The following is a 57,671-nucleotide window of genomic DNA, read 5'->3' as shown; positions in this document are numbered from 1 at the left end:
GCCAGCACGAAGGTCCACGTCGCGCTCGCCTCGGCGTAGCCGAGGTATGGCAGCGCCGTATTGAACAGCAATGCGACGATGCCGACCGCCGGTACGATCAGGTGAGTCACAGAGATCGTCGGTTCGCTAGCCTGATGGATTTGCATGGCCTGTCCGCTTCTTATTCTGCAGATGTGTACTCGCCGTCGGGAGCGTCAGCGCCGATAGCCCTAAGCAGACTGCGGCGCAATGAAACGCAGACGACGTCCGACGAGTACTGCCGCGCATTGATCTTGCCGCGTTCGACGAGGCGTTCCGCCAGCGCGGGGTCGTTCGCGAGACGAGTGATCGCCGTCACCCACGCGTCGGGATCGGCCGGATCACTGACCGGTAAAAACGAATCGCCCATCGTCGCCCGATAGACCTGCGTGTCGGAAGCAACGACCGGAATCCCGGCGATCTGCGCCTCGATCACGGTCCGGCCGAAGCCCTCATGCAGTGACGCCGAGACGTACATGTCCGCGGACTGATAGAGATAACCGAGGTCTTCGTCGCTGACGGAATCGAGAAAATGAGCGCGGATGCCCGACTCGCTGACCAGCCTCGTGCATTCCTTGCGATTGGAGAGGTTGAACGGCTTGCCGGCGCGAACGATCACGAGATCCTTGCGCGCCATCCTGGCCAACGCCCGAAATAGCGTCACGTTGTTCTTGCGGGTCTCGTCGGAGCCGACGTTCAGCAACAGGATCGCATCGCCGATCTCCAAACCCATGTGCTCTTTGACGATCGCCCTGGCGCGAGCCCGCGCAGCGCGCGGCGTTGGCTCATCAAACGGCGAATATTTGTCTTCGAACGGGCAAGGCATGATCTGGATGCGTTCGGGTGGGACCGGCACGACTTCGCGCATCTCCGTCGCGGTCACTTCACTTTCCACCAGCACGAGATTCGACCTGGCGACTTGTCCCCGGATTGCGCGAACATACAATTCCTTAAGCCGCTCCGTTAAGCCTCGCGCTTGCCCAGGACGCTGAACGTGATGGAAAAGCACGCAGACCTTGCCACCGGCAAGGCGGATGAACGGAACGAGGAAGCTCAGATCCTCCTGATAAAGCACGACCATTTCGCACGACCGGGCTACCCGGATCGCATGAAGCGGATACAGAACGAACTGCCACCAGTAGCGCTTCAGTGAACGGGATTCAGCAGGAATATCGATCACCTCGACATTGAAGCCGGTGCTCCTGTTCAAAGCCCGGATAAATATCAGGCTATGTTGACTTACGCCGTTCCAACTGCTTGGCCGCGGCCCCATAAACCAGACGATCCGTAGGTCGCCGCGCGCATTCGGAACTGCGCTTTCTGATGAGCCTGAATTCTCCAGCCCCCCGGTTTCCGGACCCGCCAGCATCGACAAAAATCTCATGAATATCCCCGATTGCGACAATGCGCGTCCGCCTTGTGATCAAGCTGGAGCTGCTGGGCAGCCGGTGAACGTTGTTTAGTCCTGGGAAGATATGTACCGGTAAGCATTCGAGTAATACCCGTAACGCAGCGGTGAAGGTGCAAAGCCGTTAAACACCAGGCCATCGATAGTCGTCCCGACCTTCGCGAGCCGCGCCACCGATTCGACGACCTCGGCATAGCTCACTTGCCCTTGCCGCGCCACGAAAACCGTCATGTCCGCATGTCTCGACATGGCTGCCGCATCGAGCACCGGAAGGACCGGCGGAGAATCGATGATGACAATGTCGTACTCGTCTCGCAGCGACTCGATCAGCGGTCCAAAATTGTCGGAGCCCAATAGCTTTGCCGCCTTATTCGTTTTCTTGCCTGCCGGCATCGCGTGAAAATTCTCACTCGGCTTGGCGATGACGTCGCCCGACTCGAGTGTGCCCTGCAGGACCCCGGACAAACCGTTGCTGGTATTGACGGAAAGATAGCGATGGAACTTGGATCGACGCATGTCCGCATCGAGCAGCAAGGTCTTCAGTCCTTTTTCGGCTAGCAGATACGCAAGGTTGGCCGAGATCAGCGACTTGCCCTGGTTGGGCACCGCAGAAGTGATCAGGACGACCTTGCCCCCTTCCTTCTCCGCAAGCGAGCATCGCACCGCGAGCGCAAGGCTCTCCATGGCCTCGACCAGCGGTGTTTCCGTTTCCTCTGCGCTGATCAGGAAGGTATGTTCTGCCTTTTTTGCCTCTATTCTCTGCGCCGGCGAAGTCGGCAGGATACCGAGCGTATCGATACCGACCAAGGCTTCCAACCGCTTCGGGTCACGAATCCGGCCTGAACCGAGTGCCGTCAGCTGCGTGGCAATGAAACCGAATAACGCGCCCGCCATGCCCCCGAGCGCCAGCGCGAGCACCGGATTCGGGCGCCCCGGCTTCTCCGCCACCTCCGCGTGATCCACGATCGACGCGTTGCCCCCATTGCCAGCAGTAGCGATCTGCAACTGCTGCGCATTATTCATGAGGCCCACATACAGCTGGTTCTCGACCTCCACATCCCGTGAGAGCCGCAGGAGTTCCTGCTGCAAGCCAGGCAGTTGCGCAATGCGGGCGGACAGCTGGTGCGATGTGACGTCGAGTTGTTTGAGTTTTCCCAGTACGGCATCCAGCGGCGCCTGACCCAGCTGGTACTTTGACCGCAGCTCCTGGTAACTCAGGTTGGTTTCGAGTCTGGCCTTCTCGACCGCCGCGGACTGTTCGAGCAACACCTTGATTTCGCCCTCCACATCAATGCTGCCCTCGCGATAGCGAAACGCATTGAGTGCCTCTTCCGCTTTTTGCAGCCGGGCGCGCACAGCCGGGATTTGGGTGTTGAGGTAGCTCAGGCTGCGTTCCGACTCCTGGGCGCGGCGCGTGACGTTGTTCGCCAGGTACGCGTCAGCAATCGCGTTGACGAGCCGTGCGGCATAGAACGGGTTGTCGTCGTTGTATTCCACCTCGAACACGCCGGATTCCCGCTTGGTCTCGGCAACGTTGAGCTTCTTGATGATTCGGTCGACCTGCCCCTGCGTCGCATGCCTGATGATGCTAAATTCGGTTCCCGGACGCCCGACCACCGCCTTCACGAGGACCCGGTAGTCGCCGGAGACGGCGGGCACCCCGATGGTTCCGCCAAGCAACTCATTGCCGTTACGGTCCTGCAACGTCCACTTGTTGTCACCCTGATAAATGAGCTTGTGGGGCTTGCCCATCTGAGCCGCGGGAACTTCGAACGAACCCAGCGTGAGGTTCTCACCCCCCCATGCCCAATGCGTCGCCCCGAACGGCGCGCTTGCGAGACCATCCGGCTCTCTGGACAGGACCGTGGCGAGCCAGCGGCCAAATAGGGGGAAAGTGTTCGTGACCGTGAAGGTCGTATCGGCAGCAGCTGCTTCGACTGCCTGCGTGACGACGGTCCGTGAACGCGCCACGTCGATCTCGCCGAGAATCGGAGAACCATTGACATCGAGAGCCCGTGTCACGGTCGATAACGAGCCCAAAGCACTGCTCTTTTTGTCCTCGATCTGGATCAGCGCGTTAGCCGAGTACATGGGTGTGGCGAGCAACACGTAGACGCATCCCAGCAGCAGTCCCGACAAAAGGACGCTGAGGAAAAGATATCGATAAGTCAGTACATTTTCCAACACATCGAACATCGATAGCGCCGATTCATCTTGACCAATAGCGGGGCTTCTTTCGCGACCGATATCGTTGCGCATTTGCAAACTCCGAGAAATGAAAACGGTGCTCTGGCGCCGGGCAAAATCCGCGGGGCCGTTCTCGGGGCACCATGGCTTGCGTGCCTAGGCGTCCGGAAAATAGAGCTGACGGAACAAAACCTGCTGGACTGGAATACCAACGTCCGCGAATAATTCATAAAATGCAGACTTTCGGTTCACGCTCTGAATCATGAGAACAGTTAAGTGGATACTGCCCGTGCTGACTATGTGTTTCAGTGCGCTACCCCTCACTGCACAATGCGAAGAATCGGTCCAGACGCTCGCGCCGCCGAATACATCGGCAAGCCTTACTTTCGCGGGCACGTCAAACGGTAATCTCGGGGGATCGACATCAGTTTCCAATGTCAATATTCACACGCTGCTTTATCCGGGGCACACGACCAAGGTGCTTGCGCACTATCTGCCGTGGTGGGCCGATCCCGCGTCGCGCCGCGTCTCGGTAGGCTATCGCTCAGACGATCCGGCGCAAGCGCTGCGGACGTTCAAGGACATGCAGGCGCGCGGTGTCGACGGCGTCATCGTCGATTGGTATGGCCAGACAGATACGCACGGCGGCCAGCCAGATACGCGCGACCAGCCCGAACCCATTGATGTCGCGTGGCGCAAGTCGATGCCGGAACTGGCGAAATTCCCCGATCTCTCGTTCTCGATCATGGTCGACAGCGGGACTTACTCCTTCAATCGCTGCAAGGACTGTGACGTTACTCAGACGGTCCTTTCTCAACTCGACTATATCTCACGCACCTACTTTTCCTCCCGACAATACCTAAGGTATAACGGCCATCCGGTGGTATTCGAATTCGGCATGGACTGGTCCGGCAAAGTCGACTGGTCGCGCATCCAGGCCGCGCATCCCGAGATTTCCTGGATTCACATCCACAAGCAGGGATTCGACCGGGATTACAGCGCGGGCGCCTTCGTGTGGGTTACCGCTGGCCCCGCGGCGCACAAAGTCAGCGTTGCGAATCTATCCCAGCTAAAGGAGTTCTACCGGTATGCGCGAACGGAGCCGGCGAAGATAGCGACTGGCGGCGTCTTCAAGGGCTTCGACGATGATCTGGCCTCGTGGGCCAAGCCCAAGGAAAAGCAGTATATGCCGCAAGCTTGTGGCAATACCTGGCTGCAGACCTTCGATCTCATCAACCAGAATTACAGCGCCACGCGTCAACTGCCCTTCCTGCAGTTGATTACCTGGAACGATTACGAGGAAGGTACGGCGCTGGAACCCGGGATCGACAACTGCGTCACGCTGCAGACACATCTTTCCGGCAACGCGCTCGCCGTCAAACTGTCACATGCTGCGACCGTCGATCACCTCGAGCTCTATGAGTCGTTGGCGGGGGGCGGGTTTCGTTTGATGAATCGGTATGCGCCGGCGACGGCCGTTATCGCGCTCCCGGCGAGCGCCTCCGGAACGCTTTACCTGAAGGCGGTCGGCAAACCCTTCTTCAGAAACGTTTTATCGTCGCCGATCATGGTCGGGCGCTCAGAGTGACGCCCGATTGACGTTCAGACTCGCGCAGCCGGTCCTGTCCGAACCAGTCGGTCAGTTCGGACAGACAGTCGATGCGCGAACCGAGCGATGCGGGCAATTCGAGGTCGTGCCCGCCGATGGGCGCCAGCAGGAAACGATGCCCCACTCCGGCACGCGCCGCCGCCTCCAGATCCGACAGCTTGTCGCCTATCATCAGCGATCCTTCCATGTCCAGATCAAGGTCCGCGCGCGCCTGGACCAACATGCCGGGCTGCGGCTTACGGCAATCGCACGCCTGCCGGTAATCCCCCAGCCCGAACTCCGGGTGGTGCGGGCAGTAGTAGACACGGTCTATTCGCGCGCCCCTGTTCTGGAATTCGCCCAACATCCAATCAGTGAATGCCTGGAACTGACTGACCGGGAAATAACCCCGGCCGATGCCCGCCTGGTTCGTGACCAGGACCACCGCATAGTCCGCGTGATTCGCCGCTCGCACAAGCTGGAAAATGTCTTCGACGAACACGCATTCGTTCGGCTCGTGCACATACCCGGAATCGATATTGACGACCCCGTCCCGATCGAGGAAAAGCGCTTTACGTGTCATGGGCCGATTGTTCACACATGAGCGGCACCACATGCTGGGCCCGCGCATAGTCCGACGGAATGCCGATATCGATGAACTCCGTGATCTCCGGGAAGACGCGGATGTCGAGAGAGGTGATCTGGCGGCGCAGGAAATCGTCTTCGAATGAAAAGCGTTCGGGTAAATCAAAGCCGAGCAGCCGGGCTGCATCGACCGCATACACGCCGGCATTGATGAACCCCGGCGCCTGCACGGGGCGCTTTTCTTCGAATGCGATCAGGCGCCTCGATCCGGCGTCGAATTCGAGCGTTCCATACCGTGACGCATCGGACACGCTCGTCGCGGCAATGGCCAGGTCGGCGCCCCCGACATCGAAAAATTCGACGAAGCTGCACAGATCCAGATCCGTGATCGTGTCGCCGTTCAGGACGATCATCCGCGGCGCGCCGCAGGTCCACAGCGCATGCAAGATCGCGCCGCCCGTGCCGAGCGGCTTGTCCTCTTCGATGATCGTCACCGACAGTCCCAGGGACTGCCGTGACAACCAGTGGGTGATCTCGCCGCATCCATAACCCAGCGACAGGACGACGTCCGTCACCCGCTGCCGCTCCAGCCAGCGCAGCATCCAGGCGAGAAACGGCTGGCCATCGACACTGGCCAGTGCTTTAGGAAAACCTTCGCCGAGCACTGGCCGCAAACGCGTACCGAGACCACCCGCCAGGATCAGACATGGAAGCATTTTTCTCATGACGCGAAGATGTTCTCTTCCACAATGCCGCACACGATGTGGCCGCAGACCAGATGGCCTTCCTGAATCTTGGGTGTGGACGTCGAGGGGATCTCGATGCAGAGATCGGTGCGGGCGCGCATTTCGGCTACGCCCTCCGGATGGTTGCCGGTGAAGCCGACTCTGAACAAGCCCCGTTCATTTGCGACTTCGAGCGCGCGGAGAATATTCGGCGAGCGGCCGGACGTGGAGTACGCCCAGAAGATGTCACCGGGCCGGCCGACGGCTTCGATCTGCCGCGCAAACAGCTTTTCATAGCCGTAGTCGTTGCCGATCGCCGTCATCACGGAGGTATCGACGGTCAGGGCAAACGCCGCCAAGCCCGGGCGATCGAAATTGAACCGGCTAACGAACTCACCCGCAATATGCTGCGCGTCCGCCGCACTGCCCCCGTTGCCCGCGAGCAACACCTTGTTGCCGGCGCGCAGCGCTTTCGTGACCTGCTGCGCCAGCGCCTCGACGTTTGCGATGACCTGGCGGCTGTTTGCGAGCGCGCTCAGAACCGCGACGGTCTTTTCGATTTCGTTGTTGACGGTAATGCTCACGATACCCTCCAGGATTGGGCTCCGACGTCGGTAAACGTGCAGGACATGACCTGGCCATCGCGGCTGTCGAGCGCGCGCATCACAGCCGAGCGGTCGATCGGGTCGACGAAGAACATCATGAAACCGCCGCCTCCCGCGCCCGAGACCTTGCCGGCTTTCGCCCCTGCGTTGGTGGCGATCCTCCACAGCTCGTCGATCGACGGATTCGAAATGTTTTTCGCCATGCGCTTCTTTGATTCCCACGAGTCGCGCATGGAGGCGGCAAAACCGGCGAAGTCGGCGCGCAAAATCGCCTCTTTCATTCTTGTCGCTTCCACCTTGACTTCGTGAAGAGCGGCAAGCGGATCGGTCAAATTCTCCGTCACATTGTTGCTTTGCTCTTTGATGATATTGGCCGATTCGCGCGATACGCCGGTGTAGAACAGCACCAGCGACGCCTCCAACTCGGCCTTCGTTTCCTGCTTGATCCGCAATGGATTGACGATGACCTTGTCGCCATAAAACTCCATGAAGTTGAGGCCGCCAAAGGTCGCCGCGTACTGGTCCTGCTTGCCGCCTGCGAGGGCAAGATCGATCCGTTCAATGTCGTAAGCCAGTTTCGCGACGTCGTATTCGCCGAGTGGCAGCGAAAGCAGTTCGCAAAAGGCCCGCACGAGCGCGACCACGACGGTCGACGAAGAACCCAATCCGGATCCCGGAGGTGCTTCTGAATGCGTGGTGATCGATACGGCAAGCGGATGGCCGCCATTGAATTGCCTGACGATCCGGTTGTACACCCCGACATGCAAACCCAGGCCCTTGATTGGCGGGAGTTCAGGGGAAATATTTCCGATCCAGCGCACCTGCGTATCCGCTGCGCTCAGTTCGAGCTTCGCGTCATCGCGTGGCACGATCGACGCGTAGGCAAACTTGTCAATGGTGACGTTAAGCGCCAGTCCGCCAAAACGATCGGAGTAAGGGGAAACGTCGGTTCCGCCTCCAGCCAGTCCAAGCCGCAGGGGCGCGCGTGCGCGGGCGATGAAGTGCGTCATGATTTGTCCTTTCTCGGTATTAGACCGGCCATGTCAACCTGTTATGTATTGACAGCAACATCAGAACCAAACCGCAATCAACAAAACATTAGTACAGCGAATAACAATGAATACTTGATGCAACTGCCTTGACAGCCTGATGAATACAAAACCTGATCGAGCCTTACAACAACACTGGAACGGCGCTTCACTTGACCGTCAAAGCGCTTCGTCGCCGTAACAAAAACCGGGCGCCCGCGATGGCGTCTTCAGCTTTTCGTCTCCAGCAAAGGCTCCATTTTTGTCTCCTGTCGGGCGAAGAAGTCACGCATGCGCTCGCAGATGAACGTGATGTCGTCGCGCATCAGAGCCGGGTAGCTCGGCAGGTTGATGCCTCGGCGCGAGATGTCGTCCGCAACCGGGAAATTTTGGCCCGGCGCCGCATACATCTCCATCTGATGGACCGGATAAAACAGCGGACGGGTTTCGATACCGTCGAGCTGGAGCGCGGCGCGAAGCGCGTCGCGCTCGCGGGCGTCGTCGACGAGAATGGATACCATCCAGTAACTGTGTTGCGTACGCGGATTGGTATCGTGCGTACGCACTGGCAGCCCGACCAGGCTCTGCCGATACCATTCGGCAATTTGCTGCTTCTTGGCGATCAGATCGTCGATGGACTCCATCTGCGCGCATCCAATCGCCGCGCACAAATTCGTCATCCGGTAGTTGAAGCCGATTACGTCGTGCCAGTATTCCCGCTCGCTGCTCACTCCCTGGCTTCTAAGATGCCTGACTTTCCGGGCAAGCTCGGCGTTGTTGGTCACCACCATGCCGCCTTCGCCGGTCGTAATGGTCTTGTTGCCGAAAAAGCTGAAGCAGCTGACATCGCCAATCGTGCCCACGTGTGCGTCGCCGTATCGCGTTCCGATTGCCTCCGCACAGTCTTCGATCACATTTAGCGAATGCTTTTTCGCCAGCGCCATCACCGCATCCATGTCAGTAGCCTGACCGTAGAGATGCACGACGACGATTGCTTTGGTCCTGCTGGTGATCTTGCGCTCGGCATCTTCAATGTCGATTTGCCAGTAAGCGCGCTCGCTATCGACGAACACCACATCCGCGCCGGTGTACTTCACTGCATTCGCGGAGGCAATGTAGGTCAAGGTCGGAACCAGCACCTCATCGCCCGGGCCAATGCCCAACGCGGCCAACGCGACGTGCAGCGCGACGGTGCCATTGCTGACGGTAATCGCGTGCTGCGCGCCCAGCCATGATCCAAACGAATCCTCGAACTGCCCTACATATTTGCCCTTCGACGAGATCCATGTCGAATCGATACAATCGACCACCAAAGCTTTCTCGCGACCGTTTAGGTAAGGAGAATAGACGGGATATCTGAGGTTCATATGCTCATATCCTATTATCAAACAGCCGAAACTAACGATAAGAAGAATTCCGTGAGCGGACAGAAACCAACTGTTTTTGTCGCTCGCCCTCAACACCCCGCCGTCCCGTCTATTTGGACTTCGAGTGTCGCCTTGTATTTACGGACTTATGTTCTTGTTGTTTTTCTTCTGCCTCTGGTCTGAAGATTCGACGCGAGCGCGCACTTGAAAATGGCATGCGCCCGATTTGGCCAGTCAACCCGGTGCAGAAAGTATTAATTCTGTGTCCCGCGCTGGCTCCGGAATTCCGAGCCGAATGATGACAAAGCCTGATGCGTGCCTCGCGCCACTCCAGGCCGCTAACACCTTTGCCTTGCCGTTACATGCAGATTACGTTTCGATCTCCGGGATATCCGTGCGCTGAACAACACAAGAGGGGTAACTGCCGCCGGCAATAAATCGGTGTGCATTTTATGCAACGGTGCGGAAGTTCGAAGATCGCTTTATCTTTGGCAATCGGTATCCATTTCCGAAATGCCGGCAGTGACCGGTAATGGGCATACTGGTTTTTGACGCCTATTAGCGATCAACGCAGACGACGCCCAGACATCTCCTGGGCCGCCGCGCGTGACCGATTGCCGGGCGCACGTATTGGACATCGGGCCAACCGGCGCTTTTGGTACTACTTTGCCGGTCCCCGGCCCGCTCGAATGGGCTATTGCTGCCCTTTTTTCGCCGTATGGGGCCTTCCGCACAGTTCAGGCCCATTTCGTGATACCAAACACCCCTTCGAATTTCCCTTCTCAGATAGACTTGCCCCACAACCGCGAGATTTACGGAGGCCGAGAATGGACGCACTGCTGGGCTTTTTGGTATATGGGGCATCGGTAGCCGCGATCATTGCGGCGGCAGCCGGGAGCAACGGGCCGCTGTGGTGGGCTAATCTGCTGATCACCGTCGCGGGTGGCCCTGCTTTAGCAATGGGACTGTCAATAGCGACCCGGGACATCGTAAGCGGCGTCGAAGCATCTGCCCTGGCATTTGCGGTGCCGCTTATCGGCCTGTCTGTCGCTGTATACCGGCAAAGCAGCCAGCAAGTCGCTGCAGAGAGCGTCGGTTGACGACGGCCGTTCAAAGTAATGTAGCAACAGCGCATTAACGCCGCCTTCACTGCGCATGCCATCGCATCTGTAGCTATGTCTATACCGGTGTATGGCGGCTTCATACGGTCCGTTCCTTAATTCGTTCAGGTACAGAGCTAGCCTGCCCCGCGTCGAACACCGCATTTCGGGCAGTGATGGCCCACGACGCGCGCGCTAGCTTGTTGGCTAGCTCATGCCACGACGTTCGAATGCCGGCGTGTCAACATTGAACGAACCTACTCGGCGAGGCGGCCGGTTCGCTTATCAAGCTGTCGCATGTAAGCTCGCGCGCACAAAACCATCACGCGCCTGATGTTCTTGTCGCCAGGCCTGCTGATGCCAAGCAGATTCGCCCTTCCTCCAGTACTTCGCCATCCGGGATTTTCCACACGCTTGGCGCGAACGCTACTTTTCAGGACGGCGCGCGTTTCGTTTGTATAATTCGGCGTCTTCGCTCAGGCCCACTTTCATGCTTAGTTTTGCGCTCGGCTTTCTCGTTTCACTGCTGATCACGCTGTTGATCGTGCGCTATGCGCATCTGCATGAAAAATTCTCCACCGATACCGATCTGGCCGGCGTGCAGAAATTCCATGTGCGCCCGGTGCCACGTATCGGCGGCGTTGGGATTCTGATCGGGCTGATCGTGTCCGCGGTGCAGTTGCATCATGCGTATCCCGCCGTGTCGGGCGGCATTCTGGGGCTGATCGCTTGCGGTGTGCCGGCGTTCGGCTCGGGATTGGTCGAGGATCTGACCAAGCGCGTGTCGCCGCTCGCGCGGCTCGTCTGCACGATGGCAGCAGCCGCCCTCGCCTACTTCCTGCTGAATATCGCCGTCACGCGCATCAGCGTGCCGCCGCTCGACTTTCTGCTCTCGTATGCGGTGATCTCCTGCGCGGTCACTGTGCTGGCGGTCGCTGCGCTTGCCAACGCGATCAATATCATCGACGGCTTCAATGGCCTGGCGTCGATGGTCGCGTTCATGATGTTCGCTTCACTCGCTTACGTGGCGTTCCAGGTGCACGATCCGATCGTGCTGTCGGCATCGTTCATGATGATGGGCGCGGTGCTTGGTTTCTTTATCTGGAATTTTCCGGCGGGGCTGATTTTTCTCGGCGACGGTGGCGCGTATTTCATCGGCTTCATGCTTGCCGAGTTGTCGATCATGCTCGTGATGCGCAATCGCGATGTGTCGGCGTGGTATCCGGTGCTGCTTTTCATGTATCCGATCTTCGAAACCTGCTTCTCGATTTACCGGAAGAAGTTCATTCGCGGGATGTCGCCGGGGATTCCCGATGGCGTGCATCTGCATATGCTGGTTTATAAGCGGTTGATGCGATGGGCGGTGGGGGCGAGGACGGCGCGGGAGTTGACGCGGAGGAATTCGCTGACGTCGCCGTATCTTTGGTTGCTGTGTCTGATTGCGGTTGTGCCGGCGACGTTGTTCTGGCGGCATACGCTGCATTTGTTCTGTTTTGTGGTGGTGTTTGCGGCGACTTATGTGTGGCTCTACATGAGCATCGTGCGCTTCAAGTCGCCGAGGTGGATGGTGGTGAGAAAGCGAGGCGGTGATCGCAGGTAGCACGCCCGACAGAAACCGCCCCACCATGCTTACCCGCAGTTTAGTCTCTTCCGAAGGCTCACCTTCGCCGTGATCGGGGCGTGACTTCAGAGTCGCCATCCTGATTAGCTGGCAGCAACAGCACTTTGAAGCGGTCCCGAACTCAGATCAGGGCAGACAATTCGTATCACCCTTGACCGCGTGCGCGACCTTCCTGAATGCGTTGCCGGTGTTCTACGAGGGCTTGTGGTCGCATGTCTGCATGCCGCAGAATCTCGTCGGCGACCGTGCGCACAGGCAAGCGCCCCGTTCCAGTATGTGCAAATCGCTTCTGGCATGTCCTCAGATGCCTGTAAAGTTCGCCACGCTCAAGCAATGCGGCGGGAAGTGTCGGATCCACCGTTCCTGCTTCGTGCGAAAACACGCCGAGACCTTCGACGTTCCACAGTCGCGGCGGGAGCAGCCCCCTGAGAAACCGCACCTTTGCCGCATTCTGCTTCATCGGCGATGTGCCCGCGAGTCGCTGTCCGTCAATCGCCGCGAGCATCAGCTTATCGTCGGTTTCACCACGTGTGACAGCGCCAGCCCAATGCTTTGTTTCGATAACGAATATTCCGAACGGCGTGATCACCAGATGATCTATCTCGGCGGTCGGAAAGGCGCTCCCCGGCGCGTGAATAAGAATGAGGCCATCGAATACCAACCAGTCATCGCCACACAAGCGTGCGAGATGCCTGTGCAGATCGCCTGAAATCCGCCTCTCCCCTTCCTCGCCGGGCGCCATAGGCGGAAACGTCCCTGCTATGGGGGCTCTGTCATCCAAAAAACACTTACTGTTGCAGCTCAGATACGCCCACAGCAACAAGGCGCCGAGCGCAATTAGTTGTAACAGCATACTGGTTTCTCCTGTGTTGATATCGGTAAAACCAGCTTATGCAGTCCTTTGCGAAGTCAAGGATCACGTGAGAATCCGAATGCCAGAAGGAAGCCGCTTTTCTGATGGAGTATCTTCGGTGAAGGCCTGTGACAACGCGCGCGTCGTCGTACCAAGCGCACGCGCCGCCTTTCGCAGATTGCCGCGATGCTCCGTCAACGCCGACAGGACGTTGTCATATGTGAGCACGGGGATAGCCGGGCCGCCGCGGGCTGGCGCAACGGCCGCCACAGCGGGTGATTTGTCGCCGTACGCCGTCTGCGCTCGCACAGTCGAATTGAGCAGCGCAAGGAGTGTGCGCTTTCTGATCCAAAGCAGAAACTCGCGCCAATGTACGAGTTTGGCCTGATCGTACCAGGTTGCATCTTGCGCCGACCATCGGGCAATGAGATAGCTTAAATGCTTGCCCTGGAAGTTCCATGGCGTTTGCAGGGCAAAGCCACCAGCACGCAACGCCTCAAAGCCATCCATCAGTTCCGCCACGCGACGACATTGTGTTTCGGGCGAGACTGGGTAATTCGCACCTGTTCGCCGATCATATTTCCAGTTGACTTTGCGCCTGACAAGCTTGCGAAATTCGCGCTTGAATTCGCCCGGCAAACTGCTGCAGGCAATAACGTATCGGTAATCATAGACAACTTGCATACCAATTTTCCTTTTTTAACCGGTGAAAGATCACTGCGGCGCAACGCGCCGGCTTTTTCGGGGGCGCGTCGTTTATCGGGCTGCGTGCGCCATCGGCGAAGCGAAGAGGCGAACTGCGAAACCGGCGGGGCTCACAAGGTGGACCTCGCAGTCTGGTTTGCTGCGTATTATTTAATCCATGGCAGACGGAGCCGACACACGCACGTGTGATGCGATCGCAGCCTGCAGCCTGCGTCTCTACCATCGATTGCGTCGCCGACGCGCTCAACGCGGCGTCAGCCCGAGGCCTCGTCGCCTACTGGAATCAGGCATAAAGTCTTTTGGCAAACTGGTATTTACCGCTTTTGTCATTGACAAGCCGTTCGCGTCTCACGCGAACGCTAAGCTGTGTCAACTCGTTGTGGGAGAAACCTGACTCGAGCAAAATCAGCCTGACGCAGGTGAGCTCCAACAGTAGCGATTCCACGTCCGGATTCCCCTCTGAACGAGTTTCGATGAAGCGCGCAACCGAAGCTACGTTCAGGTCTTCTAACCGCTTCGGAATTTCCGAATATCGAGCAGTAAATTGTTCAATTGCAAGCCAAACGGTATTCGTGATAGTGCGCATTGTGTCGTTGAATCCGATTCGTTCGGCGCAATATCTCACTTGATGAATCAACAGAGAATCTGACATAGAAATACCTCAGGATTTGAAAAGACACTTCTCGACCGAAGTGCGGCCGTGGAGTGCTGTCTCATCGTCTGCGGGGCCAGCGCGGCCGATCGGATAGCCACTTAGCGCGCTATGTCGGCGCTTCGCCAATTGACGGGCTGCTGCACGCGGCAATTTGGCCGGTGGGCGGCGCTCATCTTTGACGTTGTACAGCGATATTTGACCTTCAAATTTGTCCCTGATGGACTGGCAGTAGTGTCCAAGGATCATCTGGGCGCGTGTTGGACCGTGGCCGAGCGATTCGCTTAGTTGGACTAGAACATCATACGGGGGTACTCCGGCTTCCAGCAGCTCCAGCGCACTCTTGAGCGCATAGGTATAGCGAAGAGAATGGAAACTTGTAGGACCGGTGACGCCGGCACGCCGCAGCAATGCCTTCAGGCGATTCATTGCCGATTTGAGAGTTTTGCCATTGCCCGTGATCAATTCCAAGTTATGCTCGCGACAGTAAGCGAGTGCAGACCGGACCGATTCAGTTGTCTGCGCTCGCTCGCTTTCGATGACTCGTACTTGCCGGGGTCTTGCATTTTTAGAACCGCGCATTAGCGAAATCGTGGAGTCGCCGCGCTCGAGTGCATCAAGCCACATCCTTAGATCAGGCGGGCACATCAACGCTTCCTTACGCCGCAGGCCCAGATGAAGTGCGAGCGAAATCATGTGGGTTAGCCCCTGGTCAATCCTCCTTGCTCGCACGAACAACGCCTCAATTTCCCTCGGGGTCATGGCCCGCTTTGTTCCTTTCCTTACTCGCCGAACCAGTTGCAGCTCCTTATTGCTGCAGACGGCATCAATGTTCCGACCGGCATAGCGCGACGTGACTCGAATAGCCGCGAATATATTTGCCAGCGTGCCCGCAGCTTTGCCCTGCGCTGCGCAGTATTGGGCATACGCATGAATTACCCATGCTGGAATCTCGCTGATCGACGAATGTAACTCGCCAACCTGTCTGGCGAAGCGCAAAAGACCTGTCGTATCAAACCGCCTGTTCTGTTGTGTTGCAAAGCTACCGCCCGCCTTTTTGCTGCTCACTGCTGAATCGTGTATGGCTTTTGACATCATGCTCATCGCCTACCTCCAGAGTCCGACCCGCGTCTCAACCCATGTTCGCGCGCGGGATACGCGAACACGCCTCCGGTCACGAATGGCTCGTGACACATCTGGACATCGTTGGATGTCTAAAAAAGCGCGCTGGGCGGAGGTTGCCCACACGCATATGCGAGGGTTTTCGAGGTAATTGGAAGGGCCGGGTGACGCGTTGAGCTGTGGGATCCGTTATCGGATAGGCCCTTGAGTGGAAAGGTCCCGGAACGGGGTGGATGCCCACAGCGAGATACGGACTCACGTAAAGTTGACGTGAGGCGCACTATCTGATGATGAATGAACTCAAGGTCAATTTGACGGATGCTCCGCTGAGATGCCTGAGGAAAGCTGGGCTTGTTCGCCGTCGTGAAAACGCCGGTAGCGCGGGGGGCGTTGTAAAAACAGCAATTAGTCTATTGTGAAATTGTCACGCAACCAGTCGCTGTCACGTCGGATTACAAAACCGCGTGACAGCACTTGGCACAGACAGGTAATGAGTATTGGCCAGGTGGCCGACTGGCCTGGACGATACTTCTCTCTGTTGGGTACAGTTCGCGCTTTGCCCATTGGCCTCCCATGCGATACGACGTCAGCTCGCCGCAACGCATAGTTGGCAGCCATCTTAAGATGGCGCGCATAGACTCTGGCGCATCGCAACGAGGACTCACTATGCGGCAGGATTGCCGCGGTACCGCTGAGGAAGGCGCGGCAACGCGACCATTGATCGGTCTGACACCGCTGCCTTCCTCCTGCATGGCTGCGCCGCTGCGGCATTGACCAACTGCGGCGCACAAGTTCATGAACTTTGAATAGCAAAGCAGCGATGCCCAATAACGAGAAGTGCTATCGACAAAAAACAAAGTGCGACAGGTTCAACAAGGGACTTCCCGCTCAGAGCGGGAGTAGTTGCAACTTCAAGGCAGGCTCCAATTAAAGCAATGGCACTAAGCATGTGTGCAAATCGCCCGTTAAGTTCCCGCTGACCAGCGGACTGAGAAAAGAGGCGCTTGACGTTAAAAAGCGTCTCGCGACGAACAGCGGCATTGAAATCGATGAAATACCCGCGTTCAGAATCATGCTTTATCGCGAATCGAGCGCTACCGTATTCAGCAATAAATGATTTTCGTCGGTCGAATTGATCAAGGATCTCTATTAGCGATATTAAACGTGCCGGCAACGTCACCTGCGCTGATTCGGGGCTCAGTAAAGCACGATCAGCAAGTACAGTCCCATCTTCATAGGACACGACAACACCTATTAATTTCATGGCTACTCCACTATTAAATGATTGATGGTTTTCTTCGTAAGGCCAATCGCCCAAAGACGATGAATGATCCGAAAAAAAGCGCTTTTCCAGAAGAGGCTGCCACCTTCCGGTGGTCAAAAAAGCAGTGAGAATCTCGACAATCCCCAAGCCGGTTCCCGAGTCCAGATCAGCGTCAGACGCTGATGGGCGAGAGAAAAGGCCTTCCGTGAATCGTACGATTCGTTCCAGTCGATGCGTTGAAAACGCGGTGTGTAAGGTGACTATAGCGCCCCTACGCACTACGTTCCACGCAGAAAGCTAAGGAAAAGAGGGGGTCTTTTCCTCGTCCAACGAAATAGCAGGTGCCGTTCACCGCGTGCTCGTGTTACGGCGGCCGAACCATCATCAGGCGTCTCACCCGGCCCGCAGTCTAGCGGCCATACGGGTTTTGCTGGTTTCACGTGAGTGCCCGAAACGTCCGCGCCGCATTGACTGGGACTTCCAGCCCCCTCATTCCCGGCCATTTACTAATCAATAGTTGGCAATTTCAGCTTTTCCCCCAATCCGCACAGCGCGATTGCAAATGCGCGGAGATGCTGTCGGAATCAAGATATTGGGAATGGGTCTCGCGATAGCGCTTTAACCTAGTTCGCATGAAATGGTGCAGCTCAGCCGCTTGCAGGATGGTTTCCGGCAACGCGGGATCAAGCACACAGTGCGAGGCAGAAAATACGGCGATGCTTTCAACGGGGCAATTGTATGCGCCAAGTATCACGCGCAGGTGTCGCAGTGCTGGCTTTGCCCTGCGTAATGGAGATGTCTGCACGGAAACAACGCCAGGCCTTTCATGCAAAAGAAGCTCGTCAGCATTCATTGAGCTCTTGACCATGCCCATCCAGTCGTATCGATCGATGGCAAACGCGCCGTACGCGGAGACAGCAAGACAATCTATCCATGTTACGGGATTGCGCGTGCCCGGCGCGTGCTCCAACACAACTCCACGGCGGACAACGAACGCACTGTCGGTCATCGCCTTGAGCACCGATGCAACATGTTTTGCTAATGGAGAACATAGCCGACGTCGCTGCGCCATCCATCCGGCGCGTTCATAATCCAGCCGCCTGGAATCCATGCCTAGACCCTCGAAGCACGCAGCAATGTTGAATGCCTCGTTGCCCGCTGAAGGAAGCTGCACCTTAACCTTTTCCATCTGTTCTCCTTTCGCTCGCTGCTGTTTTCGATACCTTGAGCTTGCCTTGTGCAGCTGGAAGTCAAGGTAACGGCGCAACAAAAAGGAGATCTGGAGCCTCGTGGCCATTGGTCGGGTTACCTGGCACCAAGAGCACGGCTGTGACGCGCGGGAACTCAAACTTAGTAAGTCCAACGGAGAGCAGGAATGTGACGCCCGCGAACAAGGGGGGTTTGGGGCGAATCGACGGGAGGATTGCGACCAGGGCAGTGTTAAGAAGCAGAGCTTCAATGGAGACGTCATGCCTCCGAATACAACTCCTGAGCGAGAAAATCTCGACGATCATCCCGCCTTCAGGGGGAGCGCTGACTGGCCGCTGGGACGAGGTCGCTCCATATCCGGACGGTGTTGATGCGCGTGGTCTTTCAAAGGCTGGACCCTGATGCCCGCTGCCTAGGCAATGCGCCGTGCGCAGCGTGTCAGGTAGCGGAAAACCGAGGAGCCGCGGTCTTGAAGCAGAGATGATTGCTCAACAGACGGTTGATCTCGATGCCCTCGGAGGTAACAGTAATTTTTTTCAGAGCACTGCGAATGGCGAACTCCAATTCCCGACGATATTGGAAGAGGAAGTCTGCATGGTTGCACTCGATAATGAGTCGTTTAGTTCCCCTTCCCCGCCTGATGCGCACACGAGAAAGATCAGATGGCCGGACATTCTCGTTATTAAACTCTCGAAGGACGGTTTCGGCCGTCGCCCCCATCCCCTTCATTTTTAAATAAATGCTCTGAGCGCGCTGGAGCAGTACTTGCCTGCCCCAATCTTTGTCAAGCGCAAGGAGTTTCCGTCCGACGGCAAAAGTCAGTTCAGTCTCGGCGAAAAGAACCGGCAGACTGTGCCAGAGCGCTTTGATGTACACGGCGTCGCGTATGTTCTTTCGGGAAATATTGAGCGCACGGGAGCAACCGCTGTAACTTGTCCATTCCCCTTTGGCGACACCGAGATGATATCGGTGGGAGATGTTCCTGGGTAAGTCTAGTGTGCTTTTCAGGATTCGATTCTCAGACTCGCGGGACCAGCGCAATGATTGCTTCGACGCGAACACTTGCCCTTTTACCATCGCAAGCACCGCCCTGGTTGGAAACTTGTTGCCAGCGGCAACATGCTCCCCAATTCGCTGACCCACGATTTCAAGGCCATCCCGCGCTATAACCTCGCGCATAACCCGTACCGAATAAGGGGTTATCTCAGCAGGCTTTTCGAACAACTCGATCAACCCATCTGGCAATTCAGCTAACTTAAGTGCCAACGACAGTTCCGCCTGACTGACACCCAGTGCATTCAATGCGTCCGCCTGCGTCGTCCACTTCCCCTCGGCAAGTCCATTTTCATAGAGAAACTCAATAGTGTAGCAACTGCGCTTTTTGAATGATCGAAGCAGTCCATTATGGGTCATAGTCATATCTCACATTTGGGCTGGTGTCGCAGTCTTCCGCAGCCACCGTATCAACGATACGCGATTTTGCGCGCGAATGGCGACGGAATGGAGTGCAAAACGTATCGTCTTTCGAAAAAAGAAAGGACGATAAACGGCTATAAAGAATGGTCACGCATTCATGGGCGTCCCGGGCGGAGGCACGACCGGCGGGCAGCGATGAACGGCGCGGCCCGTTACCGGGGGTACTCGAAAATAGACGCACCCATTCACAGCTCATGCGCACAATTTTCGCAACGTCGGATCGAGTGAAGCCCCCTGCAGCTCGATAGGGTCGCCTGAAAACGGGTTGACCTTTTACATAGCTACTCCTTGGACTAGCGCACAACGTGTTACTGCCAGTTCCGAACAAAGGCGCCGATTTTCGTCGTCTTTCTGGTGCGCAAAGATGGGCGCCAACTGGTAGTAGTCCGGGATCCCCCGCCGTTTTGGTTGTTTCCAATTGGGGGGTGATGTAAAGTTGGAAATAACACGACTTCATTAAATCACAATTTTTTCAACGGGTTAGCCACCGTAAAATTAGGGCCACGTTGTAACACGTTAGGACGTGCCGCACTAACCGAAGCGTCGCAGCATCAGGGCCGACCGAAGCCCACCCAGTACCTCTCTTGCTCTTTCCGCGTTATCTGGGCGGGTGAGAACGGTCGAAGAAAACCGATGCGGACTGGAAGGATATGCGCGTTGTGAGGACATCTCCCACTCGTCCTGAGTTATCGAGACCCTAATAGCGGGCGCCTGTGCGTGTGGCGGCCGCCAAAGGCGTCAAAAATCGGCTTCCTTGTCAGAAAGTGGGTCTCTCGCGCAATAGGAACGCAGTGCTATTGCTGCGTCTGCGAAGTCGACCCTGGCGCCGGTTTCGTCGCGGGAAAACGCAACGCATGCGAAGGTGTTACCGCCAGCTGCTTACGCATGATCGACGTGTACCTCGTCCACTCCCAGGGAGCGGCGGGAGCATGCCAAGCACTTGAGCCAGTCATTTCTGTCTTGGCGAATCGACGACAGGTGGGCTCTGCGCTTCTTCGACTTCGGGCGTCTTCCTCCTAGATAAGCGCCGTCGCGTTTAACGTGTTAAAGCCTGTGGCGCCACTGGTCGACTGACTTCATTGCCTTGTTTTGATTGACAAAACAGGGCGATTTGCGAAAAACGGATTGACTGATCAAGCGCGCGGATTTCGCAAATCCGCGTCGCGCGCGCCGCGCGTGGCATGTGCAAGTCGCAGTTCACGTCCAGGCATCAGCGCAGCCGGACCTACCGCTACGGCAGCTCTCCTGCACCTGAACCCGCATGCTCGCCAAACCGATGCCGCTTGCATCGCAAGCCGCGGCGACCCGTCTTCACACTCAACTACACGATCAGGAAGCGGCAATTGCTGCAAATACCTGAAACGGGTCTGACATCACTTCTGCGCCTCAATTGTCCACACCCCGCCGGATTGCGCCCGGCTGGCGCCTGTAACCAGTCGGCAACCAATACGCAGGCGTTCGGCCATTGCACGGAAGCCAAAGTACTGGAACCTGTCGCAAGCGTGCTCGCGCCTCACGCGAAAGAAGTGATCTAGTGCGCGTCAAACCTCGCCCCTTCAGAAGGGCGGGGAAGGATAGCGCGGACGGCATAGCCGTCCTTTGGGGTGCTCAGTGCGGCGTTCGCTGTTGCTCGATGTACTGACGGATCACTGCAATGGGAGCGCCTCCGCAGCTACCGGCGAAATAGGATGGCGACCAAAGCGCACCTCCCCACAATTTGCGCCGGATGCTCGGGTAGTTCTTCTTTCGGATCATGCGGCTCGAAACGCCCTTCAGGCTGTTCACCAGCGCCGATACGGCGACCTTGGGCGGATAGTTCACCAACAGGTGCACATGGTCGTCCTCGCCGTCGAACTCGACTAGCTCGGCCTCGAAGTCGGCGCACACGCTTGCGAACACAACGCGCATATCGTCGAGGATATCTTTCGTGAAGACGCCACGCCTGTACTTGGTGACAAAGACCAAATGCACGTGTATCAAGAAAACGCAGTGGCGTCCGTATCGAATGTCGTTGTCAGTACTCATAGACCAAATTATAATCGTGACTATGGAACGACTCCAAGCCTTCAAATTCGAGCTTATGCCGACCGGCGAGCAGGCGCGCAAGATGCGCCAGTTCGCCGGCGCACGCCGGTTTGTCTATAACAAGGCTTTGGCGTTGCAGCAGGAGAATCGCGAGGCTGGCGGGAAGTTCATCGGCTACGTCGGCATGGCGAAGCGGCTCACCGAATGGCGCAATGGCCCCGATACGCCGTGGCTGAAGGATGCTCCGGTCCATACCCAGCAGCACGCACTGAAGGATCTGGACCGCGCATTCGTCAATTTCTTCGAGAAGCGCGCCGACTACCCGTGTTTCAAGCGTAAAGGTATGGGCGATAGCTTCCGCTATCCAGACCCGAAGCAGATGAAGCTAGACCGCGAGAACGGCCGCATTTCTCTGCCGAAACTCGCGTATATCCGCTACCGCAACAGCCGTATGGTGCTCGGCGAGGTTCGCAGCGCGACGGTATCGCATCGCGCCGGCAAGTGGTACGTGTCGATCCTCACGAGGCGCGAGGTCGAACAGCCGGTTCCGCACGGCCCGGTGGTCGGCATCGACGTCGGCGTGGCCCGCTTCGCGACTCTGAGCGACGGCACATTCATCGCCCCGCTCGCCAGCTTCAAAAAGCACGAACAGCGGCTCGCGAAGTATCAGCGACGCATGGCGCGTAAGGTCAAGGGCTCGTCGAACTGGAAAAAGGCGAAGGCCCGCGTGCAGCGCGTCCATGCTCGTATCGCGAACGCCCGCTCGGACTTCCTGCACAAAGCCTCAAACGAGATCAGCAAAAGCCACGCAATGATCGCCGTCGAGGACTTGCAGGTACGCAACATGAGCAAGTCGGCAAGCGGTACGGCCGACGCGCCGGGACGCAATATCCGCGCAAAATCGGGCCTCAATAAGTCGATTCTCGACCAGGGGTGGTTCGAATTCCGCCGCCAGTTGGAGTACAAAACGGCGTGGCGCGGCGGATTCTTTGTCGCCGTCCCGCCGCAGAACACGAGCCGCACGTGCCCGTCATGCGGGCATATCTCGGCCGACAACCGTCGCACGCAGGCGCTGTTCGCGTGCGTGCGCTGCAGCCACGAAGCGAACGCCGATCACGTCGGCGCGATCAATGTTTTAGAGCGCGGACAGCGCTTGTTAGCCTGTGGAGAGACGGCGCAGTCGGGCCGCTCGAAGAAGCATGAACCCGCCGAAGTGACTCGGGCCATCGCGGCCTAAGCACCGTAGGAATCCCCGTCCTCTTCAGAAGGGCGGGGAGGACGCCAAGGAACTCACTTAACTTGAGCAGTGAAGTCGAGACGCCGAATCCGACCTCGCTCACCGGTAGCGGCGCTGAGCGCGGCGCGCTCGGGCCAGCGCCGGCCTCGGACGCTCTACGGTTAAGGAAGCAGAGTCGACAACTCCATGCGGATCGACAATAGTCCACGCTATGAGTCAGTGGTGAGGGTCGCCCTCTGTTTCGCCCAGAACGATCGCGTCCTCGCGTACGAGCGGCGCAGCGTGCCGATTCCCGCACTTCGCCAGGATTCGGTAAAGTGCTTGCCTGGAAATGTTGAGGCTTTTGGCTGCGCCTGACTTGTTGCCGTTTGCGGCCACAACGGCCGCTATCGCCTCTTCCGGAGAAACGGCGGGCCGGGAAAGACGTTCACCGGTGGCAAATGTCGAAATGTATGCGGTAGCCTTGGCCGCCAGGCTATGTCCTGCCGCCTCAACAAGCCGCTGCATCGCCGCCTGGTCATACATCGGTGGACGGCGGTCCGGCTTCGCGACGCGGAGTTATCCGGGAGTCGGCATAATGCTCTCGAGCGTCAAATTCGCCCTATCGCCCTTGGGAGAGCCAATTGGACATTCGCGGGCTCGCCGCGTGGCGCCAAGGCCGCCGCCACGATGTACTCGCTGCTCGCCACGGCTCGGCTAAACGCCTTCGAGCCCTATGCATGGCTCAAGGACACACTTGAGAAGTTGCCATCGTATCCTGTCAACCGCGTGCATGAACTGTTGCCGCTCGCCCGATAAACACCTCACCGCCCATGGACATTCTCGACTCGCTTCGGCAGGCGCCCAGCGCCGAGTTGTATCGCCTCTATCTCGCCATCGGAAAAATGCTGGACGACCCGCGACGTATTCTCGAAGTACGTCAACGCTTGCATCTGGGAATGGAGGTCAGCTATATCGGGGGCGATCCGCTCGCACCACCTTCGCACGGAACGGTGGTGGAACTGAGGCAAACCCAGGCGGTGATCCAGGACAACCAGAGCCGTCAGCGTTGGTCGGTGCCATACGCGGCCGTTATCCCCGGCACTGCGCGCGGCCCAACTCACGCGCCTGCGTCGCCGCCACCGCGAGCACAACGGGAGGAATTCTTCATTGGCGACACCGTCGGCTTCACCGACAAACATCTGAGCGAGCGGGTCGGCATCATCGTCCGGCTCAACGCGAAAACTGCGTCTATCGCCGTCAATAATTCGGAAGGCCATTGGCGGGTCTCTTACGCTCTGTTGCGGAAGATCGTCGACATCTAACCGCGCGACACCGTCAACACGGGTTCCGCTGACGGATACACAGCAATGCGGTATCGATCCCGGTTCAATGACGACCAGTAGCCTAGCCTGCTGGCGCTGCACATGAGCCGACGACGATCAGACTTTGCCGCGCCGCCAAAATGCGCAGACATTGTGCCCCGTTGTCTTCCAGATCGACGACGTTTACCATCCGCCGCATCATGTTGGCGAGCGCGCTGCAGTAGACGCTCTTGACGTCCCGTTTTTATTCGCCCGCACGCGCCGCTTCCACGACCGCATTCAAGGCACGTGTACTGGTCTGGAGCGCTATATTCGCGATGACGCAAGCGACTTCGCTAACCTTCAGCGAATAATCGGTAAGCCCGCTCATCCTTTCCGCGACGGGCGTCATGAGGTCGCTGCCGCGCGCTACGCAATTGAGCGCTCCTTGCGCGGAACGCTTGAATGGGCTTCGCGACGTCGGTATTCTGCTTGCCGTTGGCCGACAGATCTTCCATGCTTGCCGCAGCATTGTGCAAGATGTCCGCCTTGTGCTCTGTGCTGCTACTACAGCTCGGCGTTTCCCGGGCAGTTTCGCTCGCGCGCTGCGTGACGCGCCGTCTCGTCGGTTTGCTGCTCGCGCTCGCCACCTCGGCACTCGCGCGCACCGCAAGGTGTTCTCGACGGCAGCGAGGTAACACTGATCGTGCGTCTGATCTGCACGATCGTCGCGACGGCCCTTGCTTACTTTATGCTGAATATCGCTGTCACGCGCATCGGCGTGCCGGTGCTCGACTTCCTGCTCTCCTATGCGGTGATCTCGTGCGCGGTCACGGTGCTCGCCGTCGCCGCGCTCGCCTACGTGGCGTTCCAGGTGTCCGATCCGATCGTGCTGTCGGCATCGTTCATGATGATGGGCGCGGTGCTCGGCTTCTTCATCTGGAATTTTCCGGCGGGGCTGATTTTCCTCGGCGACGGTGGCGCGTATTTCATCGGCTTCATGCTCGCCGAGCTATCGATCATGCTCGTGATGCGCAATCGCGATGTGTCGGCGTGGTATCCGGTGCTGCTTTTCATGTACCCGATCTTCGAGACGTGCTTCTCGATCTACCGGAAGAAGTTCATTCGCGGGATGTCGCCGGGGATTCCCGACGGCGTGCATCTGCATATGCTGATTTATAAGCGCTTGATGCGCTGGGCGGTCGGTGCACGTACCGCTCGCGAGTTGACACGGCGTAACTCGCTGACGTCGCCGTATCTGTGGTTGCTATGTCTGGTCGCAGTCGTGCCGGCGACGATGTTCTGGCGGCATACGCTGCACCTTTTCTGCTTTGTGGTGGTGTTTGCGGCGACTTATGTGTGGCTCTATATGAGCATCGTGCCGCTTAAGTCGTCACGGTGGATGGTGGTGAGGAAGGGGAAGCGGTAGTCAGAGCAATCGGGTCAACGACCACGATGTCACTACGCAACCCCGTCACCAGGCGCGAAGAGCAGTCTGAAGTTCAACCGTCGAGGTGACCACTACTTTGACAACGGCCGGGTTAAAATCCCGCCAGTTGCCGTAGGCCCGGCATCAGGCCTCGTTGCCACCCCAATCCCTTGCTGTGACATCGCCGATTATCGTGAATCCATCCAAGACCGACACCCCGGTACCACCGTACGATATTGCAGTTCGAAGCAACCTCCAGCGTGCGTCCCGAGACTGGGTCGTGCCCCAGTCTGCCGATCAAGCAGCAAAAACTCGACTGGAGCTCTCAATAGCATGCGCCAGCAAGTGATTCGATTCGTGATCGCCGGCGTCGCCGGCTTCGTGGTGGACGCCGGCATCCTATACCTGGCGCTCGCCGTGGGCCTCGGCTATTTCGCCGGTCGCGCAGTTTCGTTCCTCTGCGCAGTCTGGGCCACCTGGCAAATCAACCGCCGCTACACGTTCGCCTCAGGCCGCAGCGAGTCGGCCTGGGTTGAGTGGTGGCGTTATCTTGCCGCGATGTCGGTGGGCGGAGTTGTCAACTATGGCGCATACAGCGCGACAGTTCTCACCCTAAACGGGCTGCCGTTCTTGCCCATCGTCGCGGTCGGGGTCGGTTCGTTGGCGGGCATGGTAGTCAACTTCGCCTCGGCTAAGCTGTGGGTTTTCAAGCAACGCTGATCACGTTGCGCTAGGCCGACTGAAGCGGAGCAATCGCTCCGGCGAATTGACCTGCACGATGTCCTCGCTCTATCCGAGCGCCGCAGCTTAGATTTCGCCGATGATGCCGGTCACATGCTCGACCGATTGCGTCGCTTCGTGCAAGCGGCCTGCTCGGCCACACCACTACGGAGAGACGGCTATTATCGCTGCGTGACTGCGGATTTCGGGGAAGGCGAACGCTCGTTTCGGTGAAGTCGAACAAGCTGGAGGGCGGTGCTGCGAGGTGCATGGATTGTAGCGTGAGTGTTCGGGATCAGGCTACGCCGTCATCGGGCTTATTCTTTCGGCGCATCGAGTCGCCCTTTAGCGGAAGCTTGTGGGCCTGATGCACGAGGCGATCGAGAATGGCGTCAGCGAGCGTCGGATCCTGTAGCCATGCATGCCAGTGTTCGAGCGGCAACTGTAATGCGATGAACAACATTATGCGGGGTTCGTACGGACGAACTCCGCATAATGTTGTTCATCGCATTACAGATTTTACGGAGTCGAACCCGTAAAATCTGGCTTGTGGCCAGCGTGGATCGGTGTCCGTGCCGGTCATCAAGCACCTCCAGCAGGTCACGTCGCGCGAATCGGTCAGCGGCGCCATCGCCAGATCGTCGAGAATTACGAGATCCGTCTTGGCCAGTTGTGCAAGCCACCGCGCGTAGCGGCCGCTGCCGTGCGCGATCGCGAGTTCGTCGTTCAGTTTTGGCACGCGCAGATAGCAGGCGGAGAATCCCTGGCGGCACGCCTGAATGGCGAAGGCACAACCCAACCAGCTCTTGCCGAGTCCGGTTGGGCCGACCAGGATCAGGTTCTGCCGCTCCCGAAGCCACTCACCGGTCAGCAGTCGGGCGGTAAGTGCCCGATCCAGCCCGCGGGCGGTGCGATAGTCGATGTCCTCAGGTGACGCGTCGGGGACCTTCAGTCTGGCCCGGCGCAGCCGGGCCGCCGTTTGTCGCGAGTCACGCTCGCTGGCTTCGCGCTCGACCAGCAGCCCCAGACGTTCTTCAAAGCCCAGCCGGTCAATGCCGTCCTGGGTCTGTTGCTCGGCAAGCGCCGCGGCCATGCCGGGCAGGCGCAGCGCGTGCAGTTTGTCGACAGTGGGATGTTGCAGCATAACGACTCCCTTTCAATGATAGTAAGACGGCCCGCGCACGTTGGCGTGCATGAGCGGCAGGTCAGCCTGGGCGGTAGCCGCTTCGGGCTCCCGGTCCAGGCCGTTCTTCAGCGTCGAGGCAATGAACTTGTAGTTCGGCGCTTTCAGATCGATGGCGCGGCGGCAGGCGGCTTCGAGCCGGTCACGCCCGTAGTCCTTGCCCATGCGCAGCACGCCCAGGCAGGTTCGATAGGATTGCTGCGGATGCTTGCGGGCACCCAGCAGATGCTGTATGACGGCCGCTGTATGCGGGCCGATGTCGGCGGCCCAGTCGCGCAGCCGTTGCGGATCCCAGCCTTTCGCGACCGCGAGATGCTCGGGCGGCATGTGCGCGTCGATCGTGGTGTGGTAGCGACGGCGAGCGCTTTTGCCGTGGGCAGCAATGCGTTGGCCACGATGGAAGATTTCGACGGTGTTGGCCGTGTGGCGCACGTCGACCTGTTCGCGCACGTAGCGGTACGGCACCGAGTAATAGTGCTGATCAAGTTCAACGTGATAGTCCGGGCCAATACGCGCGACCTTCCACTCAGCGTACTGATAGGGCCGCTCGGGCAACGGCCTGAGTGCCGGACGATCGATCTCGTCAAACACGCTCCGGCGGGAGCCGGGCAATTTCTTGAAGGGCCGGTTGTTCAGATCGGTCAGCAACGTGGCGACCGCCCGGTTCGCGTCGTCCAGGCTGAAGAAGCGCTGATTCCGCAGGCGGGCGAGGACCCATCTCTGCACCAGGAGAACCGATAACTCTGCTTTCGGCTTATCCCGGGGTTTTTTACTCCGGGCTGGAATGACCGCCACGGAGTAATGCGAAGCCATCTCCTGATAGGTCGGGTTGATGTCCGGATCGTAGAAGCCGGGCTTGTGCACGCCCGACTTCAGGTTGTCGGGGACCAGGATCTCGACCACGCCGTCATAGAACGCGAAGGCGCGCACGTGCGAGCCAATCCAGTCTGGAAGCTGCTGGGTCCAGGTGAGCTCCGCAAACGTAAGCCCGGACACGCCGAGCGCAGCGACGAACAGCTCGGCTTCGCGGATTTCACCGGTGCTCGGGTTGATGATGCCCAGCTTCTTGCCCGAGTAGTCGACAAACAGCTTCTGGCCCGGCACGTGCGTTTGCCGCATCGTGACCGGAAGCCGCTGCGCCCATTCCTGGTAAAGCCTTGCAGAACCAGCTGTAGCCGCAGCCGTCCGGATGCTGCGCCTTGTATTCCTGCCACAGCAGATCGAGCGTGACGCCTTTCCTGCCGATCTCGCGATGCACAGTCGGCCAGTCCGGCATGCCGCGCGTTGGCTCGCGCCGTGCCGGCGGCGGATACAGTCTCGCCTCGAGCGCCGCGTCGTCCGTCAGCAGTTCCGGTGGCAGCGGCCAGCTCAGCCCTGCCAGCCGCGTGCGGCGCAGGTAATGCCACACCGTCGTTGTCGAGGCACCGACCGCGTCGGCGATCTCCCTCTGGTTGCGGTCACACTCGAAATGCAGCCGCAGCACTTCCCTGATTTTGCGCATGGTCAACCTGACATTTGCCATTCGGCACTCCCGACAAAACCGTCGATCGTGCCACCGTTGACCCGCGTCGCCGCCACCCCGAAATCCTGTTCGCGATGGCGTGGAAACCCTGTTCTTTTTGCCGTGGAATCGGCATTAACTTTGCCGTGGAATTCGTGTTCTTTTTCCCGTGGAATCCCTGTTTACTTTGGCGTGGAATATTCAGGCGCTGGTTCAGGTCGGTGATGAGCTTGCCGATCGCTCTGTTCAGCTCGGCAAGACTGAAGAAGCGGTGATTGCGCAGCCGGGCGAGAATCCAGCGCTCGACGATCTGTACGCCGACTTCGACCTTGGCCTTGTCCTGTGGCTTGCGCGGCCGCGCCGGGAGCATCGCGGTGGCGTAGTGGTTCACGAAGTCCTGCGTGGTTCGACCGAGACCAGGCTCGTACCGGTCGGGCTTCGCGATTAGCGCGCGGGGGTTGTCCGGGACGAGCAGTTCGGGAACGCCGCCACAGAATTCCATCGCGTCGATCAGCCCGCCGATCCAGTCCGGCGTCGTCTCCGAGCGTGTCGCACAGGCATATGTGTAATTCGATGCGCCGAGTACAGCAACAAAGATATGGGCCTGGAAGGCAACCCCGCCGTCGCGAGCGAGGACCGGCATGGTCTGTCCGGCAAAGTCGGCGAACAACTTCTCGCCGGCGCGGTGCTGCTGACGCATTGAACGCTTGAGCGTTTGCGCCCAGTCCTTGTAGCGCTGGCAGAACTGCGTGTAGCGGTACGTGCGCCCGCCGGGATGGGACTCAACGTATTCCTCCCAGAGCAGTTGCAACGTATCCGTCAGCGGAACCCATGTTGACGGTGTCGCGCGGTTAGATGTCGACGATCTTCCGCAACAGAGCGTAAGAGACCCGCCATTGACCTTCCGAATCATTAACAGCGATGGACGCGGTTTTTGCGTTGAGGCGGACGATGATACCGACCCGCTCGCTCAGATGTTTGTCGGTGAAGCCGACGGTGTCGCCGATGAAGAATTCCTCGCGCTGAGCTCGCGGTGGCGGCGACGCAGGCGCGTGGGTTGGGCCGCTCGCAGTGTCAGGGATAACCGCCGCGTAGAGCACCGACCAACGCTGACGGCTCTGGTTGTCCTGAATCACCGCCTGGGTTTGCCGCAGCTCCACCACCGTTCCGTGCGAAGGTGGTGCGAGCGGATCGCCCCCGATATAACTGACCTCCATTCCCAGGTGCAAGCGTTGACGTACTTCGAGAATACGTCGCGGGTCGTCCAGCATTTTGCCGATGGCGAGATAGAGGCGATACAACTCGGCGCTGGGCGCCTGCCGAAGCGAGTCGAGAATGTCCATGAATGTCTAGGCGTTTAACGGGCGAGCGGCAACAGTTCGTGCACGCGATTGACAGGATACGACGGCAACTTCTGAAGTGTGTCCTTGAGCCATGCATAGGGCTCGAAGGCGTTCAGCCGAGCCGTGCCGAGTAGCGAGTACATCGTGGCGGCGGCCCTTGCGCCACGCGGCGAGCCCGCGAATGTCCAATTGGCTCTCCCCAGGGCGATAGGGCGAATTTGACGCTCGAGAGCATTGTTATCAGGCAGCAGGATACCGCTCTCGGTGTAACGAACGAGCGCCGGCCAATGGCGTAACGCATAGCCGAAGGCTTTCGCGAGCGGCGCCTGAGCCGGCAAACCGATGACGTTGCCTTCCAGCCAATGCCGGAACTGTGCGAGCACCGGCAGCGCATCGATTTGCCGCGCCGCATATTTGAGATCAGGTGTTTGGTCCCGGATCCGCGACTCGATCGCATACAGGCTGGCAATCCACTGCAGCGCCTGCGCCGCAAGTCCCGGTTTGCTCTGCGCCTTCGCGATTTCGAAGAAGCGTCGACGGCAATGGGCCCAACATCCGACCTCGACTATGTCTCCGGTTTCGTAGAGTGCGCCATGTCCACTGTACGCGTCCGCCTGCAGATAACCTTTGTACTTCTGCAGGTACCGCAGCGGATGCGAACCGGAGCGCGATTCGGCGAACTCGAACACGACCGCTGGCGGGTGGTCAACCCAGACGCCGTTCTCCTCGCGCTGGCCCGCGCCCAGGTATCCCCATAATCGTGCCGTGCGCGTCGCCGTGCGACCCTTCTCGAGTAATGGCAGCGTCGTGTCGTCGACGTGCATGCGGGGTGCCTGCAACTGGTGAGCCCGTAGCGGTGGCAGCAGCACTTCGAGCAGTTCGGCTGCCGCCAGCTTCCATTCGCACAGCGTTGCCCGGGGCAGGTGCACACCACGTCGTGCATAGCGCATCTCCTGCCGGTTCAAAGGCAGGTGATCGACGTAGGTGTTGACCAGGATGTTAGCCAGCAGGCTCGCGCTCGCATTGCTCTTTGGCAGCGGCGAAGGCTGGGCACTTGCGGTCACGATGGTCGACTCGTCATCCTTCTTCGCCACGTACTTGAAGCGGATATGTTCAATGACCGTGAGCCTCGACGGCTCGTAGTGCAGCGTCTCGCTGCGCTCCTCGCCGATACGCTCGAGCGAATCGAATGCGGCTTTCTGTTCGTCCTTCAGATCGTATTCAACGCGCTCGCGCGGCAGGTCCTTCGGCAGCACCGGACGGCCCTTGCGGGTGTGGCCCGCGACCGGAACCTGCGCCGGCTCAGGAGGAACGGGCAACTCTGTCGCGGCGTCGAACAGTTCCGCCTGACCCGCCAGCCGCTCGGAACTGACGCCGAAGCGCGCACGGTTCGCCTGGGCAATCTGGTGCTGCAGCGCTTCCAGTTGCTCCCACAGCACGCATGCCAGCCGGTTCTGTTCGAGCGCGAAGGCTTGCAGCGCGTCGGGCTCGACCGGCAATTCCGCGACAGTGATGGCGGTGGGCGGCATGGCTATCATGATGCCCAACTCGCGCTACGTTTACAAGATCGGGGGAGCGTTGTATCTGCGCAGGCGACAGCGAGTTCAGCTCACGCGCGTCACCGCGACGGCGCGATGTGGCTCGCGTGCCGGGATCTCAATACCTTCGAGCCAGGCGTTGAGTTCGGCGAGCGTGAAGCCGCGTTGCGCGAGCGCTAACGGTGATGGAAAGCGTCCCCGTTCAAGGCGCTTGTAACATACCTCGAAATGCAGGCTCTGGGGCTGCCACAGAACATCTTGTCCGCATCACTCACCCGTTCCACCCGTTCAGCGGACAGCAACTTCTTTGTGTCGGTGAGCGCTATAACCGGTCTGGCCGACGTCTCCTGCTGCGCATCGACGACAAGAGTTATTGCTCCGTTCCTCCGAAGTGGACCGATATGAGCGTGCCTGATCCCGAGATCTCTATCGGACGAGAGCGCGCGTTGTTCACGGTCAACGACTTGATGGAGCTTGCGCTACTCGTGAGACGCCTTTCGTACAGGCGTGCCGGGAGCGGTACTTGACCGTAAAGGGATTTTTGCCGCACATGTAAGATAATTAACGCCGCCAAATTCAAGGATACGTCTTACGACATGGGCATAGATCGGCTTATTAAATGCCAAAAACTGAACGTCCTAGAGCTTGACAAAGCCTGTTTCGCGGCATAATTTAATTACAGTGAGATACAACCATTTGGAGTGAATGTGCCGCCCAATGAACGCAAGCGCTCGAAGACGGATGTCCTCGCGGAGGACGGTACGCTGAATCCAACGCCGTCGAACGTTCTCGATGCCAAGTTCCAAGAGGGTGGATTCTTCGATCCCCATGACGCTGTGCAGGTCAAGTACGAGATGTTGCGTCGCGTTTCTGTTGAGAAGGCCTCCATAACGCAGATCTCCGACGAATATGGTGTTTCGCGGCCAACCTTCTATCAGGCGCGGGCGGACTTCGAGCAAGGAGGAATCGCAGGGCTGGTTCCGAGGAAGCGAGGGCCGCACGGTCCGCACAAGATCCAGGGCGAGGTGTTGGCGTTCCTCAAGTTACAACACACGCCCGGAGAACCACTTCGGGCGCGCGAACTGGCAAAGCTAGTTCGCAAAGAATTTGGTCTGGATGTACACCCGAGAACGATCGAGCGAGCGTTCGGTGTAAAAAAAACGGTGGAATAGCGGGATGCTGTGCTTGGCCGTCGGCCGTGTCGGCGCCGATCACCGCGCAATACGAGGTGATGCGTTCCGCCGCTCTTGGCCAGGCCTTGCCTGTAGAAGCCCGGCGCGGACTCAGCGTCTTCCTTGCGCGAGGGATGTGGGCGTGGGCACGCATGACGGTTCCGGGGCGTGCACCGCCCACCGAACCAAATGTTACTCGGTCATCGTCGAACGCTCAGCCCATCGAGCGCCAAGGCTTTATCTACGTACTCGCAGGCATGGCTGTGACGGTCAATGAGCGGAGAACACCGTGAACGCGTCCCTTAAAGTTCAGCCTCACCACCTCGAACGGAGCGCTTACCTCTACGTCCGGCAGTCGTCGATGCGGCAAGTCCTCGAGAACGTAGAGAGCACAAAGCGACAATATGCCCTGCGTGGACGCGCGACGGCGCTCGGCTGGCGTGACGAGCAGATCGTCACTATCGATAGCGACCAAGGGGAGTCTGGAGCATCGGCGTCCTGGCGGGAGGGGTTTCAACGATTGGTCACTGACGTGGGCATGGGCCGCGCAGGCATCGTCATGGGCCTGGAGGTGTCACGCCTGGCCCGAAACAATGCTGACTGGCATCGGCTCCTGGAAATCTGCGCGCTCGCTGATACGCTGATTCTCGACGAAGACGGGATATACGATCCAGCTAGCTTCAATGACCGGCTCCTGCTTGGGCTCAAGGGAACAATGAGTGAAGCTGAGCTCCATGTTCTCAAAGCGCGCCTACGAGGCGGCATTCTGAACAAGGTGAATCGAGGCGAGTATCGGTGCCTGCTACCGACCGGCTTCGTATATGACGACCTTGGTAACGTAGTGCTTGACCCAGATTCCCAGGTCAGAGAGACCATCACTTACTTCTTCGAGACATTCTTGCGAGTCGGCTCTGCCAGCCAGACGGTCAAGGTCTTCAAGAAGGAAGGCCTCCTGTTCCCGTCCCGCATGCGCAATGCGAAGTTCTTAGTCTTCCAGCACCTCACCGCGTCGACGGCACTTCGGATGTTGAACAATCCGCGCTACGCAGGTGCTTACGCCTACGGCCGGCGGCATTATCGCCGGCTTGCGGACGGGCGGAAAGTGCCGAGAAAGCGTGATCGCAATGACTGGCTTGCTTGCATTCCGGACGCCCATCCTGGATACATTACCTGGGAGCAGTTTCAGCAGAACCTTGCTGTTCTGGAGATGAATGGTCGCGGGTACAAAGTTGCGCGATCGTCGCCACCTCGCGAGGGAGCTGCTCTACTGCAGGGACGCGCCGTCTGCGGACGCTGTGGTCGGCACCTTCGACTCCGGTACGCTACGCGGCGGGGGCGACAGGAAGCCTGGTATGTTTGCGATCGAGCACAAGGCGCTCGTGGAGAACCTTGCTGCCAGTCAATTGCGGGAGCACCGATTGATGAGGCAGTTGGCGCATTGATCGTCGCGTCGATGACTCCGGCTGCCGTTGAGTTGGCATGGGAGATACGCAGGGAAATCGAAGCGCGTCACGATGAAGCCGACCGATTACGCCTGCGCGCCATCGAACGCGCCCAGTTCGATGCGGATCTTGCGCAACGGCGCTACATGCTGGTCGACCCGAGTAACCGACTGGTCGCCGACACCCTCGAGCAAGAATGGAACGACAAGCTGCGCATACTGGCCGACGCGAGAGAACAAAGGGAGCGTAGCCAGCAGCAGGAGCGTCTCGTACTCGACGATGCGATCCGCGACCGGCTCATTGCAATGACAGCGGACTTCAAAACACTTTGGCGTGATCCATCGCTGGCGAATCGAGAGCGAAAGCGGCTGCTAGCCTACGTCGTCGAGGACGTCACACTGGTCAAACTTCCAGACGAAGGGACAACAAAGATTCACGTTCGCTTCAAGGCCGGCAAGACTGAAACGCTCACGGCGCAGAATCCCAAAACATCTGCACAACAGGTCAAAACCCAGCCAGAGGTCCTGGAGCTCATCGACAAGCTTCTCGATGACCATACGTGCTCTCAGATTGCACAGATCCTTAATGATCGGGGTATCCGCCCCGGCGGTTGTGTCCGTCCAGGTAAGAGCAACATTCGGTTCGACGCACTGCGCGTCTCATACATCGCACAGCGAAATGGACTTCGATCCTGCCGCGATAGATTGCGGGAACGAGGCATGTTGACGAAGGAGGAAGCTGCGACCCGCCTTGGAATTCACGTCGTCACGCTCACAAGGTGGGTCGAATACGGCCTCGTCAAACGACACGCCTATAACGATTACGCGTTTCTCTATGAAGTCCCGGATTCCAACCCGCCAATAAAGCACAGCAGCCGATGGGATCGACTCACTAACCGTGCGAAAGCGGCGCAAGCGAGCGTAGCATCTAAAACCCTCTGATCCGCGAATAGGAGTTGCAGTATGAATCCAGCTAGTTGTACCAGAGCGCGAAGCCGGTGCGATCCCAGTAAAGGCATTTGACTTTCGAGCGGTCGCGCCCGACGAACACGAACAGATTGCCGGAGACAGGGTTCTGGGCAAGCAGTGGTTCGACCAGATACGACAGGCCGTCGATGGATTTGCGCATGTCGACCGGCTCACGGCAGATATACGCACGAACATCGTATGCGGTCCATTGACGACGCCCCTCAGAGTGACGTCGAGGAACGCGTCATATTTGTTAGTGACAGGGATCAGCGGAGTTCGGCAGGCATCTTCCAGGGGAGAAGCGCGTCGTAGTCGTCGACGGTTTTTGCCAGCGCCAGCTTCGTAAATAGCCAGGTAAGGTATCGATACGGGTCGATCTGATTCGCCTTCGCAGATTCGACCAGGGTATAGAGATTCGCGCTTGCACGGGCACCGTCAACGGTGTCAGCAAATAACCAGCTGCGGCGTCCAAGGCAGAAGGGGCGGATCGAATTTTCGCAGGCATTGTTTGATATTGGCCAACTGCCATTCTCGACGTAGCGAACGAGCTTCGGCCATTGCCCGCGCAGGTAGTTCAGCGCCTTGCCAAGCAGGCTATTGGGCAGGACGGCAGGCAGCTGTTCGAGCATCAGCTTCTTGATCGCGTCGAGCACGTGTGCGCTGTATCGGCGTCGCAACCGCTGCCGTCGCCCGACGGTCCACGTCTCGCTGCGCGCTTCGGCGGCGAACAGTTTGCCGAATAATTTGATGAAGCGGGTCGCAAGCAGATCCGGCGTGCGCGCAGCCTTGGGAACGTTGTCCTCTGCCTTGACGAAGTACCGTCTCGCGTGAGCCAGGCATCCAAGGTGGACGAGCTGGTAGCGCTCCGCGATGCCGTTGTACGGTTCATACCCGTCGGTCATCAGGACTGCACCCTCGCGGATGCCGGCGAACAGTTTGTCGGCCAGCTTACCGCCACGTCCGGGTGTATAAGTGAAGCATCGTATCGGGATACCCGAACCGGTCATCTGCGCCCACAGGTAACTCTTCGTTTGTGGGCGACGTCCTTTCTCTTTCAGGACCTGGAACGTTGTCTCGTCGCAGTAGATCACCTCTGCATCAAGTAGCGCGTCGCGCATCAGGTTGATCACGGGCTGTGCAGCCACACCAACCCGGACCATGCTCGCGGCGACCGTGTTCGACGAGATGTCGCCGCCGAAGCGGCGCAGCAAGCCCGACTGACGGTAAATCGGCATGCCGAACTGATATTTGCCGGCCGCTATCCACGCAAGGGCCGATTCGGTAAACAGCCCGCGCGGAATGATCCGCGGCGGCGCCGGCGTCACCTTGATGCCGAGATCGCAGCACGGGCACGCGTATTTAACGCGCTGGTGCTGGACCACACGAACCTGTTCCGGGATCACGTCGAGCTGCTCGCTGGTCTCGACACCGATCTCAACAAGAGCATGACCGTCGTGAGCGCAGAAACGTTCTGCTTCGGGAAGTTCGTGACGACGGACCTCGCGGGGCAGATTGGGATCGAGCGGTTTGCGGTGACCACGCTTTTTGCGTGTGTGTTCAGCGACCTTCGTTTCCGGAGTATCTTCCTGCGCGGGCGTGGTGTTCGTGCCGAGCGCTTCGGCTTCATTGAACAGACCGGGCTGCTCAGAGGCGCGCGCTTCGCTCTTCGCGCCGAAAAGTTCACGCCGATAAGCTCGTAGCCGCTCTTCGGCGAGATCGCGTTGTGCGGTCACAAGGCGCAATTCGCCACGTAAAGCTTCGCGCTCGTCCCGGAGTTCACGAGCGGCGTTGCGCTCGTCGAGCAACTGCTTCAGCTCTTCAGCAGTGATCGTCACGTTGATCGGCATACCGCTTAGACCAGTCTGCTGATGACATGTTCAGCTTACCCGGGCATAGTTGCGTTTGGGATGTCGCTGGACCGCCGTGATGTTGATGCCCTCGATAAGCCAATGCAACTGCTCCACGGACAGCGTTACGATCTGCGTCTTGCTATCAGGCCAGACGAAATGGTCCTTCGCTTCGAGTCTTTTCATCAGGAGCCAGAAGCCATTGCCACTCCAGCCGAGAATCTTGATCTTGTCGCAACGCCGGTTGCCGAACACGTAGAGCGCTGACGACATTGGATTCAAACGCATCGCCTGCTCGACAAGTATCGACAGGCTGTTGATGCCGGCCCGGAAATCGATGGGATCGCGGTGCAGGTACACCTTCAGATCTTTGTCGAACCGGAACACGGCATCCTCCCGAGCGTGTGGATCACCGTGATCAGTTCGTCGATGCTAGCCTCACCAACATCGAATTCGACGCCGTTCGAAAGACGCACGCGCAACGAGAGGGTCATCGAAGGAACTGAAGCCGACGATGTTGGTGGCAGTGCCACCGGCGGATCTGCAGTCGACACGACCGGCACGAATGCCGACGGTGTACCCGAGAGGTCGATCGGGACGCCATCGGCGACCATCGGCGCTTGGGCGACCTTCTCGCGCTCTACCTGGGCCTGGCTCTTCTGATACCGCGCGATCCAGCTGCGCAGCAGGTTCGGATTGAGTTCGTGCTCCATTGCAGTCCTCGCGACGGAGACGCCAGGCTGCAGACAAAGCTGCACAAGTTCATCGCGAGCAGCATCGTCGTATTCACGACGACCATCTCGTTTCCGGCCGATCACCAACCGGCTAAGCAAATCTCGTTTCTCACTCATACACTCTGATGCCAGCTGTCCACGTGGACACGTAGCATCAGAGTGTTACGAATTTCGCTCAAGGACGTCGTTGACGGACCGCATACCGAACATCGGCTGCGATCAGCACCGGCTACCTCCGAGCTGTCCGAGCACGAAACGCACGATGCGCTCGGCATGAGCACCGGTCAGCTCGATGCGAACACCGGCGAGCGACAACATCACCCGATCACGCGAAGATGACAAAGCGTCCGCCGTCGACGGTGGCGCAGGAGTGGCTGGTGCGGTGTCCGGATGGGAAACGATAAATGCAGCGTCTGGTGTGACCGCGAGCGGGTGCGCGCCTGCTCGTGCCTCGCCAGAGAGCTTCTTGCGCCACAGGCCGAAGGTACTGACGGCGAGCCCCTGCTCACGACAGAAACGTCGACGGCCCAGTCCGCTTGTGGTCCATGCCATGACCATCTCGCGCCAGAATGCTTCGCCTTGCCGGGGGCGCCGTGCGCCCGTCGGTACGGCCTCGCCCGTTGCGTCGTCCATTGCCTTGCTCCGTCGTTACGATGGCATCACCTTCGCACCGCGCTTACGCGCGTTCAAGACGGGATGCGCTGACGGATACTCCCAAAGGGAGCTACCTTAATGCTGGCAGATTGGTCCATACGCAGCACCGCCATGATGAAGCCGACGATCCGTTTCGGTTTGCCGAACACTCATTCCGGGAATCCGAACAGGTGTTTCGGCAAATCGAACAACCGTTTCGGAACACCAGCGTCTTTGTTCGACTTCAACCGAAACGCGTGTTCATCTTCCAGCGAAAACCCTGTTCGACATCAACCGAAATCTCTGTTCGGCTTCGCCGAAATACGCAGCGTGACTTTCCACAGCATCGAAAAGGTCGCAGACCCGAAGGTCACATAGCCGGTTGAAATACAGTTATCCGATCGTGGATCGCATAAGATGGTCAACTTTTGCTTGCCGCTGAAATCGAGGTTGACCGCCGGGTCAACCCCACTGTGCTGCGCCGCCAGCACGCTGTAGACAAAAGAATAGCTTTGCTTTGACGTTTTCGTGTGATCGCCCAGAATAACCAGCGTGCCGCTGTCCTTTGGAGCGGGATCGAAGTGCAGCTCAGCCGTGTCGGCCATTTGCGTGACACCAGTCATCACAACAGGGCGCGAATAGCCATCGGCTAGGACGTTGCCTGCAATCGAAACCAGAATGAAAGACACGACGAGATCGCCAACATGGGGGCGCTCGGCTAAACGGGAATCCAACAGCATGACTAAATGGCAATTCTTTTCAGTGGCGCGGCGAGTGCATTGCTGCAGATACCGGCGATGCGCTAGCTAACTGGCCGCTGATTGAAACCTTAGTCCGTCCCGGCCGGTTTTTCGAGGCCCGCTTATTTCATTTGTATGATTCGGCGTCTTCGCTCAGGCGCGCCCTCAAGCTTAGTTTCGCGCTCGTGTTTCTCGTCTCACTGCCGGTCACATTGTTGATCGTGCGCTACGCGCATCGCACGAAAAATTCTCCACCGATACCGATCTGGCTGGGGTGCGGAAAGTCCAATGTGCGCCCGGCACCGCGAATTGTCAGAACGAGCATCCTGATCGGCTGGCGGTGTCGACCCCACAGCTGCATCACGCCATCCAGCTGTTGAGGGAGAGGATTCTGGGTCTCGTGGCGTGCCGCCGCTCACTGTTCGTCATCAATAACACACCCAGGTTGGATCGGCGTCCAACTTTTGGGGTGCAGTTCAACAGGCGCCTTTGTTGTGCCTTTGTTGTTCTTCCATGCTGCAGTGAAAGGTTCGCTACTCACCTTAGGCGCCGACGCGCCCGAAGCATCACTACGACGCGCGAACGCTGGTCACCGATGGCACGCTCTGCAGAGGCGCTGATAGCGTCGGCTGATATTCAGGCACCCAGCGACGCAGATCGCGACGCACGTCCTGGTCGGGCAACACTCGGTGTTGCATCAACCAGGGCAGCAACTCATCCAGCAGGTTATCCGGTACGCCACGAGCCTGCGCGATCCGCAGTTTCGGATGCGGCGTACGTGTGGTTGTTTCGTCGTCGGCGAGCAATTCCTCGTAAAGCTTCTCACCCGGTCGCAGCCCCGTGAACACGATCCTAATGTGCTCCTCGCTGAACCCATACAGACGGATCAGGTCGCGGGCCAAGTCGACGATCTTCACCGGCTCGCCCATATCGAGAATAAAGATCTCGCCGCCGCGTCCCATGCTCGACGCCTGCAACACCAGTTGCGAGGCCTCGGGAATCGTCATGAAGAAGCGCGTGATCTCCGGATGCGTCACCGTGACCGGACCGCCCTTGGCGATCTGCTGCTGGAACTTCGGAATCACGCTGCCTGCGCTGCCCAGCACGTTGCCGAAGCGCACCGTCTCGAAGTGGGTGCGCTTGCTGGTTTGCTGCAAGGCCTGACACGCCATCTCAGCGAGGCGCTTGCTCGCACCCATCACGTTGGTCGGGTTGACGGCCTTGTCCGTCGAGATCAGGACGAAGTGCTTCACGTCGTGACGTATCGCGGCGCGCGCCACGCGGTAAGTACCCAGCACGTTGTTGCGGACCGCCTGCCACGCGTTCTGCTCTTCCATCAGCGGCACATGCTTGTAGGCCGCGGCGTGAAACAGAATGTGCGGCGCATGGCGCGACAGCACCTCGTCGAGCAGCAGCGAATCCTTGGCGTCGCCGATCACCGGCACCACCGGCAAGCCCGGGAAGCGATCGTGCAACTCTTCCGTGAGCTTGTACATCGCATACTCGGACAGATCGAACGCGACCAGTTGCGCCGGCTCAAAGCGGAGGATCTGACGGCACAGTTCCGAGCCGATCGAACCGCCCGCTCCCGTCACCATCACCACCCGATTGCGCAGCAGGGCTTCGACGTGCGGCGTATCGATCTTGACCGGATCGCGTCCCAACAGGTCTTCGAGGTCGATCTGCCGGACCCGCGACAGGAACGCCTCACCTTGCGTCAACGTGGTCAAGGCCGGCAACACCATGGCGCGAACTCCAGCGCGCACGCAAAGCGTCGCCACGCGGCGCTGCGCTTCCACGGAAGCAGAAGGGATCGCGATGATGGCGTATTCGGTCTTGAGCGACTCTGCCAGTTTCGGCAGCTCGCTGATCGAGCCAAGCACCTTGTAGCCGTAGATTTCGCGGCCATGCTTGGCCACATCATCATCCAGCAGGCCAACCAGACGCCACTCGCTCGAGCGCGACAGTTCGCGGGCGAGGCTCGCGCCTGCGGAGCCCGCGCCAAGCACGACAACGGGCTTGCCCTGGCCTACGAGACCGCCATACAGATAGAACTCCTTGGTCGCGCGGTAGAGTGCGCGGGAGCCGCCCATGACAAGGAACAGCAGCAGTGGCGAGACCACCAGCACGGAACGCGGCACGATCGGAACGGGTTGCACCATCACCGAAACCACCATCGCGACCAGCGCGCCGGCGATAACCGACTTCGAGATGCGCATGAGGTCCGGCAGGCTCGCGAACACCCACATGCCGCGGTACAAACCAAAGATGCGGAACATCACGCCATAGACGGGCAGCACCCAGAACAGCGAACGAAATGCGCCGTTCATGAAATCAAACGGGACCGAGCCGTTGAAGCGAATGATGTAAGCGGTCAGCCATGCCGCCGTGACCGCAAACAGATCGAACAGGAAAGCACTGAGGGACAGTAGTGAGGCTTTATTTTTGAACATCAGCGTCATACCTCAGAGGATTGTTCAGACAGTGTTGATTGAAAACGACGCCAACGCAGATCCACCGCAAGGCCCAACAGACAGAGAACGGCGATCCACGCAGCGACGACGCACCATTGAACAGCCGGAGGGCGGCCAAGCGTATAGACTGCAAGCATTATGCCCGCCACCATCACTACATACCAGGTACTGGCGGTTCTGGCGTGCCCCATTCCTGAACGCACCATACGCTGATAGTAGTGCTCCCGGTGAGCTTGCCAAAATTTCTCGCCGCGCAACAGGCGCCGCGCCAGGGTGATTGACGCATCGGTGATAAACGGCGCGAACACCATAACCGGAAACCAGATAGGCCAGGCGCCGCGGAGCCAGCCCCAGTAGCCCAAAGCGCCGGCGAGAAAGCCTAACGAGATCGAGCCGGCATCGCCGAGGAAAATCCGCGCTGGGTGGAAATTAAACAACAGAAAGCCCAGCGCCGCCCCCGCGACCAAAGCGCACGCGAGAGCCAGTTCGGGCAGTGGATGGCCCCCTGTCAGCGCTGCCACGGCATAACCGCCGAAGCCGAATAGCGCCATACCGCCGGCCAAACCGTCCGCGCCGTCCATGAAGTTGTAAAGATTGACCAGCCAGATCATCAAAAATGACAAGGCGGCGAGCATAAACCAGGGCACCGGCGCCGGATAGAGAACCACGAAGCCGACGGCTGCGATCAGATGGGCCGCGAATCTGACGCGAGCTGGAAGTCCGCGACGGTCGTCGATCTGCGACACCGCGGCGAGGAACGCCGCCGCCACAGCCGCACACCACAGGCTCGGGGCAGCCAGCAGAATGCCCACCACCGAGACCGGCGCGATGCCCCACCCCCCTACTCGCGGCGTGGGCCGGACATGGAGCGAACGATCGTTTGGGATATCGGTGGCAAGACGCCATGCCAGCCCGGTTCTCAGCAAAACCAGCAGAATCAGCGCGCAGGCACACGCGGCCATCAAGGCAGCCAGTGCGGTATCCGCCCAGAGCGTCGTCGTAAGAGCTTGCGTGACCATGGACGACCTCAGTGCGCCGCTCGATACCAGCGGGCGGTTGCGGCGAGCCCCTGATCGGTTGAAAAGGGAGGCTGCCAGCCGAGCGCCGTGCGAATGTGGCTCGTATCGACCTGCAAACTGCCGATTAAACGATCGACCTGGGCAGAACGACCGGTCAACCGGCCCGCCACGCGCAACCAGCTCACCGGCACGGGCACCAGACGAGCCGGTGCATGCAAGTGTTTGGCCAAGGAGCGAGCCAGCTCGGCAACGGTCAGATCCTCGCCATCCGCGACGTGAAAACGCTGGCCCGCCGCCTGCCGGTCGGTCACGCAGTGCACCAGCGCATCAGCCAGATTCTCGACGTAGACAAGACTGCGCTTCGCGCGAATGGCGCCGAGCGGCAAGGGCAAGCCTTTGGAGATGGCCGTCATCAGGTGCAGAAAATTGGCGCGCACGTCGGGACCGTACACGAGCGGCGGCCGGACGATCACAATCTCGAGCCCGGACTCCTTGCCATATTGCACCAGGGCCTGCTCGGCCTCGTATTTCGACTGGCCATAGGGGTCTTGCGGCAACGACGGGGCGTCCTCGCGCAGTGGGCGCCCGGCATCGGCCTCCGCTGCCGCCTTGATGCTGCTGACGAAGACCATGCGCCGTACGCCTTTTGCGCGAGCGGCCTGCGCGACCCGCAAGGTCCCGTCGACATTCGTCGCCCGGAATTCGGCAAGCGGATCCGAAGCCACGTCCTGCATGACGTGAACACGCGCCGCGAGGTGCACGACGCAGTCAGCCTGAAGTGCGTCAGGCCAAGCCTCGGCGAGCGCCGCAAAATTCTGCCCCGTGTGCACCCACTCCTGCGTACCCGTCAGGCAGCCGCCCGGCTGACGCACCAAGCCGGTCACCGTATGACCGCCCTGTAGCAGCGCGCCGCACAGGGCGCGTCCGACAAAACCGTTGGCGCCGGTGACGAGAACATGACTCATAGCCACTTCCAGCCAAACCGGTTGAAAAACTTGAACGCAGACGCGACGAACATCTGGATGTGCGTCGACCCTTTGCGCGCGGCGCCGCCGCCGTGGTGGAGCACCCGCACATCCGGCGTGTAGACCACACGTGCGTGCTCGTGCGTGCGCATGCTCAGGTCGTAGTCTTCGAAATAGAGGAAGTAACGCGGATCGAAGCCGGCGAGCCCTTTCAGCAATTCCGTGCGGAACAGCATGAAGCAGCCGCTCACAATAGGCGGGTCCCAGACTATGTCGCGGTCATTGATGACATCGCGCATTTCGTAGCGCGAGAGTCGTCTCGCGAACAGACGCGCGATACTGGCCGGCAGAAATCCTCTGACAAATAGATCGAGCAGGGTCGGATAGCGGCGGCACAGGTACTGCAAACGCCGTTCGTCGTCGCCAATCCACGGCGTCAATAGACCTGCCTCAGGATGTTTGGCGAAGAAATCGAGGGCGTTTACCAAAGCGTCGCCGTCGAGATCGATATCCGGATTCAGGACGAGGTGGTAACGGCTCGCAGACCGTTCGATTGCCAGGTTATGGCCGCGCCCATACCCGACGTTACCGTGGCCGCTGATCACAACGGAGGGAATGCCACGATCGTGCAACGCACGCAGTTCTGCGGAGATGTCCGGCAGTTCACCGTTGTCGACCAGGTAAAGGGTGACCGTAAAAGCAGGATTGTTGACGCGCAACGCATTGCATGCGGCCTCCAGACTCGACAACGTGCGAGTGAGAAGCGCCAGGTCCGGCCGGTAGACGACGACGGACACGGACAAGTTATCGCTCTCAGGACGGGGCGCGTTTGTAGCTGTCATGTGCGAAAGTGAGCGTCGTCTTAGCGACACTTATGTATGTTTGGCCCGCGACGGAACCCCAATTTTGCTCATATTGGGGTGCTTCGGCAACTTGCCTTTCCTTTTGTTACGGCAGGAAACGCGCCGTAAATATTGAGGAGGCTCTGGGCGTGGGGCTTTCGTTCAGGGCTGGGCTGGCGTCCGGATCAGTTCCATGGAGTGCAGCCTGAACGACCTCAGGCGATTGTCGGCGTCGATCTGCGGCTTGAAAGGAACGTGGTCATTTGCGGCCAGATTGAGCTGGAAGGCTCTCGCAACCGGCCAGCTTTCGCAGGTCAACGGCAGCATTATGGTCTGCACACCTTCCTTAACAAGCGGCAGCGTCTGGTCCAGGCACCCGGGACTAGTCACGTGGAGGATTGGTTGCTTCCGAGCAATTCCCTGAATGAATTCATCCGGCACCTCGATTGTCATCCTAAGGGCGTTCTCGTTCGAGCGCTTGAGCATCACCGCCGCGTCGACACCCACCCACGCGTCACGGTCACTCTCTCGCTGGAATATGCCCCGTCTATGCGAGTAGTCCTCACGGGCAAAGTCAAGTCCGCTGGACAAGTTTGCTGGATCGCTGTCTTGCGGCGTGAATGGAGGATAAGGCTGGATGGAATCCAGCTTGTACAAAGCGCCTCCGTTCAGCTTCAGGAGCGTGCTGTACTGTGACTCGTCCAGAACGTTGTGGATCGACGATTGGCTAATCCCTTCGGTGTACATGTCTGTCACGAAGTACTTGTCCCGGACCGCATTGAGTCTTTCGGGCGACCAGTGCTCGAAGTTCATGAATTGACGCTGGGAAAACAGTGAAATGCTCGGCGCCTGCCACCAGCCAGTACCAAAGATGGTCGCATCGCGCGGCAATGTGCGCACCTTGTTCGCCACACTGAACATGTCCAAGGCGTAGCTCGGAGGTTGCGGTGGACGAGTGACGGTTTCCCCGCTTCGAATCAGGAGCAGTTGGCAAATCACCACCGGTACGAGCGCAAGCAGCATGACCGCACGCACACCCCGGCGATCCGACACGGAACGGTCGGGGCCCCCAACCGGACGGCGCCACGTCTGAACAAGCACCACCACGATGAGACAATGCAACAGCAGCAAGCCATCGACGATTCGACGCAACCAGGTCATCGCGTCCGGGCTGATGAAGATCCACCAGAAAAAGTACAGCCCAGTGACGAACAGGAGCACCGCGAGAACCAGGCGGACATGCGCAGACGTCCTACGGTCGACGGCAAAGATCGAGCCGAGCACAAGGGGCACAATGATGAATATGGCTAGCATCGGCGCAGCCACGCCCGTCATGTCTGCAAGAATTGACAAATGGTGCAAGCCCTTGCTCCGAAAGCCTTGGACAACATCGCTGTGCTTTGCTCCCGATTGCATCCGAATCTGCTGGAATTGCAACCGCCACCAGCTAGCGTAGGTATGCGCAGTTCCCACTTCGACGAACCGGAATATCTCCCAAGCCACGACCGGCGCGGCAAATCCGACCCCAAGAGCAATCAAGCGACGCCATCTGTGCGGCTGCGTCAAAATCAGGCATGCGAGAACCAACATCGCAGGGGCAACACAAACCAGCGCTACGACCTTCGTCAGGTAGGCCATGCCGAACAACAGGCCGGCGACAGACAGTCTGCGATGATCAGGAATGCCACGCACTTTGCCCGGCGCCAACACGAAGATCGCGGCGAGGAACCAGACGAGTACCGGGATCTCTCCGTATCCGTTCATCGAGTATTCGATGAAACCCGGAGTCGCCATGCATGCCATCGTGCCAAACAGGGAAAGCCACAGCGGTACGCCGACGCGACAGGCCAGAGCAACCACCACGCAAATCAGCGCGACCACGTAGAAAAGATTGACAACCTGGCTGGTGAACGGCGTAATGCCACCTACCCAGAATGCGAACGCCGCGGGCAAGATGTATGGCCCATCCGTTTGCGCTGGAAACGTAAAGAACTGGTCGTAAAAGAATCCGTAACCTTCCCCACGGGCGAAAGACGCGGCCGTGTTGAGATTCATCGCCCCGTCGAAGCTTGGAGGCGCGACCATCGAGTAACGCACCAGACCGATGAGGGTGTAGGCAACGAGTGCGCCAAACAGCACACTTGCCACAATCGCTACGGTTGACGCCTTCGCTCGATTCGATGCTTGCATCTGGTATTGAATGGTGAGTCCGCCTCAGGATGTCGCCAGCATATAGCTCGCCCGCTGTCTCGATGCACAATCGCCCCAACGACACCGGGGCGAAAGCACGGCGAGATCATCATTGGCGCGACGTGGAGGACGGTCCTGGCACCGCCAGATAAGCAAAACGTTTCGCTTCAAGTCTGCCTTTCGTCACCGTATCGAGTACCAGTCCACAAACGAGGAACAGAAAACCGAGCAACACCAGCGCGGCGCACAGGATCGCGGTGGGCATGCGCGGCACAAGCCCTGTCTCCAGGTAAGTCTCGAAGAGGGGGATGGCGAGGATGATCGAGAGCAGCAGACTTGCAGCAAAACAGATGGAAAAGAACGCCAGAGGACGCTCAAGCTTAAACAGCTTGAGAATCGTCATCAGAATCCTGAAGCCGTCCCGGTAGGTGTTGAGCTTGCTGACCGAGCCTTCCGGCCTGCTCCCATAGTACGTGTCCACTTCCGCCACCGGCATGCGCAACTCCAGAGCGTGCACGGCCAGTTCAGTTTCGGTCTCGAAACCCAGCGCGTGGGCGGGGAACGATTTCACGTACCGGCGCGAAAAGATGCGATAGCCGGACAACATGTCGCGAAACGTACGGCCAAAGATTGACGCGGCGAAGCCGGTAAGCATGACGTTGCCGAGACGGTGGCCCGTCCGGTAGGCCGCAGCTTCATCCGACACGCGGCAACCCACCACCATATCAAGGCCATCGTTGACGAGGGTCTCGATTAACTGAGGCGCAACGCTGGCGTCATAGGTATTGTCGCCGTCGACCATCACATAGACGTCGGCATCCACATCACCGAACATGCGACGGATCACGTTACCCTTACCCTGAAGCGCAACGCGACGTACCTGGGCACCTGCCGCACGCGCAACTTCCGACGTTCCGTCCGTTGAGTTGTTATCGAAAACGTATATCCGGGCGTTCGGAAGATACTGCCGAAAGTCCGCGACGACCTGAGCGATGGTGCTCGCCTCGTTGTAGCACGGCAAGATGACCGCAACATCGTGATCCACTTCTTTCCCTCGTTCGTCGATCGGCGTAGCCGGGGCGATCTAATTCATACGAGCGCAAGCCCCGCCCCAGAACACCGCTAATGTTCAAAGCCGACATGATACCTGCCCTTGTCTTTGAAATGACCAACTGGCGACGGGAAATACACGGTTTTAGTCAAAAAGCGACACCTTCCGATCAAATGTCTCGGCGTGAGAGACTATGTGATAACCACCGAGCGAGTAGTAACGAGTCGACGAACTTACGTTTTTGTTTTGTTAAATACAAACGATTTTAAGCGGCTTAATATAAACATCAGCCCTTACTCCGAAAAAGCACGATCTTCATCGTGGACTGTTGCCGAATTTCGGGCACTCGTTCGAGGGCCGCTTTTGAAAACAAGAGCAAGCAAATCGAAAATTGAGCGCACACTGCCCCCCGGAGCGGGAAAGTCCCGCCCAACAAACAAGTCAACGGACAGCTTGACGGAACACAACACCGCCTCAATCTCAGGTGCGACTCAAAAGCACCCAACGATCTGAATGGCATAGCGGTCCATTCTCGACGGGAGCCCGTCTCGGCCGGGGACAGGGTACCGAACTAATGACTTCGCTATAATCGCTGCTTACAATCAGCCTTCCGGCACGCTGGCCGATGTTCCGGCACTGCGTGCACTCGTGCTGGCCGGTAGCGCTAAGTCGGTTGCGATGACACAAACCCGTTGAACGAGTCGGACATTGACCCGAAACCACGTCACCCCTCACTCCGTAACGATGACTCGCCAAGGCACAACTTCAGCTAATGCCGGTACGCGAAGGCCGGCCCGATTTCGTCGCAAGGAGCAGAGGTCGACAACCGGCAGTCAAAGTCGTGCAACACACAATGGAGCAGTACGCGATCCACGTAACTGCGGCGGCGGAGTTGCCACCTCCGCGGTCGAACAGCCCCCTCGGGTTGCTGCTACCGAAGCAGGCTCAGGCGATGCGAAGCCGTCTTCCTCCTATCGCGACAGGAGGGCAGCCCAGCCAACACGCTCCGTCCCGCTGCCACAAATACGTGACCGATTCGAACCGGTCAATCCGCGCAAAGACAATGTGCAGATGGGAGAACGGTTGATATCAATTTTTTGTTCGAGATCGATATCGACAATTACGACGCTGGCCAGCTCCATTAATAACCATATCCGCCTAACGTTTGGTCAAGATGATGACCTGACCGCCAATAATCCGCAGAGTGCGGGCTAACTCAGCGTAAAAGTTATTTCCAATAAATTCTTTTATTTCACAAAAATGCGGACCGTAATCGTTCACTACCATCTTTTTAAAAACGCTGGCACTACGATGGACAGCGTTCTGGATCGAAATTTCGCCGGCGATGCGCACGGCCACCTTGAAGGTCCCTACCCTTGGTCCACCGTCAGCCCAAACGAAATTCTGGAGTACGCACTTGCTAATCCGGGACTGCGCGTTATCTCGAGTCATCAGGCCCGGCTACCGCTGCCCGAGCACCCATCAATTACCTTTCTCCCCATCCTCTTCCTTCGACACCCAATCGACCGCTTTGCGTCGGTCTATGAGTTTGAGCGGCGGCAACCCGCGGATAGCATCAGTCCAAGCGTAGCGATTGCCCGAAACGGCGGGCTGGTCGCGTTTGCAAACTGGGTTGTCGACCGTCAAGCGACTGCCGTTTGTCGGAACTTCCAGGTTGCTCACCTCGCTAGCGCCCAGAGCGATATGCGCGAAGCGCGTGCGACGCATAGCGACTACCTCCAGGCGCTAGCTCATCTGAGGAGCCTTCCGTTCTTCGGCATCGTCGAGTCATTCGAAGAGTCAATGCAGATATTGCAGGAGTTCCTCCGACCTCACGTCGGGGAACTCAATATCGACTTTTCGATCGAGAACTTCACCCCGGGGCGCAAGGCGACATTGGAAGATCGACTCGAACATATCGAAAGCGAGCTCGGACCGTCACTGTACCGTGAACTACTCGAGCACAACGCGCTTGACCTATTGCTCTATCGCGAAGCAGAGCAAAGGTTTGCGGCAAATCTACTAACACGCCAACTGGAGAACAGTCCCCCTTCGGTTCGAAAAAGGCTACGAGAACGGGTCATCCGAGCGTTTCGACCAAACCCCAAAGCAAGGCCGCGCGCGTGACGCTGCGGCCGGTCCTTCACGGGGGACCTAGCAAACATGAGATCGGCGCTAAGTGGGATTCTGATAGGCAGAGGCTTCATGGCTACGCGGCGAGTTTCGGCTGCCAGATCCTTCAGGGATCTTTAGCGGCTTCGGCGTAGTCAAGCGACCGGATATGTAATGAAGCGCAAACCCCATGATCGTGACAGTGACCATATAGAATACGTAGATAGCAACCTTGGGTTGCTCAACGAAACCGAAGAAGTGGCGATACCACCCGATAAACGGCATATGGACGAGGTAGACTTCGAAGCTGATCTGCGTCAGACGTGGCAAGTGCCAAGGCAGTGAGCAAATTCCAAAGGCAACAATGACGCCGCCAAGCCCAAGCATCGGGTGGACGATCGGGTCGAAAGGCTTATAAAAAGTCAGGACTGTCCCCGTCACAAACAGCAGCATGCCCAGCGGCAGCGACCTCCTCAGGAGAGCCTCCGTGCGAGTGCGGTCTTCTCCGAGATTGATGCCGATATACGTGCCGATGGCAAACGAAGCCAGCCAGAAAATCACCGATGAGGCCTGCGAGAACAAGCCCATACCGAGAGGATGATGTATCCACACTGAGTGAAATATCACGATCGCAACAACCGCGCGCAGCCTATATCGCTTTATCGCCATGTAGAGCAAGGGAAACACGAGATACAGCTCGATCAGTGCGTATAAAAACCAGTAGTGCGTAGAGAACGGACTGAAGCCGTTTTTCAGAACGAGGATGACATTGCAAATCCAATCCGCCGGCGTAAATGGTCCGCCGAATGGACGATCCCAAGTTCCTGCGGCAACTGAGGCCCCCTGAAAAGCGAAAATGGCGACAACCGTCACCCAATAAGGTATGTAAATACGCTTGGCGCGAGCAACGATAAAGGTGAGCCAGTCAGGCTTCTTGCCTGTTAGAGAAAGAGCCAACCCCATCCCGCTGACGGCAAAGAACAGATCGTCCGCTTCCCAGCCGAGCTGGAACGGCAGGGCGAGAATCCGCTGGGGCGTCGAAACCAGTTCATGGAGACTATGCGCCATCGGATAGAAAAATATCCAAAAATGGAACGACAACACCCCGACCATGGCCATCAGGCGCATGTTGTCTAGCCAGGGGACAAACTGACTACCTTTGTTGCCGACAATCCTCACAAAATCTCTCCGATCCTTATCCGTCGTTAAGGATCGGATGATACAGCGAAGGCGGGGTGAGAGCGATACGAGGGGACCCTGCGCCGGACTCTACGTTGTGCGACGACGCTAACGACCTACGCGACGGGCCCGCGCCCGGCACTGCCGAGATTGTTGCGTGACAGAACAAGCGATGGTTTGTCCGGCCATCGCAGATGAGAAGGCGACATGGAAGCGACGCATCGATGGCGAACCGCAACATCGTGCGCGGACGTCGTCTCATGAGACATCAGGAAGGCGAAGCGCTCGGCCGCAGTTGAATCAGCCCACGTGAATTTTCACTGTGGTATAGGAAGGCTCCCCCACACACAAACTCGTTCAACGTGCGTGTCGCGGATGGTAGTATCGAGCCGCCTTTTTTCGGTCGGATGTTCCCACCACCTGTTCTCGCACTAAAACTATGAAAGTTCGTTGGCGTACCCTTTTTCAAGAAATAACATACCAATTGCTCCCATTTTTGCTAATGGGCGGTGTGGTGTCGATATATCTAGGCAAGGACTGGAACTGGGATCTTCGTAATTACCACTTTTATAATCCGTGGGCGCTGACGCATGATCGATGGGGTGTCGACCTCTTCCCGGCGCAACTGCAAACGTTCCTCAACCCGCTCTCGGACCTGCCTTTCTACAAGCTGGCGGACTCGCAACTGCCGGACTACATTGTTGTATTTTTAATGGGTCTGCCCGCTGGATTGGCAGCCTATTTCTTGTGGCGGTTGCTGGCTAGCCTAAATGAGGGTGACGCCCAAAAGCCCGCCCTGACAGGCTTCTGGGTCCGAGCGGGCGCATGTGTTGTCGGAATGACGGGGGCCGCAGGACTCGGGCAAATTGGCAGCACCACGGGCGAATGGACCGTGGCTGCGCTGATTATTGGGGCCGTGCTAGCGCTTACGCTATGGCAAACAGGCAAGCTGGGCGGACGCGCCGCGATGTTAGGTGCCGGCTTGGCGATCGGCGCCGCGGCAGCACTGAAGCTCACTGCAGTTGTGCCGGCACTCTCGCTGACCATCGCGCTACCTTTTCTCGTCGTTGGAGTAGACAAAAAACAAATGGGGCGACTGGCCATAGCCTATGTGCTGGCCGGGGCGGCAGGATTCATCGTCCTCGCTGGACCTTGGATGTGGAAAATGTATTCAAACTTCCACAATCCAATTTTCCCTTACTTCAACGGGTTTTTCCGATCACCATTAATTGGCCCGTCCAGCGGCCGGGATATCAGATTCATTCCGCACGACGTTACCGCTCTAATAAGCTTTCCGGCCTACTCAGCACTGGTCGGAAACACGCTGCGATCGGAGCTCGGCCTTAGGGATCCCAGGTTATTAGTGGGTCTATTTATCGCACTTGGCTGGGTAGCGGGCGGCATGGTGCGTGCCATTGCACGTAAGCAACAAGGCGATATCTGGCGCTTAAAACTGTTCTTCGCCGTGAGCTACATTGTTATGTACCTCATTTGGTCAGAACTCTTTGCGATCTACCGTTACGCTATCGTATTGGAACTGCTCTGTGGCGCTATGCTGTTTGTGGTGCTCAAAGACATCTGTCGGACGGGCTTGGAAGCTGGTTCAACTATTGCTGTGCTGACCTTCGTTGCACTTGCACTGCTGACGTCGGTGCCGGATTGGGGAAGGTTACCGTTGGACGGCGGCCCCTACTTTCGGAACAAATTGCCGACGTTGCCGTATGACTCGCTGATCATTTCTACCACACAAGAACCGATTGGGTACCTTGTACCGCAATGGCCCGATCATCCGAAATTTTTTGCGGCAATATCAAATCTCACGAGCCCCTCCTATAACCCGAAGCTGCAACAAATGATTGCGCAGCGAGTCGCAGAACATAATGGCCCTATTTACGTTTTGCGCGATAATCGACAAATGGGCGACGACGTTCGACGGTTATACGAACTCGATCAAATTACGGTTGACGACTCTTCGTGCATTGCCATTGAACCACCCGCTCCCGCTAACTTAGAGGTTTGCCGGGCACATCCAAACAAAGCATCTGCCCCGGCGGTCGGTCAAATTCCTCCGGGTATGGTCACTTCAAACTCCCCCACCTGACGACCGTCGGCTGAGCCACTAAAGCCGCCGGGAGAGGTGTTGCAGGACGTCTATCTTCGTCTCCTTCGAACAAGAAGGAGTTCAGGGAGTGAACGTCTTGAAGCCGCACCTGCAAAGCACCGTATTCACATTACTCGAGCGCAACAAGAGCCAGCGCCAGATCCAGCGGCTCACGGGCATCGACCGCAAGACGATTCGTCGCTATCAGGCGATCTTCGAGTCGGAGAAGTCCGCTTCGGCAAACTCCCCCACCGCCGCGACCACCGGCTACCGACGGTTCCAGCAAGACCACAACGTTCAATTTCGCCCGCTCCGCAAGCGAACCGCATCGCGAGTGGATCGAACAGCAGGTCCGCCTGAGGCGCAACGCGCAGGCGATCTATCAGGATCTGGTCGATCAGTTCGCATTCACCGCGAGCTACGAGAGCGTCAAGCGTTTCGTGCGCGCCTTGCGCCACATTGATCCCGAGCAGTTCGACCGTCTCGCGTTCGCCCCCGGCGAAGAAGCTCAAGTTGATTATGGCGAAGGTGCACTGACCCGCGATCCAAAGACCGGCCGCTACCGACGCCCGCGGTTGTTCGTGATGACCCTGCGGTACTCGCGGCGCAGTTTCCGGCGCGTGGTCTGGAAGTCCAGCAAGCAGGTCTGGGCCCAGCTTCACGAAGAAGCCTTTCGTTACTTTGGGGGAGCGGTCAGCTACGTTGTGCTCGACAACCTCCGGGAGGGCGTCATCACGCCCGACCTGTACGAACCCGAGATCAACCGGCTCTACGAGGCGATGCTTGAGCACTACGGTGTCGTCGCCGATCCGGCACGTGTGCGGGACCCGAATCGAAAGGGGACCGTCGAGAACGCGATTCAACATACGCAGGGCACCGCGCTTGCCGGCCGCCGTTTCGAGTCGCTCGAAGCCCAGAACGAATTCCTGATGCACTGGGAGGCAAACTGGGCGGCCAAACGCATCCATGGCAGCACCCGGCGACAGGTCGAGGCCATGTTCCAGGAGGAGAGGCCGCATCTGCGGCCGTTGTCGACCACCGGCTTTCGCTACTTCACGGAGGTCGTGCGTACCGTCGGGGACGACACCACTGTCAACATCGATCGCAGCAACTATGCGGCACGACCTGCACCGATCGGCAGTCTCGTTTCAGTGCGCATATACGATTCCACCATCGAGATTCGCGATCGCCGTACGCAGGCGTTGTTGCGCACCCATGCTCGCGCCCTGCAGGCCGGTTCGCTTGAATTGCCCGAAGACGAACGCCCGTTCAATCCGTCCCGCCAGAGCGCCTTCCTGCTCGCGAGCGCCGGCGACATCGGGCCACAAACAAAGGCGCTGTGCCAGCACATGTTCGATAGCGAAGGTCGCGTCGGCCATCGCGCCATGTGGGGCATCGTTGGTCTGGCGAAGAAGTATCCCGCCCGGCTCGTCGAGCAGGCCTGCGATCACGCGTTGCGTCATCACGTCTACCGCTACAAACAGGTGCGCGCGATCGTCGAACGGCTGTTCGAACAGGCACTCGAGCGTCTCGATCAGGCACCGCAGCTAGAGCTACCTCTTACGCAGGATCACCCCTGATCCGTCCTGCCGCCGAGTACGGCGAACTCTTTACCCTCGGTGCGCAGCACGGCGCCGAACCTCAACCTCCAACTGGAGAGACACAAGCATGACCATGACGTTACCGGAAATCGAACGGGCTCTCGGACAGCTCCGCCTGTCTGGCGTGCGCGACACACTCGAAACGCGCGTGTTGCAGGCCCAGGGCTCCCAGCAGCCGTTCCTTGAAACCTTCGCACTGATCCTGCAGGACGAACTGGATCGCCGCCAGTCCCGGCTCATCGAACGCCGCTACAAGCTCTCCGGCCTCGAAGAGAAACTCACGCTCGCCGAATTCGACTGGGCCTTCAATCCCAAAGTGCCTCGCCAGGCCTGCTTCCAGCTGCACACGCTGAAGTTCATCGCCGCCGGCGACAACGCGCTGATCATCGGTAAACCAGGCACCGGCAAATCGCACGTTGCGAAGGCCGTCGCCTACCAGGCCGTCCTGCAAGGCCACAAGGTGCAGTATTTTGAGACCGACGAATTCTTTAACCGTTACGCGCTGAGCCCGACTGCCCAGCGCGAAGCCCGGCTGCGAGCCATCCTCGAGAGCGATCTGCTCGTGCTGGATGACCTGTTCCTGTCGCGTACGATCCCCGACGCCGCTGGCGCACTGCTGCAAACGCTGATCCATCAACGCTACAAACTGCATCGAAGCGTTGTCGTCACGTCCAACCGCGTTGTGCAGGATTGGGGCGCATACCTGGGCGACAACACGATGAGCACCACGATCCTCGACCGGCTCATGCATCACTGCCACCTGCTTGAATTCGACGGCCACAGCTACCGCCTCAAGGAAGCCGCTGAAACGCTTGCACGGAAATCGAAAACCAGCTAAATAACCCTTAGTCCTGCTTCACAGGGTGGGGGAATTTGCGCGACCATAAGTGGGGGAGTTTCAACTGACCGTCCGGGAGCATCTGCACGAAACTAGCTTGACGTCTCCCAATCAATAGTGCGCTGGGGCACGAAATCTTTGTCCCAGCGCACGAGGCGCACAACGCGTAAGGCGAATACATCCGGATACATTTGTAAGTAATATCACTCAGGTAATTTCGGTATGTTATAGATTGAAACATCCCACTGACTAGACAACTTGCGGCACGCTCGTGCTGCCGGAGACAGATATGACTCGTTGTGCAGTCTGTTCATCACATGCCGTAGACGCCTACCAAAAGATTGATGACATCGCCTACTACATCTGCGGCGCGTGCGGCTCGATGTTTGCAGACCCAGGTTTCCTGCGCGCAGTGGAAGACGGTACCGTCTCAAACTACCGCGACACCTACTGGGAAATGGAACTGCGTGCGGCAAAGGAAAGGGCGTACGGATCGTCATTGCAGCGGATTGCCGAGACGTTCTTCTACAGCCGGGTTCCAATTACCCGTTTTGTTGATATCGGTTCGGGACCCGGGTACCTGCTGGATGCGGTTGCAGCTGCGTTACCCGACGCAACAGATATGTTCTATGGAGTGGAACTCTTTCCTCCCGAGCCTGCATTCCGGTCAAAACACCCGAACTACAAGCTGTGCCCTCTCGCAGACGTTGATCAAAAGTTCGAGGGAGGTGTCTGTATCGAGGTCATCGAACATTTGACGCCGTCCATGCTCGACACACTCGCAAAGCAAATGGCACAGACCTCAGCACCTGAGGCAGTTTATTTGATCAATTCCGGTCAACCTAACTACGTGCTGAAAGAAGATCCCGGCTATCTGGACCCTCACGGTCGGGGACACATTATGTCTTATTCTCTCGAGGGGGCAAGACGGATATTTGAGCCGCACGGCTTCACGGTAATTCCCTTGCCGGGGCGTCACTGGGCTTTTCTTGTCGAATACCAATCGAAATCCACAACTAAACCGCCCATTGAACAACTCGAGGCCCGAATCTGGTCCCCTATTCCCGAGAACGCCGCCACGCTCAGAGACGGCAGTGGAGGCTCCTTGATGTTCCACGCAGGGCTAGATTCGGCTCGTTGTTATCTTGAGCATGCAACAGCGGTGGAACGCATGGAATGGGTTCGATCGCTTCAAGCGGACATCGAGCGCGTGGAAGGGAAGTTTGCGAATAAGACCCTCGTACACGATACATCCGCAGAAACGGGCAGCCCCATCGATCATGCTGGCTTCTTTGGACGCGCACGGCGCTGGGTGCAGCGCCACGCGAGTTAGCAGACGCACCACTGTCCGCGATCTGTACGTTCGCTACAACTGGTGCTCCTGGTCAGACACGCTCTCCGGATTGGTTGAGGTATGAGCGAACGAAAGCACTCATACGGTCTGCAAGCCTCATAGCAGCACAACCCAGCACGGGACATTTGTCCCCGTCTCACCCTGACCATTCATACGGCTGATGAAGGCGGCGCCATTTCGCGATGGCGCCGCAGAAAGACGATGCCGCCACAATGCCATCAGCTACGGCAACCTGGCAGGGAGTCGAGCCTAGGCGGGGACGGTCACACAATCGGCCCTTAGGACGCCCTATTGAGTTTTGATTGATGTTAAGGTGAACGCAAGACGTCGAGTATCCGGACTGCTTCCGGCCTCGGCGGGCACCATTGACCGACTAGCGCGGATTTCAACTTCTGCGTAGTCCGCATCACGGGCGGCTACGCGCACGCTCTTTAGCGGTACTGATATTGTGAAGACGTCGTCATCGATGAACTCCTTCGACGCGACTTCGGTGCCATTGACGACAACAGAAATACGATCGCTCCCCTGCGTTTTGGTCGTTTTCGCAATCGTCGCAGCAGGCACCCAACCGGAAACCAAAAGCGATTTGTCCGACGGTGTCTGCTCGATTGGGAAAGTGAAAAATGTCGAGGGGCCA

49 protein-coding genes and 6 pseudogenes (2 of these 55 cut by a window edge) are annotated in these 57,671 nt (G+C 58.5%); 17 read left to right on the top strand and 38 right to left on the bottom strand.

Annotated elements, in window-relative coordinates:
• The 3 genes from AYM40_RS03435 to AYM40_RS03425 form a co-directional block, all read right to left on the bottom strand.
• Positions 1–146, bottom strand: the 5' end (the start) of a protein-coding gene (locus AYM40_RS03435) for a DUF6418 domain-containing protein (RefSeq protein ID WP_063494993.1). Its footprint begins 1,291 nt before the window's first position; 146 of the gene's 1,437 nt are visible here — the first part of the coding sequence; the start codon lies at positions 144–146; the stop codon falls past the left edge of the window.
• Positions 147–160: 14 nt separating this feature from the next.
• A complete protein-coding gene (locus AYM40_RS03430) occupies positions 161–1,228 on the bottom strand; it encodes a glycosyltransferase (RefSeq protein WP_063494992.1) in 1,068 nt (355 codons plus the stop codon).
• Between the two features lie 249 nt (positions 1,229–1,477).
• Positions 1,478–3,685: a polysaccharide biosynthesis tyrosine autokinase gene (locus AYM40_RS03425; RefSeq protein WP_063494991.1), complete on the bottom strand. Its 2,208-nt coding sequence runs from the start codon at positions 3,683–3,685 to the stop codon at positions 1,478–1,480.
• A 406-nt stretch (positions 3,686–4,091) separates the two neighbouring features.
• Here AYM40_RS03425 and AYM40_RS03420 point away from each other — a divergent pair, with 406 nt between their 5' ends.
• Complete coding sequence (locus AYM40_RS03420) at positions 4,092–5,201, top strand: hypothetical protein (protein ID WP_148662092.1); 1,110 nt, start codon at positions 4,092–4,094, stop codon at positions 5,199–5,201.
• Here the strand turns inward: AYM40_RS03420 and gmhB are convergent.
• From gmhB to AYM40_RS03395, 5 genes are all read right to left on the bottom strand, one after another.
• On the bottom strand, positions 5,179–5,784 hold the full coding sequence (gene gmhB, locus AYM40_RS03415; protein ID WP_063494989.1) for a D-glycero-beta-D-manno-heptose 1,7-bisphosphate 7-phosphatase: 606 nt from the start codon (positions 5,782–5,784) through the stop codon (positions 5,179–5,181). The genes AYM40_RS03420 and gmhB overlap by 23 nt on opposite strands.
• Positions 5,774–6,502: a nucleotidyltransferase family protein gene (locus tag AYM40_RS03410; protein ID WP_063494988.1), complete on the bottom strand. Its 729-nt coding sequence runs from the start codon at positions 6,500–6,502 to the stop codon at positions 5,774–5,776. The genes gmhB and AYM40_RS03410 overlap by 11 nt, the downstream gene beginning before the upstream one ends.
• A 5-nt stretch (positions 6,503–6,507) precedes the next feature.
• The gene (locus tag AYM40_RS03405) at positions 6,508–7,095 is read right to left on the bottom strand and encodes a D-sedoheptulose-7-phosphate isomerase (RefSeq protein ID WP_063494987.1); all 588 of its coding nucleotides are present in this window, start codon (positions 7,093–7,095) and stop codon (positions 6,508–6,510) included.
• A complete protein-coding gene (locus AYM40_RS03400) occupies positions 7,092–8,126 on the bottom strand; it encodes a dehydrogenase (protein ID WP_063494986.1) in 1,035 nt (344 codons plus the stop codon). Before AYM40_RS03400 ends, AYM40_RS03405 begins: the two co-directional genes overlap by 4 nt.
• A gap of 248 nt (positions 8,127–8,374) precedes the next feature.
• A complete protein-coding gene (locus tag AYM40_RS03395) occupies positions 8,375–9,511 on the bottom strand; it encodes a DegT/DnrJ/EryC1/StrS family aminotransferase (RefSeq protein WP_063494985.1) in 1,137 nt (378 codons plus the stop codon).
• 827 nt (positions 9,512–10,338) lie between these two features.
• Between AYM40_RS03395 and AYM40_RS03390 the strand changes: the two genes are divergently transcribed.
• Positions 10,339–10,611 (top strand): hypothetical protein, encoded by a 273-nt coding sequence (locus AYM40_RS03390; protein ID WP_063494984.1) that lies wholly within the window; start codon positions 10,339–10,341, stop codon positions 10,609–10,611.
• 100 nt (positions 10,612–10,711) lie between these two features.
• Here the strand turns inward: AYM40_RS03390 and AYM40_RS37940 are convergent.
• A pseudogene (locus tag AYM40_RS37940) lies at positions 10,712–11,012 on the bottom strand (IS110 family transposase); the annotation flags it as partial.
• Between the two features lie 89 nt (positions 11,013–11,101).
• Between AYM40_RS37940 and AYM40_RS03385 the strand changes: the two are divergent.
• The gene (locus tag AYM40_RS03385; RefSeq protein ID WP_063494983.1) at positions 11,102–12,211 is read left to right on the top strand and encodes an MraY family glycosyltransferase; all 1,110 of its coding nucleotides are present in this window, start codon (positions 11,102–11,104) and stop codon (positions 12,209–12,211) included.
• A 166-nt stretch (positions 12,212–12,377) separates the two neighbouring features.
• Here AYM40_RS03385 and AYM40_RS03380 read toward each other — a convergent pair whose 3' ends face one another.
• The 8 genes from AYM40_RS03380 to tnpA (AYM40_RS03345) form a co-directional block, all read right to left on the bottom strand.
• Positions 12,378–13,055 (bottom strand): nuclease-related domain-containing protein, encoded by a 678-nt coding sequence (locus AYM40_RS03380; RefSeq protein ID WP_236720889.1) that lies wholly within the window; start codon positions 13,053–13,055, stop codon positions 12,378–12,380.
• 93 nt (positions 13,056–13,148) lie between these two features.
• Positions 13,149–13,724, bottom strand: coding sequence for a hypothetical protein (locus tag AYM40_RS03375; protein ID WP_236720888.1), 576 nt, complete (start codon positions 13,722–13,724; stop codon positions 13,149–13,151).
• Positions 13,725–14,073: 349 nt separating this feature from the next.
• Positions 14,074–14,442, bottom strand: coding sequence for a hypothetical protein (locus AYM40_RS03370; RefSeq protein WP_063494980.1), 369 nt, complete (start codon positions 14,440–14,442; stop codon positions 14,074–14,076).
• Between the two features lie 9 nt (positions 14,443–14,451).
• On the bottom strand, positions 14,452–15,546 hold the full coding sequence (locus AYM40_RS03365) for an integrase domain-containing protein (RefSeq protein WP_063494979.1): 1,095 nt from the start codon (positions 15,544–15,546) through the stop codon (positions 14,452–14,454).
• An 811-nt stretch (positions 15,547–16,357) separates the two neighbouring features.
• Positions 16,358–16,975 carry a hypothetical protein gene (locus AYM40_RS39880; RefSeq protein ID WP_148662091.1) on the bottom strand — a complete coding sequence of 206 codons (618 nt, stop codon included), beginning with the start codon at positions 16,973–16,975 and terminating at the stop codon, positions 16,358–16,360.
• Between the two features lie 379 nt (positions 16,976–17,354).
• A complete protein-coding gene (locus AYM40_RS03360) occupies positions 17,355–18,017 on the bottom strand; it encodes an NERD domain-containing protein (RefSeq protein ID WP_063494978.1) in 663 nt (220 codons plus the stop codon).
• Between the two features lie 458 nt (positions 18,018–18,475).
• Entirely contained in the window at positions 18,476–19,450 is a 975-nt protein-coding gene (locus AYM40_RS03350; protein WP_158515234.1) for a hypothetical protein, read from the bottom strand.
• A gap of 1,671 nt (positions 19,451–21,121) precedes the next feature.
• The gene (gene tnpA, locus AYM40_RS03345; RefSeq protein ID WP_063494975.1) at positions 21,122–21,538 is read right to left on the bottom strand and encodes an IS200/IS605 family transposase; all 417 of its coding nucleotides are present in this window, start codon (positions 21,536–21,538) and stop codon (positions 21,122–21,124) included.
• Positions 21,539–21,560: 22 nt separating this feature from the next.
• Between tnpA (AYM40_RS03345) and AYM40_RS03340 the strand changes: the two genes are divergently transcribed.
• Positions 21,561–22,775, top strand: a complete 1,215-nt coding sequence (locus AYM40_RS03340) for an RNA-guided endonuclease InsQ/TnpB family protein (protein ID WP_063494974.1) — start codon at positions 21,561–21,563, stop codon at positions 22,773–22,775.
• A gap of 216 nt (positions 22,776–22,991) precedes the next feature.
• On the opposite strand, the gene AYM40_RS03335 is transcribed toward AYM40_RS03340, so the two are convergent.
• Complete coding sequence (locus tag AYM40_RS03335; protein ID WP_082854928.1) at positions 22,992–23,300, bottom strand: helix-turn-helix domain-containing protein; 309 nt, start codon at positions 23,298–23,300, stop codon at positions 22,992–22,994.
• On the opposite strand from AYM40_RS03335, the gene AYM40_RS42195 reads away from it, so the two are divergent.
• Both AYM40_RS42195 and AYM40_RS03325 read left to right on the top strand, forming a co-directional pair.
• A complete protein-coding gene (locus AYM40_RS42195) occupies positions 23,253–23,573 on the top strand; it encodes a transposase domain-containing protein (protein WP_063494972.1) in 321 nt (106 codons plus the stop codon). The genes AYM40_RS03335 and AYM40_RS42195 overlap by 48 nt on opposite strands.
• A 14-nt stretch (positions 23,574–23,587) precedes the next feature.
• Entirely contained in the window at positions 23,588–24,079 is a 492-nt protein-coding gene (locus AYM40_RS03325) for a hypothetical protein (protein WP_063494971.1), read from the top strand.
• Between the two features lie 244 nt (positions 24,080–24,323).
• On the opposite strand, the gene AYM40_RS43580 is transcribed toward AYM40_RS03325, so the two are convergent.
• Complete coding sequence (locus AYM40_RS43580) at positions 24,324–24,590, bottom strand: methyl-accepting chemotaxis protein (protein WP_082854927.1); 267 nt, start codon at positions 24,588–24,590, stop codon at positions 24,324–24,326.
• A gap of 177 nt (positions 24,591–24,767) precedes the next feature.
• Between AYM40_RS43580 and AYM40_RS03320 the strand changes: the two are divergent.
• Positions 24,768–25,487 (top strand): annotated as a pseudogene (locus AYM40_RS03320) (glycosyl transferase); the annotation flags it as partial.
• A gap of 333 nt (positions 25,488–25,820) precedes the next feature.
• Positions 25,821–26,207 carry a GtrA family protein gene (locus tag AYM40_RS03315; RefSeq protein ID WP_063494970.1) on the top strand — a complete coding sequence of 129 codons (387 nt, stop codon included), beginning with the start codon at positions 25,821–25,823 and terminating at the stop codon, positions 26,205–26,207.
• Positions 26,208–26,502: 295 nt separating this feature from the next.
• Here the strand turns inward: AYM40_RS03315 and AYM40_RS03310 are convergent.
• The 5 genes and pseudogenes from AYM40_RS03310 to tnpC (AYM40_RS03290) all read right to left on the bottom strand — a co-directional run bounded on the left by AYM40_RS03310 (position 26,503) and on the right by tnpC (AYM40_RS03290) (position 31,772).
• A pseudogene (locus AYM40_RS03310) lies at positions 26,503–27,351 on the bottom strand (ATP-binding protein).
• 12 nt (positions 27,352–27,363) lie between these two features.
• Positions 27,364–28,912: pseudogene (istA, locus tag AYM40_RS03305) on the bottom strand (IS21 family transposase).
• Between the two features lie 184 nt (positions 28,913–29,096).
• Positions 29,097–29,705: pseudogene (istA, locus tag AYM40_RS03300) on the bottom strand (IS21 family transposase); the annotation flags it as partial.
• A 37-nt stretch (positions 29,706–29,742) separates the two neighbouring features.
• Positions 29,743–30,234 (bottom strand): hypothetical protein, encoded by a 492-nt coding sequence (locus tag AYM40_RS03295; RefSeq protein WP_063494969.1) that lies wholly within the window; start codon positions 30,232–30,234, stop codon positions 29,743–29,745.
• Between the two features lie 14 nt (positions 30,235–30,248).
• Positions 30,249–31,772: an IS66 family transposase gene (tnpC, locus tag AYM40_RS03290; protein ID WP_082854926.1), complete on the bottom strand. Its 1,524-nt coding sequence runs from the start codon at positions 31,770–31,772 to the stop codon at positions 30,249–30,251.
• A gap of 185 nt (positions 31,773–31,957) precedes the next feature.
• On the opposite strand from tnpC (AYM40_RS03290), the gene AYM40_RS43575 reads away from it, so the two are divergent.
• The 3 genes from AYM40_RS43575 (at position 31,958) to AYM40_RS03280 (ending at position 35,327) form a co-directional block, all read left to right on the top strand.
• Entirely contained in the window at positions 31,958–32,299 is a 342-nt protein-coding gene (locus AYM40_RS43575; protein WP_158515232.1) for a DUF5372 family protein, read from the top strand.
• A 180-nt stretch (positions 32,300–32,479) separates the two neighbouring features.
• On the top strand, positions 32,480–32,944 hold the full coding sequence (locus AYM40_RS03285; protein ID WP_063494968.1) for a helix-turn-helix domain-containing protein: 465 nt from the start codon (positions 32,480–32,482) through the stop codon (positions 32,942–32,944).
• A 289-nt stretch (positions 32,945–33,233) separates the two neighbouring features.
• Entirely contained in the window at positions 33,234–35,327 is a 2,094-nt protein-coding gene (locus tag AYM40_RS03280; protein WP_063494967.1) for a recombinase family protein, read from the top strand.
• Positions 35,328–35,358: 31 nt separating this feature from the next.
• Here AYM40_RS03280 and tnpB (AYM40_RS37925) read toward each other — a convergent pair whose 3' ends face one another.
• The 6 genes from tnpB (AYM40_RS37925) to AYM40_RS03255 form a co-directional block, all read right to left on the bottom strand.
• A complete protein-coding gene (gene tnpB, locus AYM40_RS37925; protein ID WP_148662090.1) occupies positions 35,359–35,514 on the bottom strand; it encodes an IS66 family insertion sequence element accessory protein TnpB in 156 nt (51 codons plus the stop codon).
• A 106-nt stretch (positions 35,515–35,620) separates the two neighbouring features.
• Positions 35,621–37,201, bottom strand: coding sequence for an IS66 family transposase (tnpC, locus tag AYM40_RS03275; RefSeq protein ID WP_063494966.1), 1,581 nt, complete (start codon positions 37,199–37,201; stop codon positions 35,621–35,623).
• Between the two features lie 30 nt (positions 37,202–37,231).
• On the bottom strand, positions 37,232–37,588 hold the full coding sequence (gene tnpB / locus AYM40_RS03270) for an IS66 family insertion sequence element accessory protein TnpB (RefSeq protein ID WP_063494965.1): 357 nt from the start codon (positions 37,586–37,588) through the stop codon (positions 37,232–37,234).
• Positions 37,564–38,052, bottom strand: a complete 489-nt coding sequence (locus AYM40_RS03265) for a transposase (protein ID WP_063494964.1) — start codon at positions 38,050–38,052, stop codon at positions 37,564–37,566. Before AYM40_RS03265 ends, tnpB (AYM40_RS03270) begins: the two co-directional genes overlap by 25 nt.
• A 102-nt stretch (positions 38,053–38,154) precedes the next feature.
• Positions 38,155–38,568 (bottom strand): IS66 family insertion sequence element accessory protein TnpA, encoded by a 414-nt coding sequence (gene tnpA, locus AYM40_RS41210; RefSeq protein WP_063494963.1) that lies wholly within the window; start codon positions 38,566–38,568, stop codon positions 38,155–38,157.
• 290 nt (positions 38,569–38,858) lie between these two features.
• Positions 38,859–39,308 (bottom strand): hypothetical protein, encoded by a 450-nt coding sequence (locus tag AYM40_RS03255; RefSeq protein WP_063494962.1) that lies wholly within the window; start codon positions 39,306–39,308, stop codon positions 38,859–38,861.
• A gap of 131 nt (positions 39,309–39,439) precedes the next feature.
• Between AYM40_RS03255 and AYM40_RS42190 the strand changes: the two are divergent.
• Positions 39,440–39,732 (top strand): annotated as a pseudogene (locus tag AYM40_RS42190) (hypothetical protein); the annotation flags it as partial.
• 145 nt (positions 39,733–39,877) lie between these two features.
• On the opposite strand, the gene AYM40_RS03250 reads toward AYM40_RS42190, so the two are convergent.
• From AYM40_RS03250 to AYM40_RS03225, 6 genes are all read right to left on the bottom strand, one after another.
• Complete coding sequence (locus tag AYM40_RS03250; protein WP_420488458.1) at positions 39,878–41,770, bottom strand: polysaccharide biosynthesis protein; 1,893 nt, start codon at positions 41,768–41,770, stop codon at positions 39,878–39,880.
• A complete protein-coding gene (locus AYM40_RS03245; RefSeq protein ID WP_063494961.1) occupies positions 41,767–42,801 on the bottom strand; it encodes an MraY family glycosyltransferase in 1,035 nt (344 codons plus the stop codon). The genes AYM40_RS03250 and AYM40_RS03245 overlap by 4 nt, the downstream gene beginning before the upstream one ends.
• 8 nt (positions 42,802–42,809) lie before the next feature.
• Positions 42,810–43,766: a UDP-glucose 4-epimerase family protein gene (locus tag AYM40_RS03240; protein WP_063494960.1), complete on the bottom strand. Its 957-nt coding sequence runs from the start codon at positions 43,764–43,766 to the stop codon at positions 42,810–42,812.
• On the bottom strand, positions 43,763–44,608 hold the full coding sequence (locus AYM40_RS03235; RefSeq protein ID WP_063494959.1) for a glycosyltransferase family 2 protein: 846 nt from the start codon (positions 44,606–44,608) through the stop codon (positions 43,763–43,765). Before AYM40_RS03235 ends, AYM40_RS03240 begins: the two co-directional genes overlap by 4 nt.
• Positions 44,609–44,770: 162 nt before the next feature.
• On the bottom strand, positions 44,771–46,798 hold the full coding sequence (locus AYM40_RS03230; protein ID WP_063494958.1) for an ArnT family glycosyltransferase: 2,028 nt from the start codon (positions 46,796–46,798) through the stop codon (positions 44,771–44,773).
• Positions 46,799–46,907: 109 nt separating this feature from the next.
• Entirely contained in the window at positions 46,908–47,843 is a 936-nt protein-coding gene (locus AYM40_RS03225) for a glycosyltransferase family 2 protein (RefSeq protein ID WP_063494957.1), read from the bottom strand.
• Between the two features lie 1,266 nt (positions 47,844–49,109).
• Between AYM40_RS03225 and AYM40_RS03220 the strand changes: the two genes are divergently transcribed.
• Positions 49,110–49,976: a sulfotransferase family 2 domain-containing protein gene (locus AYM40_RS03220; protein WP_148662089.1), complete on the top strand. Its 867-nt coding sequence runs from the start codon at positions 49,110–49,112 to the stop codon at positions 49,974–49,976.
• Positions 49,977–50,024: 48 nt separating this feature from the next.
• On the opposite strand, the gene AYM40_RS03215 is transcribed toward AYM40_RS03220, so the two are convergent.
• A complete protein-coding gene (locus tag AYM40_RS03215; protein ID WP_063494955.1) occupies positions 50,025–51,140 on the bottom strand; it encodes an acyltransferase family protein in 1,116 nt (371 codons plus the stop codon).
• Positions 51,141–51,579: 439 nt separating this feature from the next.
• On the opposite strand from AYM40_RS03215, the gene AYM40_RS03210 reads away from it, so the two are divergent.
• From AYM40_RS03210 to AYM40_RS03195, 4 genes are all read left to right on the top strand, one after another.
• A complete protein-coding gene (locus AYM40_RS03210) occupies positions 51,580–53,241 on the top strand; it encodes a hypothetical protein (protein ID WP_063494954.1) in 1,662 nt (553 codons plus the stop codon).
• A 203-nt stretch (positions 53,242–53,444) separates the two neighbouring features.
• Positions 53,445–54,821 carry an IS21 family transposase gene (istA, locus tag AYM40_RS03205; RefSeq protein WP_236720969.1) on the top strand — a complete coding sequence of 459 codons (1,377 nt, stop codon included), beginning with the start codon at positions 53,445–53,447 and terminating at the stop codon, positions 54,819–54,821.
• An 88-nt stretch (positions 54,822–54,909) separates the two neighbouring features.
• Positions 54,910–55,680 carry an IS21-like element helper ATPase IstB gene (gene istB, locus AYM40_RS03200; protein WP_063494953.1) on the top strand — a complete coding sequence of 257 codons (771 nt, stop codon included), beginning with the start codon at positions 54,910–54,912 and terminating at the stop codon, positions 55,678–55,680.
• 289 nt (positions 55,681–55,969) lie between these two features.
• Entirely contained in the window at positions 55,970–57,013 is a 1,044-nt protein-coding gene (locus tag AYM40_RS03195) for a hypothetical protein (RefSeq protein WP_063494952.1), read from the top strand.
• Between the two features lie 309 nt (positions 57,014–57,322).
• On the opposite strand, the gene AYM40_RS03190 is transcribed toward AYM40_RS03195, so the two are convergent.
• On the bottom strand, positions 57,323–57,671 hold the end of the coding sequence (locus AYM40_RS03190) for a hypothetical protein (RefSeq protein WP_063494951.1). The gene runs 710 nt beyond the window's last position; only the last 349 of its 1,059 coding nucleotides appear in the window; its start codon lies off the right edge, out of view; it ends in the stop codon at positions 57,323–57,325.

Source organism: Paraburkholderia phytofirmans OLGA172 (assembly GCF_001634365.1).
Lineage (GTDB): Bacteria > Pseudomonadota > Gammaproteobacteria > Burkholderiales > Burkholderiaceae > Paraburkholderia.
This window is presented reverse-complemented; position numbering and strand designations above follow the sequence as displayed.

What these genes read in the sequence shown, in the direction of transcription:
- AYM40_RS42195 (WP_063494972.1), top strand. Translation starts at nt 23,253, where the DNA reads ATGTCCTGCCGCCTCAACAAGCCGCTGCATCGCCGCCTGGTCATACAT.
- AYM40_RS03295 (WP_063494969.1), bottom strand. Translation starts at nt 30,234, where the DNA reads ATGGACATTCTCGACTCGCTTCGGCAGGCGCCCAGCGCCGAGTTGTAT.
- istB (WP_063494953.1), top strand. Translation starts at nt 54,910, where the DNA reads ATGACCATGACGTTACCGGAAATCGAACGGGCTCTCGGACAGCTCCGC.
- tnpC (WP_063494966.1), bottom strand. Translation starts at nt 37,201, where the DNA reads ATGCCGATCAACGTGACGATCACTGCTGAAGAGCTGAAGCAGTTGCTC.
- tnpA (WP_063494963.1), bottom strand. Translation starts at nt 38,568, where the DNA reads ATGGACGACGCAACGGGCGAGGCCGTACCGACGGGCGCACGGCGCCCC.
- AYM40_RS03235 (WP_063494959.1), bottom strand. Translation starts at nt 44,608, where the DNA reads ATGACAGCTACAAACGCGCCCCGTCCTGAGAGCGATAACTTGTCCGTG.
- tnpB (WP_148662090.1), bottom strand. Translation starts at nt 35,514, where the DNA reads ATGCGCAAATCCATCGACGGCCTGTCGTATCTGGTCGAACCACTGCTT.
- AYM40_RS43575 (WP_158515232.1), top strand. Translation starts at nt 31,958, where the DNA reads ATGGAAAGCGTCCCCGTTCAAGGCGCTTGTAACATACCTCGAAATGCA.
- AYM40_RS03255 (WP_063494962.1), bottom strand. Translation starts at nt 39,308, where the DNA reads ATGCTGTTGGATTCCCGTTTAGCCGAGCGCCCCCATGTTGGCGATCTC.
- AYM40_RS03340 (WP_063494974.1), top strand. Translation starts at nt 21,561, where the DNA reads ATGGAACGACTCCAAGCCTTCAAATTCGAGCTTATGCCGACCGGCGAG.
- AYM40_RS03385 (WP_063494983.1), top strand. Translation starts at nt 11,102, where the DNA reads ATGCTTAGTTTTGCGCTCGGCTTTCTCGTTTCACTGCTGATCACGCTG.
- AYM40_RS03360 (WP_063494978.1), bottom strand. Translation starts at nt 18,017, where the DNA reads ATGGAAAAGGTTAAGGTGCAGCTTCCTTCAGCGGGCAACGAGGCATTC.
- AYM40_RS03315 (WP_063494970.1), top strand. Translation starts at nt 25,821, where the DNA reads ATGCGCCAGCAAGTGATTCGATTCGTGATCGCCGGCGTCGCCGGCTTC.
- AYM40_RS03370 (WP_063494980.1), bottom strand. Translation starts at nt 14,442, where the DNA reads ATGTCAGATTCTCTGTTGATTCATCAAGTGAGATATTGCGCCGAACGA.
- AYM40_RS03410 (WP_063494988.1), bottom strand. Translation starts at nt 6,502, where the DNA reads ATGCTTCCATGTCTGATCCTGGCGGGTGGTCTCGGTACGCGTTTGCGG.
- AYM40_RS03325 (WP_063494971.1), top strand. Translation starts at nt 23,588, where the DNA reads ATGGACATTCTCGACTCGCTTCGGCAGGCGCCCAGCGCCGAGTTGTAT.
- AYM40_RS03335 (WP_082854928.1), bottom strand. Translation starts at nt 23,300, where the DNA reads ATGTATGACCAGGCGGCGATGCAGCGGCTTGTTGAGGCGGCAGGACAT.
- AYM40_RS43580 (WP_082854927.1), bottom strand. Translation starts at nt 24,590, where the DNA reads ATGCTGCGGCAAGCATGGAAGATCTGTCGGCCAACGGCAAGCAGAATA.
- tnpC (WP_082854926.1), bottom strand. Translation starts at nt 31,772, where the DNA reads ATGATAGCCATGCCGCCCACCGCCATCACTGTCGCGGAATTGCCGGTC.
- AYM40_RS03220 (WP_148662089.1), top strand. Translation starts at nt 49,110, where the DNA reads ATGCGGACCGTAATCGTTCACTACCATCTTTTTAAAAACGCTGGCACT.
- AYM40_RS03240 (WP_063494960.1), bottom strand. Translation starts at nt 43,766, where the DNA reads ATGAGTCATGTTCTCGTCACCGGCGCCAACGGTTTTGTCGGACGCGCC.
- AYM40_RS03425 (WP_063494991.1), bottom strand. Translation starts at nt 3,685, where the DNA reads ATGCGCAACGATATCGGTCGCGAAAGAAGCCCCGCTATTGGTCAAGAT.
- AYM40_RS03400 (WP_063494986.1), bottom strand. Translation starts at nt 8,126, where the DNA reads ATGACGCACTTCATCGCCCGCGCACGCGCGCCCCTGCGGCTTGGACTG.
- AYM40_RS03210 (WP_063494954.1), top strand. Translation starts at nt 51,580, where the DNA reads ATGAAAGTTCGTTGGCGTACCCTTTTTCAAGAAATAACATACCAATTG.
- AYM40_RS03395 (WP_063494985.1), bottom strand. Translation starts at nt 9,511, where the DNA reads ATGAACCTCAGATATCCCGTCTATTCTCCTTACCTAAACGGTCGCGAG.
- tnpA (WP_063494975.1), bottom strand. Translation starts at nt 21,538, where the DNA reads ATGAGTACTGACAACGACATTCGATACGGACGCCACTGCGTTTTCTTG.
- AYM40_RS03350 (WP_158515234.1), bottom strand. Translation starts at nt 19,450, where the DNA reads ATGACCCATAATGGACTGCTTCGATCATTCAAAAAGCGCAGTTGCTAC.
- AYM40_RS03250 (WP_420488458.1), bottom strand. Translation starts at nt 41,770, where the DNA reads ATGACGCTGATGTTCAAAAATAAAGCCTCACTACTGTCCCTCAGTGCT.
- AYM40_RS03245 (WP_063494961.1), bottom strand. Translation starts at nt 42,801, where the DNA reads ATGGTCACGCAAGCTCTTACGACGACGCTCTGGGCGGATACCGCACTG.
- AYM40_RS03365 (WP_063494979.1), bottom strand. Translation starts at nt 15,546, where the DNA reads ATGAGCATGATGTCAAAAGCCATACACGATTCAGCAGTGAGCAGCAAA.
- AYM40_RS03195 (WP_063494952.1), top strand. Translation starts at nt 55,970, where the DNA reads ATGACTCGTTGTGCAGTCTGTTCATCACATGCCGTAGACGCCTACCAA.
- AYM40_RS03230 (WP_063494958.1), bottom strand. Translation starts at nt 46,798, where the DNA reads ATGCAAGCATCGAATCGAGCGAAGGCGTCAACCGTAGCGATTGTGGCA.
- gmhB (WP_063494989.1), bottom strand. Translation starts at nt 5,784, where the DNA reads ATGACACGTAAAGCGCTTTTCCTCGATCGGGACGGGGTCGTCAATATC.
- AYM40_RS03390 (WP_063494984.1), top strand. Translation starts at nt 10,339, where the DNA reads ATGGACGCACTGCTGGGCTTTTTGGTATATGGGGCATCGGTAGCCGCG.
- AYM40_RS03265 (WP_063494964.1), bottom strand. Translation starts at nt 38,052, where the DNA reads ATGAGTGAGAAACGAGATTTGCTTAGCCGGTTGGTGATCGGCCGGAAA.